Origin of the sequence: Erythrobacter donghaensis (genome assembly GCF_001557325.1) — a bacterium.
GTDB classification, from domain to species: domain Bacteria; phylum Pseudomonadota; class Alphaproteobacteria; order Sphingomonadales; family Sphingomonadaceae; genus Erythrobacter; species Erythrobacter donghaensis_B.
Genome location: NZ_LSJS01000177.1, coordinates 1 through 47,364 on the forward strand (window position 1 = coordinate 1; position 47,364 = coordinate 47,364).

At 68.3% G+C, this 47,364-nt stretch carries 42 protein-coding genes, 1 tRNA gene and 2 pseudogenes; 26 read left to right on the forward strand and 19 right to left on the reverse strand.

Features of this window, described 5'->3' with window-relative positions; translation table 11 throughout:
• The 3 genes and pseudogenes from AX692_RS20115 to AX692_RS10615 all read left to right on the forward strand — a co-directional run.
• Positions 1-374 (forward strand): annotated as a pseudogene (locus AX692_RS20115) (iron ABC transporter substrate-binding protein); the annotation flags it as partial.
• Positions 371-1,369, forward strand: a complete 999-nt coding sequence (locus tag AX692_RS10610; RefSeq protein WP_073975675.1) for a FecCD family ABC transporter permease — start codon at positions 371-373, stop codon at positions 1,367-1,369. The pseudogene AX692_RS20115 and the gene AX692_RS10610, both read left to right, overlap by 4 nt.
• Positions 1,369-2,115: an ABC transporter ATP-binding protein gene (locus AX692_RS10615; RefSeq protein WP_081095251.1), complete on the forward strand. Its 747-nt coding sequence runs from the start codon at positions 1,369-1,371 to the stop codon at positions 2,113-2,115. Before AX692_RS10610 ends, AX692_RS10615 begins: the two co-directional genes overlap by 1 nt.
• On the opposite strand, the gene AX692_RS19660 is transcribed toward AX692_RS10615, so the two are convergent.
• The 3 genes from AX692_RS19660 to AX692_RS10625 are packed head-to-tail and all read right to left on the reverse strand — an operon-like array spanning position 2,112 to position 3,496.
• Complete coding sequence (locus tag AX692_RS19660) at positions 2,112-2,276, reverse strand: hypothetical protein (protein ID WP_155644981.1); 165 nt, start codon at positions 2,274-2,276, stop codon at positions 2,112-2,114. The genes AX692_RS10615 and AX692_RS19660 overlap by 4 nt on opposite strands.
• Before the next feature lie 21 nt (positions 2,277-2,297).
• Positions 2,298-3,179 carry a hypothetical protein gene (locus AX692_RS10620; protein ID WP_155644980.1) on the reverse strand — a complete coding sequence of 294 codons (882 nt, stop codon included), beginning with the start codon at positions 3,177-3,179 and terminating at the stop codon, positions 2,298-2,300.
• Positions 3,158-3,496 (reverse strand): hypothetical protein, encoded by a 339-nt coding sequence (locus tag AX692_RS10625; RefSeq protein ID WP_073975672.1) that lies wholly within the window; start codon positions 3,494-3,496, stop codon positions 3,158-3,160. The genes AX692_RS10620 and AX692_RS10625 overlap by 22 nt, the downstream gene beginning before the upstream one ends.
• Positions 3,497-3,942: 446 nt before the next feature.
• Here AX692_RS10625 and AX692_RS10630 point away from each other — a divergent pair, with 446 nt between their 5' ends.
• Positions 3,943-6,216, forward strand: a complete 2,274-nt coding sequence (locus AX692_RS10630) for a toll/interleukin-1 receptor domain-containing protein (protein WP_073977667.1) — start codon at positions 3,943-3,945, stop codon at positions 6,214-6,216.
• Positions 6,216-6,626: a DUF3052 family protein gene (locus AX692_RS10635; protein WP_073975491.1), complete on the forward strand. Its 411-nt coding sequence runs from the start codon at positions 6,216-6,218 to the stop codon at positions 6,624-6,626. The genes AX692_RS10630 and AX692_RS10635 overlap by 1 nt, the downstream gene beginning before the upstream one ends.
• 4 nt (positions 6,627-6,630) lie before the next feature.
• Here the strand turns inward: AX692_RS10635 and AX692_RS10640 are convergent, their stop codons facing one another.
• Positions 6,631-7,425 (reverse strand): ubiquinone biosynthesis protein COQ4, encoded by a 795-nt coding sequence (locus tag AX692_RS10640; RefSeq protein ID WP_230959562.1) that lies wholly within the window; start codon positions 7,423-7,425, stop codon positions 6,631-6,633.
• Positions 7,426-7,529: 104 nt separating this feature from the next.
• Here AX692_RS10640 and AX692_RS10645 point away from each other — a divergent pair, with 104 nt between their 5' ends.
• The gene (locus AX692_RS10645; RefSeq protein ID WP_073975492.1) at positions 7,530-8,216 is read left to right on the forward strand and encodes a nitroreductase family protein; all 687 of its coding nucleotides are present in this window, start codon (positions 7,530-7,532) and stop codon (positions 8,214-8,216) included.
• A 6-nt stretch (positions 8,217-8,222) separates the two neighbouring features.
• On the opposite strand, the gene AX692_RS10650 is transcribed toward AX692_RS10645, so the two are convergent.
• Both AX692_RS10650 and serB read right to left on the reverse strand, forming a co-directional pair.
• Positions 8,223-9,074 carry a Coq4 family protein gene (locus AX692_RS10650; protein WP_081095252.1) on the reverse strand — a complete coding sequence of 284 codons (852 nt, stop codon included), beginning with the start codon at positions 9,072-9,074 and terminating at the stop codon, positions 8,223-8,225.
• Between the two features lie 110 nt (positions 9,075-9,184).
• Positions 9,185-10,087 carry a phosphoserine phosphatase SerB gene (serB, locus tag AX692_RS10655; RefSeq protein WP_073975493.1) on the reverse strand — a complete coding sequence of 301 codons (903 nt, stop codon included), beginning with the start codon at positions 10,085-10,087 and terminating at the stop codon, positions 9,185-9,187.
• Here serB and miaA point away from each other — a divergent pair.
• The 5 genes from miaA (at position 10,080) to AX692_RS10680 (ending at position 15,337) form a co-directional block, all read left to right on the forward strand.
• Positions 10,080-11,036: a tRNA (adenosine(37)-N6)-dimethylallyltransferase MiaA gene (gene miaA / locus AX692_RS10660; protein ID WP_073975494.1), complete on the forward strand. Its 957-nt coding sequence runs from the start codon at positions 10,080-10,082 to the stop codon at positions 11,034-11,036. The genes serB and miaA overlap by 8 nt on opposite strands.
• Before the next feature lie 97 nt (positions 11,037-11,133).
• Positions 11,134-12,936 (forward strand): biosynthetic-type acetolactate synthase large subunit, encoded by a 1,803-nt coding sequence (gene ilvB / locus AX692_RS10665; RefSeq protein ID WP_419470489.1) that lies wholly within the window; start codon positions 11,134-11,136, stop codon positions 12,934-12,936.
• Between the two features lie 16 nt (positions 12,937-12,952).
• Positions 12,953-13,468, forward strand: a complete 516-nt coding sequence (gene ilvN, locus AX692_RS10670) for an acetolactate synthase small subunit (protein WP_073975495.1) — start codon at positions 12,953-12,955, stop codon at positions 13,466-13,468.
• Positions 13,469-13,565: 97 nt separating this feature from the next.
• Positions 13,566-14,585: a ketol-acid reductoisomerase gene (gene ilvC / locus AX692_RS10675; RefSeq protein ID WP_073975496.1), complete on the forward strand. Its 1,020-nt coding sequence runs from the start codon at positions 13,566-13,568 to the stop codon at positions 14,583-14,585.
• Positions 14,586-14,683: 98 nt separating this feature from the next.
• Positions 14,684-15,337, forward strand: coding sequence for a YceI family protein (locus tag AX692_RS10680; RefSeq protein ID WP_073975497.1), 654 nt, complete (start codon positions 14,684-14,686; stop codon positions 15,335-15,337).
• A gap of 73 nt (positions 15,338-15,410) precedes the next feature.
• Here AX692_RS10680 and AX692_RS10685 read toward each other — a convergent pair whose 3' ends face one another.
• A complete protein-coding gene (locus AX692_RS10685; RefSeq protein ID WP_073975498.1) occupies positions 15,411-15,908 on the reverse strand; it encodes a YHS domain-containing (seleno)protein in 498 nt (165 codons plus the stop codon).
• Positions 15,909-16,070: 162 nt separating this feature from the next.
• Between AX692_RS10685 and AX692_RS10690 the strand changes: the two genes are divergently transcribed.
• From AX692_RS10690 to AX692_RS10720, 7 genes are all read left to right on the forward strand, one after another.
• Complete coding sequence (locus AX692_RS10690) at positions 16,071-17,222, forward strand: alpha-hydroxy acid oxidase (RefSeq protein ID WP_073975499.1); 1,152 nt, start codon at positions 16,071-16,073, stop codon at positions 17,220-17,222.
• Positions 17,223-17,332: 110 nt separating this feature from the next.
• Entirely contained in the window at positions 17,333-17,797 is a 465-nt protein-coding gene (locus AX692_RS10695) for a hypothetical protein (RefSeq protein WP_073975500.1), read from the forward strand.
• A gap of 207 nt (positions 17,798-18,004) precedes the next feature.
• Entirely contained in the window at positions 18,005-19,690 is a 1,686-nt protein-coding gene (gene leuA, locus AX692_RS10700; RefSeq protein WP_073975501.1) for a 2-isopropylmalate synthase, read from the forward strand.
• A 94-nt stretch (positions 19,691-19,784) separates the two neighbouring features.
• The gene (locus tag AX692_RS10705; protein WP_073975502.1) at positions 19,785-21,725 is read left to right on the forward strand and encodes an alpha/beta hydrolase family protein; all 1,941 of its coding nucleotides are present in this window, start codon (positions 19,785-19,787) and stop codon (positions 21,723-21,725) included.
• Between the two features lie 25 nt (positions 21,726-21,750).
• Positions 21,751-22,536: a DUF2189 domain-containing protein gene (locus AX692_RS10710; protein WP_230959561.1), complete on the forward strand. Its 786-nt coding sequence runs from the start codon at positions 21,751-21,753 to the stop codon at positions 22,534-22,536.
• A 78-nt stretch (positions 22,537-22,614) separates the two neighbouring features.
• Positions 22,615-23,655 carry an amidohydrolase family protein gene (locus AX692_RS10715; protein WP_073975519.1) on the forward strand — a complete coding sequence of 347 codons (1,041 nt, stop codon included), beginning with the start codon at positions 22,615-22,617 and terminating at the stop codon, positions 23,653-23,655.
• A 90-nt stretch (positions 23,656-23,745) separates the two neighbouring features.
• Positions 23,746-24,750, forward strand: a complete 1,005-nt coding sequence (locus AX692_RS10720; RefSeq protein ID WP_073975503.1) for an NAD(P)H-dependent flavin oxidoreductase — start codon at positions 23,746-23,748, stop codon at positions 24,748-24,750.
• A 1-nt stretch (position 24,751) separates the two neighbouring features.
• Here AX692_RS10720 and AX692_RS10725 read toward each other — a convergent pair whose 3' ends face one another.
• The 3 genes from AX692_RS10725 to AX692_RS10735 all read right to left on the reverse strand — a co-directional run bounded on the left by AX692_RS10725 (position 24,752) and on the right by AX692_RS10735 (position 26,675).
• The gene (locus AX692_RS10725) at positions 24,752-25,270 is read right to left on the reverse strand and encodes an AHH domain-containing protein (protein ID WP_081095253.1); all 519 of its coding nucleotides are present in this window, start codon (positions 25,268-25,270) and stop codon (positions 24,752-24,754) included.
• A gap of 2 nt (positions 25,271-25,272) precedes the next feature.
• Positions 25,273-25,953 (reverse strand): hypothetical protein, encoded by a 681-nt coding sequence (locus tag AX692_RS10730; protein WP_155644878.1) that lies wholly within the window; start codon positions 25,951-25,953, stop codon positions 25,273-25,275.
• A gap of 233 nt (positions 25,954-26,186) precedes the next feature.
• Complete coding sequence (locus AX692_RS10735; protein WP_073975521.1) at positions 26,187-26,675, reverse strand: flavodoxin family protein; 489 nt, start codon at positions 26,673-26,675, stop codon at positions 26,187-26,189.
• Positions 26,676-26,759: 84 nt separating this feature from the next.
• On the opposite strand from AX692_RS10735, the gene recJ reads away from it, so the two are divergent.
• The 8 genes from recJ to phoB all read left to right on the forward strand — a co-directional run bounded on the left by recJ (position 26,760) and on the right by phoB (position 35,201).
• Complete coding sequence (recJ, locus tag AX692_RS10740; RefSeq protein ID WP_073977268.1) at positions 26,760-28,568, forward strand: single-stranded-DNA-specific exonuclease RecJ; 1,809 nt, start codon at positions 26,760-26,762, stop codon at positions 28,566-28,568.
• A 93-nt stretch (positions 28,569-28,661) separates the two neighbouring features.
• A tRNA-Glu gene (locus tag AX692_RS10745) sits at positions 28,662-28,736 on the forward strand.
• A 133-nt stretch (positions 28,737-28,869) separates the two neighbouring features.
• Complete coding sequence (locus tag AX692_RS10750; RefSeq protein ID WP_073975506.1) at positions 28,870-30,123, forward strand: sensor histidine kinase; 1,254 nt, start codon at positions 28,870-28,872, stop codon at positions 30,121-30,123.
• 127 nt (positions 30,124-30,250) lie between these two features.
• Positions 30,251-31,636 (forward strand): phosphate ABC transporter permease subunit PstC, encoded by a 1,386-nt coding sequence (gene pstC, locus AX692_RS10755; RefSeq protein WP_073975507.1) that lies wholly within the window; start codon positions 30,251-30,253, stop codon positions 31,634-31,636.
• On the forward strand, positions 31,633-32,931 hold the full coding sequence (pstA, locus tag AX692_RS10760) for a phosphate ABC transporter permease PstA (protein WP_081095254.1): 1,299 nt from the start codon (positions 31,633-31,635) through the stop codon (positions 32,929-32,931). The genes pstC and pstA overlap by 4 nt, the downstream gene beginning before the upstream one ends.
• 17 nt (positions 32,932-32,948) lie before the next feature.
• Positions 32,949-33,716, forward strand: a complete 768-nt coding sequence (pstB, locus tag AX692_RS10765) for a phosphate ABC transporter ATP-binding protein PstB (protein WP_155644880.1) — start codon at positions 32,949-32,951, stop codon at positions 33,714-33,716.
• Complete coding sequence (phoU, locus tag AX692_RS10770) at positions 33,716-34,384, forward strand: phosphate signaling complex protein PhoU (RefSeq protein ID WP_196490006.1); 669 nt, start codon at positions 33,716-33,718, stop codon at positions 34,382-34,384. Before pstB ends, phoU begins: the two co-directional genes overlap by 1 nt.
• Before the next feature lie 127 nt (positions 34,385-34,511).
• Positions 34,512-35,201, forward strand: a complete 690-nt coding sequence (gene phoB / locus AX692_RS10775; RefSeq protein ID WP_073975510.1) for a phosphate regulon transcriptional regulator PhoB — start codon at positions 34,512-34,514, stop codon at positions 35,199-35,201.
• A 3-nt stretch (positions 35,202-35,204) separates the two neighbouring features.
• On the opposite strand, the gene AX692_RS10780 is transcribed toward phoB, so the two are convergent.
• From AX692_RS10780 to AX692_RS10820, 9 genes and pseudogenes are all read right to left on the reverse strand, one after another.
• Positions 35,205-35,924 carry an extensin family protein gene (locus AX692_RS10780; RefSeq protein ID WP_073975511.1) on the reverse strand — a complete coding sequence of 240 codons (720 nt, stop codon included), beginning with the start codon at positions 35,922-35,924 and terminating at the stop codon, positions 35,205-35,207.
• A gap of 11 nt (positions 35,925-35,935) precedes the next feature.
• Positions 35,936-39,424 carry an error-prone DNA polymerase gene (locus tag AX692_RS10785; RefSeq protein ID WP_073975512.1) on the reverse strand — a complete coding sequence of 1,163 codons (3,489 nt, stop codon included), beginning with the start codon at positions 39,422-39,424 and terminating at the stop codon, positions 35,936-35,938.
• Between the two features lies 1 nt (position 39,425).
• Positions 39,426-40,874 (reverse strand): UdgX family uracil-DNA binding protein, encoded by a 1,449-nt coding sequence (locus tag AX692_RS10790; protein ID WP_073975513.1) that lies wholly within the window; start codon positions 40,872-40,874, stop codon positions 39,426-39,428.
• Positions 40,874-42,112 carry a putative DNA modification/repair radical SAM protein gene (locus AX692_RS10795; protein ID WP_073975514.1) on the reverse strand — a complete coding sequence of 413 codons (1,239 nt, stop codon included), beginning with the start codon at positions 42,110-42,112 and terminating at the stop codon, positions 40,874-40,876. Before AX692_RS10795 ends, AX692_RS10790 begins: the two co-directional genes overlap by 1 nt.
• Positions 42,113-42,202: 90 nt before the next feature.
• Positions 42,203-42,535, reverse strand: coding sequence for a PilZ domain-containing protein (locus tag AX692_RS10800; RefSeq protein ID WP_081095257.1), 333 nt, complete (start codon positions 42,533-42,535; stop codon positions 42,203-42,205).
• A 70-nt stretch (positions 42,536-42,605) separates the two neighbouring features.
• Entirely contained in the window at positions 42,606-45,632 is a 3,027-nt protein-coding gene (locus AX692_RS20535) for a DUF6504 family protein (RefSeq protein WP_081095255.1), read from the reverse strand.
• Positions 45,629-46,267 (reverse strand): urea amidolyase associated protein UAAP2, encoded by a 639-nt coding sequence (locus AX692_RS10810; protein WP_073974489.1) that lies wholly within the window; start codon positions 46,265-46,267, stop codon positions 45,629-45,631. The genes AX692_RS20535 and AX692_RS10810 overlap by 4 nt, the downstream gene beginning before the upstream one ends.
• A 23-nt stretch (positions 46,268-46,290) precedes the next feature.
• Positions 46,291-47,112: an urea amidolyase associated protein UAAP1 gene (locus AX692_RS10815; RefSeq protein WP_073974488.1), complete on the reverse strand. Its 822-nt coding sequence runs from the start codon at positions 47,110-47,112 to the stop codon at positions 46,291-46,293.
• Positions 47,109-47,364, reverse strand: a pseudogene (locus AX692_RS10820) (CopG family transcriptional regulator); the annotation flags it as partial. The pseudogene AX692_RS10820 and the gene AX692_RS10815, both read right to left, overlap by 4 nt.

Below are 47,364 nucleotides of genomic sequence, written 5' to 3' on the forward strand. Positions count from 1 at the left end.
TTGCGGCCCCGCCGCTCCCTCCGCCGGGCCCACCCATCGACGCGCTGTTGTGGCAGCCGGGCGAGATCGTTGCGGGCGAGCAGACCCTCGTGGCCGAACTGCTGCGCGAGGCCGGCTTTGCCAGCGACGCCGCGCGCCGGGGCCTCGCGCAGGCCGACCGGGTGAGCCTCGAGAGCGTGCTCGCCGATCCGCCGCAGGTGCTGCTGGTGGCGGGCGATGCGGCAGGGCAGCGCCATCCGGTGCTGGCGGGGCAGCTGAAGGCGACCCGCATCGCCGCCTTCGACCCCTCGCTGATCTATTGCGGCGGGCCGACGATCCCGCGCGCTCGCGCGCGGCTCGCGGAGATCCGCACACAGGCACAGGTGCAGCCGTGAACCGCGCCAGTCTCGTCTTCGCCGCGCTGCTGGCGATGCTGGTGCCGCTCTCGCTGCTGGCGGGTCGCGTCTGGATCGCGCCCTTCGGCGACACGCCCGCCAACGCTGCGCTGATCCTCGCCGAACTGCGCCTGCCGCGGGCGGTGCTCGCGGTGGTGATCGGCGCAGGCCTCGGGGCCGGGGGCGCGGCGATGCAGGGCTATCTCAGGAACCCGCTCGCCGATCCAGGCCTGTTCGGCATCGCTCCGCTGGCAGCGCTGGGCGCGGTGGCGAGTTTTTGGTGCGCGCCGCTGCTGCCGCCTGCAATCGCGGCGTGGAGCCTGCCGGCGATGGCGCTCGGCGGGGCGGCGCTCGGCATGGCGGCGCTCGCGCTGATCGCCGGGCGCACCGCCGCGGACGGGGCGGAGGGTGCCGGGGGCGGCATCGCGCTCTTCACTCTCGCCGGGCTAATGCTCGCGAGCCTCGCCGGCGCGCTCACCGCGCTGGCCATCACGCTTGCGCCCAGTCCCTTTGCGCTCTCCGAGATCGTGCTGTGGCTCAACGGCGCGCTCACCGACCGCTCGTGGCGCGAGGTCGTGATCGCCGCGCCGCTGACGTGTGCGGGGATCGGCGTGCTGGCGCTGGCGGCGCGAAGCCTCGACGCGCTGACGCTGGGCGAGGCGGCGGCGCGCTCGCTCGGGGTGGAGCCGAAGCGGCTGCTGGGGCTGCTCGTCATCGGCATCGGCCTGACGGTCGGCGCGGGCGTGGCGGTCGCCGGCATCATCGGCTTCGTCGGCCTCGTCGTGCCCCATCTGGTGCGCCCGCTGACCGATCGGCTGCCCTCGAGCCTGATCCTGCCGAGCGCGCTTGCGGGGGCCTGCCTCGTGCTCGCCGCCGACAGCATCGTGCGGGTGCTGCCGCTGGTGACCGAGCTGCGCCTCGGCATCGCGCTCTCGCTGATCGGCGCGCCGTTCTTCGGCTGGCTGCTGGTGCGGATGCGCAAGGGGAGGCTGTGATGCTGGCGGCGGAGAACCTCACCCTGACGCGCGGCGGACGGACCGTGGTTGCGGGCCTCACGGCCGCGCTCGCGCCGGGGCGGATCACTGCGATTGTTGGCCCCAACGGCGCGGGCAAGTCTTCGCTCCTGCTCGCGCTCGCCGGGCTGCTCGAGCCGTCAGGCGGGGCGGTGACGCTCGATGGCAACCCGCTGTCCGCGCTGGCCCCGCGGGCACGGGCCCAGGCGATCGGCTACCTGCCGCAAAGCCCCGACATCGCCTGGGACGTAAGCGTGGAGAGCCTCGTCGCACTCGGCCGCCTGCCGTGGCGCGACCGGGGGACAGCGGCGGTGGAGGCGGCGCTCGCCGCGCTCGATCTCGAGGCGCTGCGCCACCGCCCTGTCAGCCGCCTCTCGGGCGGCGAGCGCGCGCGGGTGCTCTTGGCGCGAGTGCTGGCGGGAGAGCCGCGCTGGATCCTCGCCGACGAGCCGCTCGCTGCGCTCGATCTGGCGCATCAACTCGGCCTGATCGCCCACCTCAAGGCTTGCGCGGGTGCCGGGCAGGGGGTGGTGGTGGTGCTCCACGATCTGGCGCTGGCGATGAACCACGCCGATCACGTGCTGGTGCTGCGCGAGGGCCGCCTGGTGGCCGAAGGGGCCCCCACCGAGGCGCTCGCCGCAGAGGTCATCGCGTGCGTCTGGGGGGTGAGCGCGCGATGGCTCGGCGAGCCGGGGCGGCGGGGGCTGGTGTCCTTTGATATGCTTTAGGACCCTGGCATGCTGTCTGGAAGCAGGATCACGACAGTGAATTCGCCGTCAGGTTCCTGTTGAACCGAGACGAACTTTCCGCCCAAGTTTTCTGCCATCTTTTTGTAAATCTGAAGTTTTTCGATGGGCACATCAGTCATAACGATCTTTTGGCTTGCCATTTCTGACCTCCTTGAAGCGATTTAGATCAGATCTTTGAGAGCATCTGAATTATTCTCGATCTTTTTGACTTCTTCGATGAGCCGTGCCCGGTTGGCTTCGGTACCTCCCGCAATCAATGTCAAAAGCTCGTCGGGCGTGGTGCCTAGCCCAGCATTTTGCATTGCCTGATTCAGATTTCTGAGCCGACGTTTGCGTTCGGTATCGTCCGCGCCACCTGTGGCGTACGTCTCCAATCGGTTTTGATTCTCTCCTGCGCTATACTTAATCTCGACCTGCTTTGCTGCCGACTCTGCTTTGGCTACTTCCGCCACAGCGTTCGGCGCAGCCGTATTTAGTGCATTCCCCACCTGAGGGTTCGACGCCAGCCGTTGCGCAGCGATCCCGGTCGCGAATACCTGTGCGAGGCCGCCATTGGCTTGCGAGCCGGAAATGCCGCCGCGCGCGCCGAAGCTGGCGAAGACCGAATAGGTGTCGATTTCCAGTCCGTTCCCGCCGACGTCGCTGTTTATGCCGGTGGCCATCGAGACATACTTCCCGGCTGGCAGCACCGCCGAAAGGCAGGCCGCCTTGCGCTTGTCGGTGTCGGGCACGATCGAGGCAAGGCTTGTCATGCAGGCGTTGAGCGCGTTGACCACATCGCCTTCAAGCTTGCCGATTGCCGGATACTCATTCGTCCCGTTGGGCCTCAACGGCATCCACACGGCTTCCGACCGGTTATAGCCAACCGTGAACGCAGGAAGCGTCGCGCTGGTGGCTGGCGCGGAAATATCGACCCCGAACTTGGTCTGTGTGGCGAACACCAGCACGTCATTGTGCGGGTTCTTGTCCCTGTGGAAAGCGCACCCCCCCAACAGCGGCAGCGCCGCACACGCGAGCAGCCCTACATATCTCTGGCCCAGCATATGTCCTCCCCCTTCAACGATTCCAGAATTCGTGCCGCATTCTCGGCCTCCACGTCGTCGCGGATAACCACCAGCAGCTGGCATTTGGCCGGGTCGGCGATCACCCATTCGCTGCGATCGAACCCGAGCCAGGCCGCAGAGGCGGTCGCATCGCCGAAGCCCAACCCCAAGCTGCTGCGACGGAAGGCGACGAGGTTGCCCTTGCGTTCGGGAACGACGATGCGGGTGATGCCGACCGAGACGATCTCGCGCGTCGGCCCCTCGGCCGGCAGGGCGACGGTGCAGCCCTGGCAGAGCGCTGCCGACAGCCCGCTCAAAGCAGCCCTCCTGAATATGGTCGATCCCCCCGATGGCCCGCTGCGCACAAGATCACAAAAAGCCCGCTTTGCCAAGCGATTGAATGAGCCGGAGGGCACCGCGCGCGGATGGCAATCCTTGCGAACCTCCAGCCAGGTTGCGACCCTCGAGGGACCCGGCCGGAGAACCGCAAAGCGGACTTCCCTGTGGCGCAGGGGGCAGGGATTGGCGACTTCAGATTTTCTGTAGGGGGGTCTTTTTTCGCCTCAAGCTGCTGAGAAGATGCGAAGATCTATCCTTGCTTGGCGGATCGGCGGCGCTTCTGATGGCTGTGCGGTCGCGCGCGGCGTGCTGCAAGCTGCCACATCGGTTTGCCTATTCGGCCAAATCGCCCTAGCCTCGGCGCTGGCCGCACCGCGGGGGGAGGAGCGACACGCCCCGCAAGGTTGCGAGCCAGGGGGTTCCTATGGGCGATCCGGGGGGTGCGTTCCGCTACAAGGCGTTCATCAGCTACAGCTGGGCCGATGCAAAGTGGGGCAAGTGGCTGCAGCACGGGCTCGAGACCTACCGCACCCCGCGCGCACTTGTCGGCCAGGAACGCGCCCATGGCCCCGTGCCCGCCCGGCTCCACCCGCTGTTCAAGGACCGCGAGGAGGAGGCCGCCGGGGCCAGCATCGGCGCGGCCGTCGAAGCGGCGCTGGCATCGAGCGAATTCCTGATCGTGGTCTGCTCGGCCACATCGGCCAGGTCGAAATGGGTCAACCGCGAGATCGCCTGGTTCAAGACGCACCGCGATCCCGCGAAGGTGCTGGCGCTGATCGTCGGCGGCGAGCCGGGCGATCCCGACCACGAGTGCTTCCCCAAGGCGCTCACCCATCTGGTGGATGCGGACGGCGCGGTCACCGACACGCCCGTCGACACACCGCTCGCCGCCGATGCGCGCGAGACCGGCGACGGCAAGCGCATGGCGCGATTGAAGCTCGCCGCGGCGATGCTCGGCACCGGGCTCGACGAGCTGGTCCGCCGCGACGAGCGCCGCCGCACCTTGCGCACCCGCGCGGTGGTCGCCGCCTCGCTGAGCCTGGCGGCGGTGATGAGCACGCTGACCTGGTTCGCGGTCGAGGCGCGCAAGGAGGCCGAGTTCCAGCGCAACGAGGCCGATGGGCTCGTGGAGTTCATGCTCACCGACCTGCGCGCCAAGCTGGAGCCGGTCGGCCGGCTCGACGCGCTCGACGTGGTCGGCACGCGTGCGCTCGATTACTACGCCAAGCAGAAGCTCGCCGACCTCGATGCCGATGCGCTCGGGCGCCGGGCGCGGGCGCTGCTCTTGGTGGGCGAGCTCTCCAACCTGCGCGGTGACAGCGAAGAGGCGCTCGCCGCCTTCACCGAGGCCGCCGCCTCGACCGCCGAGCAGCTCGCGCGCGATCCGGACAACCCGCAGCGCATCTTCGACCACGCCCAGAGCGTGTTCTGGGTCGGGTACATCGCCTATAACCGCGGCGAGCTGAAGAACGCCGAGGCGCAGTATCGCGAATACAAGCGCCTCGCCGACGCGCTGCTGGCGATCGATCCCAAGAACCCCGAATGGCAGATGGAGAGCAGCTACGCCGAGAGCAATCTCGGGGTGATGTTCGATGCCCAGGGCCGCATCGCCGAGGCCGAACCGGCGTTTGCCGCTTCGCTGAAAATGGCCGAGGCGAGCGCCCGCAGCAATCCAAGCGATACCGCGCAGCAGATCGAGATCGGGATCGCCGCCAACTGGTTGGGGAAATCGAAGGACAAGCTCGGCAAGCTCTCCGAGGCCCTCGCGCTGCACAGGCGCGAGATCGCGATCTATGAACAAGTGTTGCGGCGCGACCCGGCCAATGCCGTGGCGAAGAACCGGCTCGGCGTGGCGCTGCAATTCCTCGCCGGGGTACAGCTCGAGTTGGGCGAACCTGAGGCTGCGCTGAAATCCTTCGACAGGGGGATTGCGGTTCACGCGGAATTGCTGCGGATAGAGCCGGACAACACCGAATGGCAGCAGTCGGACGCGGGCGGCAGGATCCAGAAGGCCAAAGCCCTGATCTATGCGGGACGGCTCGCTGAGAGCCTTGCGTTGATGGACGCGGCCGAGGCGCTGCTCGACCGGATGGTCGCAAAGGACCCTTCGAACGCCGAATGGTCGACCGTCCTGCGCCAAGAGGTGCTCATCGGCCGCGCACGTCTGGCCCTGGCGAGCGGAAAGGCGGCGGAGGCGCGCGGGCCGGTGAGGCAGGTGATCGCCCAGGCCACACGCGAGGCCGATCGTGCCAACCGCACCAGCGCTCTGATCATCGCTGGCGAAATCGAGGCCCGGCTCGGAGAGATCGAGGCTGCGCGCGCCTACTGGACCAAAGGCCTCGAAAGCCTGCCCGCCCTGCCCGGTGCCGATGACGAGCGGTTCGTTCTGCTCAAGCGGCTGGGCCGCGAGGCAGAGGCCCGCAAGGTAGCCGCAGAGTTGGACAGGCGGGGCTATCGTCACCCCGCCTATACCCCCGCACAGTGGTGGTTCGGCGAGGATCAGGGCCGCTACCTCGTCACCGTCCCCGATGTCGCCGCATTGAACGAGGCGCTCTCCAAGGGCACGCGCAACGACGAGACCGCGCAGATCGGCTTCCAGCGCATCGGCACGGTCGGCGGCGATTCGGTGCTGGGCGTGCCCCTTGCGGAGTTGCGCACGGCCAACCAGCGCTTCTTCGCGGAGTGGATGGAGGGCTGATGGCGTCGTCCGGCTATTCCGGCACGCCGCTCGCCAAGAAGCTCACCTTGCGGGACGGCATGCGGGTGTGGTTCGACGCCATGCCCGAGCACGTGATCGACGAGATCGACGAATACGCGCTCGAACTGAGCTTCGTTGCCGACCCCGCCGAGGGGATCGACGCCGCGCATGTCTTCGTCACCGAGAAGGCGGCGCTGGCGGAGCACCTCACGACCTTGCGCCACCAGATCGCGCCCGATGGTCAGATCTGGGTCAGCTGGCCCAAGAAGGCCTCCAAGGTCCCGACCGACATCACCGAGGACACGATCCGCGAGCTGTGCCTGCCGCTGGGCCTCGTCGACACCAAGGTCTGCGCCATCGACGAGACCTGGTCGGGCCTCAAGCTGGTGATCCGCAAGGAACTGCGCTGAGGCGTTACGCCGCCTGCGCCCCGCCGAGCGTCAGCTGTTCTCGCGCGATGCCTTCGCTCTGGAGGATTGCGAGGCACTGGCGGTAGATCTCGGGCTTGCCGATGTTCAGCCGCGCCCGCGCCGCCGAGATATCCTCGCGCATCAGCGCGGCGATGTCCTGGTGCGCGATCTTGGCAGCGGCGCGGCCCAGCGCACGGCCTTCCTTGATCGCGGCGAACAGCGGCGCCTTGGTGCCGCTCACCTTCTTGATCTGCCGCGCGCCGGCATAGGCGATGAACAGGATGCCCTTGTTGTGGTTCTGCTCGTAAGAAAAGCCGAGCAGGCTCGCCTCGCCCAGCGCGTCACGGCCATAGCCGGTGAGGACGTGGAACAGGTCATGCGTGTCGCGCAGCCGGTCGAAATACCACTGGGTCTGGTCCTGCGGCAGGTTTTCGGGCGGTGCCCACTTGTGGCTCTCCGCCACCAGCCCCGCGGCCGAGAGCCCCTCGCGTTTCATGAAGGCGATGTAATGCGCCGCCACCGTCTCGGGCCCGCAATCGGCCCAGCGCGCGTGATCGTCGAGCATGTTGGGCAGGTCGACGCCTTCGGCCATCATCCGCCGGCCTTCAGGCGAGGTGACGAAGGCGCGCGCCTGCGCGTGGCTCTTCCTGCCCTTGGTCGCCTCGATGATGTGGAACACCTGCTCGGTGTCCTCCTTGTCCTCGACCAGCTTGCCGAAATGGTGAAGCACCTTCAGTGGCCGGAACCCCGAGGTCTTGCGATCGGGGGCAATCAGGGGAAGATCGGTGACAGCCATCATGTAGTGTCCTTGGCGCGATTCGCGAATTGGGTTCCTGAGACGCTACTTACATGAGTGTCAGTTAATAGTCCATGCCCCTCCCGACCGAGGTTCAACACGCCCCGATGAATGATCACGACGCTCTGCCCTACGCGCTCGAGCCGCTTGCCGATGCCGAGGCGATCGACCGCGCCCGCGCGCTCGCGGCAAAGCTGCGCGCGCGGCGCACCTGCCGCTGGTTTACCGACGAGCCGGTGCCGCGCGAGGTGATCGAGGCGGCGATCGATGCGGCGGGCAGCGCACCATCGGGGGCGAACCACCAGCCCTGGCACTTCGCCGTGGTGTCCTCGCCCGAAACCAAGCGTGCCATCCGCGAGGCTGCCGAGGCCGAGGAGCGGCGCTTCTACGGCGCGGACGGGGAAATTGCCAAGGCGGGCGAGGAGTGGCTCGCCGCGCTCGGGCCGCTCGGGACCGATGCCGACAAGCCCTTCCTCGAAATCGCGCCGTGGCTGATCGTGGTCTTCGCCCAGAGGAAGGGCGGGATCGACGAGGACGGGGCGACGCAGAACTACTACGTCAACGAAAGCGTCGGGATCGCTTGCGGGATGCTGATCGCGGCGCTGCACGAGGCAGGCGTGGCAACGCTCACCCACACGCCCTCGCCGATGGGGTTCCTGCGCCGGGTTTGCGGGCGGCCCGAGTGGGAAAAGCCGGTGATGATCGTGGTCGCCGGACGACCTGCGCCGGACGCGACCGTCCCGGCCCATGCCCTGCGCAAGAAGCCGCTGACACAGATCGCCAGCTGGCTGTAACGCTCCTTAGGCCGCCAGAAGCTCCTGCTCGGCCGGCTCGCGGCTGGCGAGGAGGTTGTAGGGATCGATACCCTCGGCCCGCCAGACGCGGTGGCACTCGCGATACTTGACCGGCTGCGGGATGCGCAAGGCCGAGCGCACGTCCTCGAGCGGCCGTTCGAGCAGCTGGCGGACCGGCTGCGCGATCAGCGGCGGCGCGCCCTTGCCGATGCGATGCGCCTCGCGCACGGCGCCGAACACCGGCGCCTTGGAGCCCTTCGCCATCTTCTTGATGTTGGCCGCACCGGCATAGCCGATCAGGAGGTGCCCCTGGCTCGGGTTCTGGCCATGGGTGAACAGCAGCACCGACGCCTCGCCCAATGCATCGCGGCCATAGCCGGTGAGCACGTGGAACAGGTCATGCGTGTCGCGTGAACGGTTGAGATACCATTCGACCAGGTCGGGAAAGCGCGGGCGTCCGCTGCGTTCGGCCTCGGCGACGAGGCCCGCGGCGGTCAGTCCCTCGGCTTCCATGAAGTCGCAATAGGCATGGGCGAGGCTGCCCTTGGGTGTGCGGCGCAGCATCGCGTGATCATCGAGGATCTCGGGCAGGCGCGGCTCGGTCCGGCGCAGTTCGGCGCCCGTTTCGGAAAGCGCGAGGCGGGCGATGCGCGGCAGGAAATCCTTGGACGGCAGCGATTCGAAGATCCGGAACACCGCCGCGGTGTCCTCCTTGTCCTTCATCAGCATCCGGAAGTTCTGCACTGCGCGCATCGGGCGGTACTTCGCCTGCGGTCGGTCGGGGTGCAGCAGCACCGTGCCGTCGGCGGCGAACATGCGGGTGTACTGGTCGCGAGCGGTCTGGGTCATGCGGGCCATTCCTGTGCTGAAGCCGGGGGTGTAGCCGCAGCTTGCTTACATGAATGTTAATAACTGATTCGGTTCGCGGTTTGAAACCTTGTTTGCGACGAGCCGTGCCCTTCGCACGATCAATTAACGCGCCAATCCGCCTGCGGCACGCCGAGCAGGGTGAGGACAGCAGTCAGGTCTGCTGCATCCACCCGGCCGTTCGCCGCCGCGCGCGCCTTGGGCTTGGCGCGATAGGCAAAGCCGTAGGTCGCAGCCTCGATCATCGGAATGTCGTTCGCCCCGTCCCCCGTGGCGAGCGAGAGCGCCTCCTCGCCCAGCCCCGCCAGCTCCTCGCGCAGCACTGCGGCCTTGACCGCGGAATCGGTGATCGGCCCAACCAGACCGCCGGTGAGCTTGCCGCCCTCGACCGCGAGGCGGTTGCCGACCACGCGGTGGAAGCCGAGCATCTCGGCCACGGGATCGGCGAAGTGGTGGAAGCCGCCTGTCACCAGCACCGTGCGGGCGCCGAGCGCGGCGAGCGTCGCCACCAGCGTCTTCGCGCCCGGCGAGGCGGTGATGCGCTCGGCGAGGCAGGCGTGGATCGCGCCCTCCTCCAGCCCAGCCAGCAGCGCGACACGTTCGCGCAGGGCGGCCTCGAAATCGAGCTCGCCCTGCATCGCCCGCTCGGTGATTGCGGCGATCTGCGACTTGATCCCGGCGTAATCGGCGAGCTCGTCGATGCATTCCTGCCCGATCATGGTCGAATCCATGTCCGAGACGAACAGGCGTGGCACGGCAATGCCTCCCTGCGCGACCAGCATCGCAGGCGGCGCGAAGGTGTGGTCGATCGCCGCCAGCACCGCCGCCGCGTCGTATCCGTCCATCTGGAGCTCGAGCACGCCCGCATCGCCCTCGGGCCCAGCACTTCCTTCAGGCAACGCTGCCGCCGTCACCTGCACCCCCGCCTCAGCGAGCGCGGCGACCAGCGCATCGAGACGCGTTTCACATGTCTCAGTCTCTGCTATCAGCCGCGCAATGAGCATTCCTGTCACTCCCGAAAATCCGCTCGCGCTCATCGCAGGGCCGACCGCCAGCGGCAAGAGCGCGGTTGCGCTCGCGCTCGCCCATCGCCTCGAGGCCGAGGGGCGACCCGCAGTCATCGTCAACGCCGATTCCGCGCAGGTCTATGCCGACCTGCAGGTGCTCTCCGCGCGGCCTTCCGAGGAGGAGATGGAGGGGATCGAGCACCGGCTGTTCGGCGCGTGGGACGGCGCAGAGGCCTGCTCGGCCGCCCAGTGGGCCGCGCGCGCGAAGGCCGAGATCGCCGAATGCCACGCGAGCGATGCAGTGCCGATCCTGGTCGGCGGCACCGGGCTCTACCTCAAGGTGCTGCTCGAAGGCATTGCCCCCATACCCGAGATCGACCCCGCGGTGCGCGCCGCGGTGCGGGCGATGGAACCGGCCGACGCCTACAAGCTGCTCCAGATCGAGGACCCCGAGCGCGCCCTGATGCTCGACCCCGGTGACAGCCAGCGCATCGCCCGCGCGCTAGAGGTCAAGCGCGCCACCGGGGTGACGCTCGGCGACTGGCAGCGCGCCAAGGCGGGCGGGATCGCCGAGGAGGTGACGCTCCACCCGCTGATCGTCGAGCCCGAGCGCCAGTGGGTCTATGACCGCTGCGACCTGCGATTCGAGGCGATGCTCGACAATGGGGCGATCGCCGAGGTCGAAGCGCTGCTCGCCCGCGGGCTCGATCCCGAGCTGCCGGTGATGCGCGCGATCGGCGTGCCGGAGATCGCCGCGTGGCTGGCGGGCGAGATCGAGGCGGATGAAGTCGTCGCGGCCGGGAGCCAGGCGACCCGCAACTACGCCAAGCGCCAGTTCACCTGGTTCCGGCGCCAGCCCCCGCCCGAGTGGCCCCGGGTACACCCCGATTGGGAGTCGGAAAATATCGACATTGGCGCAGCTTTCGCATCATTGTTGCGCGAATAGAGCTTGACTTGGCAGATTATGACCACTAGCGGCGATGTCACTCGGCCCGATGCGCACCCGCTGCGTCGGGCCGGTTTGCTTATGGAAGCGCCTACCGATGGAGTTCCCCGTGCCCGGTGATCCGGCCCCTGCCCCTTCCGCCAACACCACCGCGATGAGCGGCGCGGCGATCCTCGTCGAGGGCTTGATCGAACAGGGCGTCGAGTTCGTGTTCGGTTACCCGGGCGGCGCGGTGCTCCCGATCTATGACGAGCTGTTCGGCGATGAACGCATCCGCCACATCCTCGTCCGCCACGAAGCCGGCGCGGCCCACGCCGCGGAAGGCTATGCCCGTGCGACCGGCAAGCCCGGCGTCGTGCTGGTCACCTCCGGCCCCGGCGCGACCAACGCGATCACCGGCATTGCCGATGCGTGGATGGATTCGATCCCGATGGTGGTGATCACCGGTCAGGTGCCGACCGCGCTGATCGGGACCGACGCCTTTCAGGAAGCCGACACGATCGGCATCACGCGCCACTGCACCAAGCACAATTACCTCGTGAAGGACCCGGCCGATCTTGCCGCGACGATCAAGGAGGCCTTCCAGATCGCAACCACCGGACGCCCCGGCCCGGTGGTGATCGACATCCCCAAGAACGTCCAGATCGCGATCCCCTCGGAACGTCGCGCGCTCATTCGGGCCGGATCGCACCGCTACGCGCCCCAGACCGTCGCGCCGCCCGAGCAGATCATCGAGGCGGTGGAGCTGATCGCCGCCGCCCACCGCCCGATCCTCTACACCGGCGGCGGCGTGATCAATTCGGGGCCGGAGGCGAGCGCGCTGCTGCGCCGCTTTCAGGACATCACCGGCGCGCCGGTCACCTCGACCCTGATGGGCCTCGGCGCCTTCCCGAGCACGCACCCCGACTGGTTGGGGATGCTCGGGATGCACGGCACCTACGAAGCCAACATGGCGATGAACACCTGTGACGTGATGGTGTGCATCGGCGCACGCTTCGACGATCGCGTCACGGGACGGCTCGATGCCTTCTCGCCGAATTCCAAGAAGATCCACATCGATATCGACCGCTCCTCGATCAACAAGGTGGTGCCGGTCGATCTCGGGATCCTCGGCGATTGCGGGACGGTGCTCGGCCAGATGATCGAGGCATGGGGTGCCCGCAAGGCGCAGGACCTCGGCGAGTGGAAGGCCCGCATCGCCGGCTGGCGCGCGCGCGAATGCCTCGCTTACCCTGAACGCTCGGCCAAGAACCCCGGCATGATCATGCCGCAAAAGGCGGTCGAGCGGCTCCATGCCCTGACCCACAAGCGCAAGCCGATCATCACCACCGAGGTCGGTCAGCACCAGATGTGGGCGGCGCAGTATTTCGGCTTCGAGGACCCCAACAAGTGGCTCACCAGCGGGGGCCTCGGCACGATGGGCTATGGCCTTCCCGCCGCCATCGGTGCGCAGCTCGGCCACCCCGACGCGCTGGTGATCGACATTGCGGGCGAAGCTTCGATCCAGATGAACATTCAGGAACTCGGCACTGCGAGCCAGTATCGCCTGCCGGTCAAGATCTTCATCTTGAACAACGAATACATGGGCATGGTCCGCCAGTGGCAGGAACTGACCTATGAGAGCCGCTATTCGAACAGCTACTCCGACAGCCTCCCCGATTTCGTGAAGCTCGCCGAGGCCTATGGCTGGAAGGGCATCCGCATCACCGCGGAGCGCGATCTGGACGATGGCATCATGCGGATGCTCGACCATCCCGGCCCGGTGATCGTCGATTGCCTTGTCGCGCAGGATGCCAACTGCCTGCCGATGATCCCGTCGGGCGCAGCGCACACCGAGATGCTGCTCTACGGCGACAAGGTCGACGGCACGATGGACGACGAAGCCAAGGCGCTGGTCTAAGGACACTCCCATGCCCATGAAGATTGCCGAAGCGGCCTCCGAGCGCCACGTGCTCGCCGTCACCGTCGACAACGAACCCGGGATCCTCGCCAAGATCACCGGCCTGTTCACCGCGCGCGGCTATAACATCGACAGCCTCACCGTGGCCGACATCACCGAAGACCATGCGGTCAGCCGCATCACCATCGTCACCAACGGGCCGCCCTCGGTGATCGACCAGATCGAGGCGCAATTGGAGCGGTTGGTGCCGGTGCACAAGGTCACCGATCTCACCACCGCAGGGCCCCACGTGGAGCGTGAACTGGCGCTCATCAAGGTCACCGGCACCGGCGAAAAGCGCGTCGAGGCGCTGCGCCTCGCCGACATTTTCCGCGCGCGCCCCGTGGACACCACCACCGAAAGCTTCATCTTCGAAATCACCGGCCCGCCCGACAAGGTCGACAGCTTCATCGCCCTGATGCGCGAACTGGGGCTGGTCGAGGTCGGCCGCACCGGGATCGTGGGCATGATGCGCGGGGCGCAGGGGGCCTAGATATACATTTACCCGTCTTCTCGGCGCAGGCCGGGATCCATTTTCACTACCGCCGGAACTGGGTTCCGGCCTTCGCCGGAATGACGAGGAAGATAAAATGAAAGTCTATTACGACGCCGACGCCGATCTGAACCTGATCAAGCCCAAGAAGGTCGCGATTGTCGGCTACGGCTCGCAGGGCCACGCCCATGCCCAGAACCTGCGCGACTCTGGCGTCGCCGAAGTCGCCATCGCGCTGCGCGAAGGGTCGGCGACCGCGAAGAAGGCGGAAGGCGCGGGCTTCAAGGTGCTCTCCAACACCGCAGCGGCGCAGTGGGCCGACATCATCATGATCCTCGCGCCCGACGAGCATCAGGCCGCGATCTGGGAGAACGACCTCAAGGGCCACATGAAGCCCGGCAGCGCGCTTGCCTTCGCCCATGGCCTCAACATCCATTTCGGCCTGATCGAGCCGCCTGCCGATATCGACGTGATCATGATCGCGCCCAAGGGTCCGGGCCACACCGTCCGCTCCGAATACGTGAAGGGCGGCGGCGTGCCTTGCCTCATCGCGGTGCATCAGGACGCGAGCGGCGCGGCGCATGACGTCGCCCTCGCCTATGCCTCGGCCGTCGGCGGCGGGCGCTCGGGGATCATCGAGACCAACTTCCGCGAGGAATGCGAAACCGATCTGTTCGGCGAGCAGGCCGTGCTGTGCGGCGGGATCACCCACCTGATCCAGGCGGGCTTCGAGACGCTGGTCGAGGCCGGCTACGCCCCCGAAATGGCCTATTTCGAGTGCCTCCACGAAACCAAGCTGATCGTTGACCTGCTCTATGAAGGCGGCATCGCCAACATGCGCTATTCGATCAGCAACACGGCCGAATATGGCGACATCACCACCGGGCCCCGCATCATCACCGCCGAGACCAAGGCCGAGATGAAGCGCGTGCTCGCCGACATCCAGTCGGGCCGCTTCGTGAAGAACTTCGTGCTCGACAACCGCGCGGGCCAGCCCGAGCTGAAGGCCGCGCGCAAGCAGGCCGCCGCGCACCCGATCGAGCAGACCGGCGAGAAGCTGCGCGCGATGATGCCGTGGATCGCCGCCAACAAGCTGGTCGACAAGGCGAAGAACTAGGCCTGAAAGATTTTCACCGCCCGCCTCTTGCGGCGGGCGGTGGAACCATCGCGGGGCGTCGGGTATTGGTCTGCCACACCATGAGGAGACCCCTGCCGATGAACCGCACCACCCTCGCTGCCGTCACCGCCCTTGCCTTCGCGGCGGGCGCCGCCGCCTTCGCCCCGGCGCTCACCGCGCAGGGCGCAGCCCAGGTCCCCGGCGCCAAAGACCCCGCACGCGTCACCGCTGGAACCTATGCCGCCGACCCTGCCCACTCGCTGATCGGGTGGGAGGTGAACCACTTCGGCTTCAACGACTATTACGGCATCTTCGGCGACGTGGCCGGCACGCTCACGATCGATCCGGCCAATCCCGACGCCGCCAAGGTCGACGTGACGATCCCCGTCGCCAATGTCACCACCGCCAGCAAGGCGCTCACCGATCACCTGCTGCGCCCCGGCAAGGATGGCGGCAAGCCCGATTTCTTCGGCCCTGCTCCTGCGCCCGCCCGCTTCGTCTCCACCTCGGTCAAGGCCGAGGGGATGACCGCGATGATCACCGGCAACCTGACGCTTAACGGCATCACCCGGCCCGTCACCTTTGCAGCCGAGTTCACCGGCGCGGGCAACAATCCGTTCAACAAGAAGGCGACGATCGGCTTCGAGGCCGAGACCAGCATCAAGCGTTCGGACTTCGGGGTCGATGCCTATATCCCCTTCGTCGGCGACGAGGTCGAACTCGACATCAGCGTCGCCTTCGAAAAGCAGTAGTCCTCGATGAAAAAAGAGTGACTGGCAGGCCGCAAAGGGGGGGGAGCCCGCCAGTCACCCTCAGTTCGGCGGATCAGAGTCCGAACCAGGACGATCCGCCGTAAACCTTGCCTGCCGGGATCTTCGCCCAGTTGGGGCCACCCTTGGCGATGAAGCCGGAGATGTCCTTGCGCCACTTGGCACGAATGCCCTGGTCGTAGTTCAGGTAGAGCTTGCCGCCGACGATGTCGTAAGCGGTCGGATCGCCCGGCGCGAGATAGCCCTGCGCGATCGCCCAGGAACAATGCCCGCCATATTGCGGGGCGTAGGCGGCGGGGTTGGCCTTGAAGGCGGCGGCGTTCGCGGCGCTCGCGAAGCGCCATTCGGCACCCTTCCAGCTCACCTTGAACTGGGCATTGCCCTTGACCGGCTTGCCCTGCCCGCGGAAATAGCTGACCGTGTCATAGCCGCCGACCGCGATCTTGCCCGCGCTGGCGTAGATCCCGCCATCGGCGAGCGCGGGGGCAGGCACGGCAAGGCCGAGCGGGGCGGCGAGCGCCGCGAGGGCGAGAAGCAGGCGGGCAGTCTTCATCGGTTCGATCCTTGTGCCTGGGGCCGTCGGCAGGCATGCCGCACGACCGGATTGCCCGTCTTTCGCGCGCTCACCTCGAAAGGTTACACCGGCAAAAGGTGTCGGGCCCGGCACAAAAACCGTCGACTTGGCGAAGCGGTTGCTTCAAGGCTTCCCCCCGTCATGCGCCTTTCCGATTGTCACAACATCGACGATTTCCGCAAGCTGGCGAAGGCGCGGCTGCCCTTCCCGGTGTTCGACTATATCGACGGCGCGGCCGATGACGAGCTGACGAGGGCGAGGAACACCGCCGCCTTCGCCGACGTCGATCTGGTGCCCGACGTGCTCGCGGGCGTGGCCGAGATCGACCCTTCCTGCACCATCCTAGGGCGGCGGTCCGCCCTGCCCCTGGTGCTCTCGCCCACCGCGGTGCAGCGCGCCTTCCACTGGGAGGGCGAGCGGGCGGTTGCGCGTGCAGCCGAGAAATACGGGCTGTGGTTCGGCATCTCGAGCCTCGCCACGCGCTCGATCGAGGAAATCGCCGCGCTCACCAGCGGGCCCAAGCTGTTCCAGCTCTATGTCCACAAGGACAAGGGCCTGAACGCACACATGATCGCGCGCTGCCAGGCCGCGAAGTTCGATGCGCTGGCGCTGACAGTCGATACTATCGTCTCGGGCAAGCGCGAGCGGTGCCTGCGCAGCGGCTTCACCACCCCGCCGCGCTTCACCCCGGCGAGCGTCATCAGCTATGCCACCCGTCCGAAGTGGACGCTCGACTATGTTTTCCGGGAAAAATTCCGCCTCCCCAACCTCGACACCCACGTGACCGAAGGATCGGGCAAGGCGGTGAGCATCGCGGAATACTTCAACACCATGCTCGACACCGCGATGGACTGGGACACCGCCGCGCGGATCCGGCAGGACTGGGGCGGGACTTTCGTGCTCAAGGGCATCATGAGCGCGGGCGATGCGCGCCGGGCGGTGGAGATCGGCGCCGATGCGATCATGATCTCGAACCACGGTGGGCGGCAATTGGACGGTTCCCGCGCCCCCTTTGATCAGCTGCCCGAGATCGTCGATGCGGTCGGCGGCCGGATCGAGATCATCTGCGACGGCGGCGTGCGGCGCGGCACCCATGTGCTGAAGGCCCTGTGCAGCGGCGCGAGCGCGGCCTCGGGCGGACGGCTCTACCTCTACGCCCTTGCCGCTGCGGGCCAGCCCGGAGTCGAACGCGCGCTCGGCATCCTCAAGGACGAGATCGAGCGCGGAATGCGGCTGATGGGGGTGACGCGCATCGACCAGCTGACGGGCGAGCGCATCCGGCAGCGACACTGAATTGTGGCCCGCCCGCATGCAACAAAGTGGTGGGGAATACAGAAATGTCATAAACCGGTAACGCAGCGGGCGTTTGGGCTGGCACGCTCGAATTCAGGGGATCTGACAAAATGACCACCGCGCGCGCCTTCGCCTTTGCTCTTCCCGCTCTTGCGCTCCTGCTCTCCGCTTGCGGGAGCGAGCCCGAGCCGAGCGGCAACGATGCCGACAGTTTCGCCGCGCGCATCGGCAAGGGCGAGGCTACGCCGGGAGCGGGCGGCGTGCCGGTGGCGCAGGGCACCGTCGCGCCGACCGTCGCCCAGCCCATGCCCGGTGCCGCGCCCGGCCCCTTCGCGCCCGGCACGCTGACCGACCCGGCCGCAAAGACCTGCGGCGCGCCGCTGATGGGCCCCTTCATCGGCAAGCTCGCCGATCAGGCCACCCGCGCGGAGATCGCCAAGGTGCTCGGCCGCACCGACAACCTGCGCTTCGTCACCTACGGCAGCATCGGCAACGTCAATCCCGATCCGACCAATCCGCGCCTCTCGATCATGCTCGATGCGCAGAACATCATCCGCGACGCGCGCTGCGGCTAGGGCTAACGGGCAATCCGGGCCATTCCCGGCTTGCGCAGCGCGCAATAATCGGCAATGACGCGGCCCATGACGCGGAACGGTCTTGCGCTGCTGCTTCGACTTATGCGCCCTTGGGCGTAGCAGGCCGCGCGTCCCGGACGGCGCGGCGCCGCTCCCAAGGGTAACCTGCCGCAGCCTCCCCGATCTTCTCGCGACGAGCCGTCTCCCATGCCCATGCTCAAGCATCCTTCCGCCAAATATCGTCCCTTCGGCCAGATCGACCTGCCCGACCGCCAGTGGCCGGGCCGCGTGATCGCCCAAGCGCCGCGCTGGCTTTCAACCGACCTGCGCGACGGCAACCAGTCGATCATCGATCCGATGGACGCGGTGAAGAAGCGCCGCTTCTTCGATCTGCTGGTCGAGGTCGGCCTCAAGGAAATCGAGATCGGTTTTCCCAGCGCGGGCGCGACTGAGTTCGATTTCATTTCCGGCCTCGTGAAGTCGGATGCGATCCCCGAGGACGTGATCGTCCAGGTGCTGACGCAAGCCCGCGAAGACCTGATCCGCACCAGCTTTGCCAGCCTTGAGGGCGCGCGGGCGGCTATCGTCCACCTCTACAACGCCGTTTCGCCGGCGTGGCGCGACATCGTGTTCCGCATGAGCCGCGAGGAAGTGAAGGCGATCGCCGTCGCGGGCGCCAAGGTGATGCGGGATGAAGCCGCGCGCTATCCCGGCACCGACTGGCACTTCCAGTATTCGCCCGAGACCTTCTCCACGGCCGAGCTGGACTTCAGCATAGAGGTCTGCGCGGCGGTGATGGAGGTGCTCCGCCCCACTCCCGACCACCCGATCATCCTCAACCTGCCCGCCACGGTCGAGGCGGCGACCCCCAACATCTACGCCGACCAGATCGAATATTTCACCCGTCACCTGCCAAACCGTGAAGCTGCGGTGATCTCGCTTCACACCCACAACGACCGCGGCACCGGGGTCGCGGCGGCGGAACTCGGCCTGATGGCGGGCGCCGACCGCGTCGAGGGCTGCCTGTTCGGCAATGGCGAGCGCACCGGCAATTGCTGCCTCGTGACTATGGCGCTGAACCTCTACACACAGGGTGTCGACCCGGGGCTCGACTTCTCGGATATCGACCGGGTGATCGAGACCGTTACCTATTGCAATGACCTCCCCGTCCACCAGCGCCACCCCTATGGCGGGGAACTGGTCTACACCGCCTTTTCCGGCAGCCACCAGGACGCGATCAAGAAGGGCTTCGAGGCGCGCGAGACGCAGAACGACGAGTTCTGGCGCGTGCCATACCTCCCCATCGACCCGGCCGATCTCGGGCGCAGCTACGAGGCGGTGATCCGGGTCAATTCGCAGTCCGGCAAGGGCGGCTTTGCCTGGGTGCTGGAGAAGGACCAGGGGCTGAAGCTCCCCAAGCGTATGCAGGCGGATTTCTCGAAGCACGTGCAGGCCATGGCCGACGCGCTGGGCCGCGAGCTCAATGCCGCCGACATCTGGGACGCGTTCCGCCGCGCCTATCACGTCAAGATCCACCCCAAGCACTTCCAGCTCGTCCGCTACGAGGAGAGCCGCGCGGCTGACGGCACGCGGATCTTCGCGGGCACCATCGCGGTGGACGGCACCGAACAATCGGTCTCGGGCCGCGGCAACGGGCTGATCTCGAGCGTGATGGGCACGCTCCGTCAGGCCTTCGGGGTCGAGCTCGAGGTGATCGACTACACCGAGCACGCGCTCGGCGCCGGCACCGATGCGCGTGCAGCCGCCTATCTCGAATGCCGCGCGCCCGATGGCCGCACCATCTGGGGCTGCGGGATCGACGAGGACATCGCCACGGCGAGCGTGCGCGCTGTGCTCAGCGCGGCGAATTCGGCTGTGGCGCGCGCCACCTGAGGCTTCATCGCTGCATTTCCGGCTGGAACTGGCGCGCCGTGGTGGTATCAAACCGCCACGCGCACCAACGCGACTGTCCCGGGGGGGATTTCACATGCGTTCGATGATTGCCACCTTCCTGCTGCTGAGCGCCGCACCGCTCGCCGCACAGATCGCCACACCCGAACGGCCCGTGACCGATCCGAAGAGCCTCCAATCGCCCGTCAACCCGCAAGCGCGCGAAGTGCCGCTCGAGGACATCGGCAATTCGCGCGGGGTCGGCGGGGTGACGTGGAGCGCGGACGGCAAGCACATCTTTATCGTCACCAACCTCACCGGGCGCTTCAATATCTGGCGCACGGATGCGAACGGCAGCTGGCCGCTGCAGATGACCCAGTCTGACGAGAGCCAGGGCGGCCTCGCCGCCTCGCGCGACGGCAAGTGGCTCTATTTCCGGCAGGACGCCGGGGGCGATGAATATTACGACATCTACCGTGTCCCCACCACCGGCGGCGCGACCCAGCGGATCACGAACACCCCCGACCTCAGCGAAACCGGCATGGTGCCCGGCGGCGCCGACGGCCTGATCGCGCTGTCGGTGAAGAAGAAGAGCGAAGCGCAGTCCAACCTCGCCGTCCTCGCCCCCGACGGCAGCGTGCGTGTGCTGACCGCCGAGACCGATCCCGATTTCGGCTGGAGCGCCCGCGTCTGGGCCGATGACGGCAGGACGATCTACGCCAACCGCGAAAAGATCGATTCGACCACGACCGAAATCTGGCGCGTCGATGTCGCCACCGGCAAGGCCACGCGGGTGCTCGCCAAGGACAAGACGATCTACGCGCTCGCCGACATCAGCCCCGACGGGAAATGGATCGCGGTCACCACCGATGTCGATACCGGCCGGCCCCATGCAGGCCTCTACGACCTAGCCTCGGGCGCGTGGAAATGGTTGCAGCCGATCCCCTGGGATCAGTCCGCGCTGCGCTTCACCCGTGACGGCAAGGCGCTGCTGGTCGAGAGCAGCGACGACCTGCGCAGCAAGCTGGTGCGGGTCGATCTGGCGAGCGGCACGGAATCCCCGCTCAAGCTGCCGCAGGGGATCAACTTCACCTCCGGCCTCGAACCGCGCTCGCCCGACGGCAAATCGCTGCTGGTGGTCAACATGGCGGCCAATGTCTCGGGCGAACTGAACCGCTACGACCTTGCCGACGACAGCGTCCGGCCGATCACGCAGCTCGCGCTTGCCAGCCTGCGGCCCGAGGCGCTCGCCGGCTCGCAGATGGTGACCTACAAGAGCTTCGACGGCACGCTCATCAGCGCGCTCGTCACCATGCCTGCGAACCTCAAGCGCGACGGCAGCAACCCCGCGATCGTCATTCCCCACGGCGGGCCGACGGGCAAGACCGACGACTTTTTCGACGATGTCGCCGCCGCGCTCGCGAGCCGCGGCTATGTCATCATCGCCCCCAATTTCCGCGGCTCGACCGGCTACGGCAAGGCGTTCCAGGCGGCCAATTACGACGACCTGGGCGGCGGCGACCTCAAGGACACCATCGCCGCCAAGCAGTTCCTCGTCGACAGCGGCTATGTCGATCCCAAGCGCGTCGGGATCTTCGGCGGCTCCTACGGCGGGTTCATGACGCTGATGGCGATCGGCAAGGCGCCCGACGAGTTCGCCGCCGGCGTCCAGTGGTTCGGGATCATCAACTGGCGCACCATGTACCGCGACATGGACGAGGTGCTCAAAGCCTATCTGAGGAGCCTGATGGGCACGCCCGAGGCGAACCCCGAAGGCTACGACCGCGCTTCCCCGCTCACCTATATCGCCAACGCCAAGGCCCCGCTGCTCACGATCCAGGGCGAGAACGACATCCGCGTGCCGCGCGGGCAGGCGCAGGAAGTGGAGGACATCCTCAAGGCCAAGGGCCGAACGGTCGAGACGGTGTTCTACCCGCTCGAGGGCCACGGCTTCAGGAAGCGCGAGAACCAGCTCGATTCCCTCAAGCGTACGGTGGAATGGTTCGATCGCCATCTCAAGCCGCAGATGGCCAAGTAGGCACGGCGGGAAGGAACAGAGGCCCGTGACCGGCATCGATGGAGCCTCGCCGCTTGCCGCCCCGCCGCCGCGACCCGAGGTGCGCAGCGACCTCGGCTGGGCCGACCTGCGCGCAGCGCTCGCGGCGGGCGTGCGCGACTTTCTCGCCATGCCGCGCTTCGGGCTGTTCTTCGGCGGGGTATATGTGCTTGCCGGACTTGCGATCGGCTGGGCGACGGTCAGCGGCGGCAACCTCACCTGGCTGATCCCTGCCATCGCCGGTTTCCCGCTGGTCGCGCCCTTTGTCGCGGTGGGGCTTTACGAGGCAAGCCGCCGCCGCGCCGCCGGTGCGCCGCTGACCTGGCGCGCGGTGCTCGGCGCCTTGAAAGGCCACGGCGACGACCAGATCCTGTCGATGGGGGTGATCGTCTTCGTCGCCTTCGCTTTCTGGATGATCGTCGCCCACGCGATCTTCGCGATCTTCGCGGGAGAGAGCGGAATGGGCCGCGACCCGCTTGCCGCATTGCTGACGCCCGAGGGGCTGGCGATGCTCGCCGTGGGCAGCGCGGTCGGCGGAGCGATGGCCTTCGCCTTCTACGCCATGACCGTCATCAGCCTGCCGCTGCTCGTCGACCGTCGCCACGATTTCCTCACCGCGATCATCGCCAGCCTCGCCGTGGTGCGACGCAACCCCGTCGTGATGCTCGGCTGGGCCGCGATCATCGCAGGTGTTCTGTTCGCGGCGATGCTGCCGGGCTTTCTCGGGCTGATGGTGGCACTGCCGGTGCTGGGCCATGCAACCTGGCACCTCTATGTGCGCGCGGTTGCCTGATTGGGGAATGACGCGGGCCTGCGCGCCGGTTAGGTCTTGCGCCAGAACATTACCGCGAAGCCGGGCAAGGGAGAGACCATGACCGAAGCCATCATCGAGCCCGATCTGCCGATCATCGACCCCCACCACCACCTGTGGGATCTGCGCGCGATGCTGGAGAGGTTCCCCGCGCCGCACCACCCCTTCATCGCCGCGATCGCGCCGCACGCGCATTACACCTTCGACCAGCTCCATGCGCACTTGACCAGCGGCCACAACATCGTCGGCACGGTCTTCATGGAGTGCGGCGCCTTCTACAACGGCGCCTATGGCGAGGCGCTCAAGGTGGTCGGCGAGGTCGAGTATGTGAACGGGGTCGCGGCGCAATCGGCGAGCGGGCTCTATGGCCCTTCCCGCTACTGCGCGGGGATCATCGGCCACGCCGACCTGACCCGCGGCGCGGCTGCGGGCGACGTGCTCGATGCGCTTGCCGCGGCATCCCCCCGCTTCCGGGGCATCCGCCACTCCGCCGCCTGGGACGCCGATCCGGAGGTGCTCGGCGCGCCGTTCCACCATCCGCAAGGCCGGTACCTTGATCCGGCCTTTCGCGAGGGCTTCGCCGAGCTCGGCAAGCGCGGCCTCACCTTCGATGCATGGCTGCTCGAGCCGCAGCTGCCCGACCTTATCGACCTCGCGCGCGCCTTCCCGGATCAGCCGATCTGCCTCGATCATGTCGGCACGCCGGTGGGCCATGCAAGCTACAAGGGGAAGCTCCACGAGCGCTTCGACGAATGGCGCCGCAGCATCAGGGAACTCGCCAAGTGCGAGAACGTGGTGGTCAAGCTCGGCGGCCTCGCCATGGCCTTCTGCGCCCTGCCCGAGGATGGCCCTGCCGCCGGCCACTCATCCGAACACCTCGCCGCGCTGTGGCGCCCCTATGTCGAGACCTGCATCGAAGCCTTCGGCGCGAACCGCGCGATGTTCGAGAGCAATTACCCGGTCGATTCCTGGGGCGCGGACTACGCGGTGCTGTGGAACGCCTTCAAGCGCCTCGCGCGCGGCGCCAGCGCCGAGGAGAAGGCGGCGCTCTTTGCAGGCACGGCGGCGCGATTTTACGGGATCGAGGACGTCCTCGGATGATGCCATGTCACTCGCAAAATCGCGCTTGGCACGCCCGGAACCGGCGCTAGAGACGCGGGTTGATCGCAAAAGCGTTTTGAGGAGAAACCGATGCCCCTTCCCGCCCCGTTCGATCGCCTGCGCCTGCCGCTGATCGGATCGCCGCTGTTCATCGTCTCGGGCCCCGAGCTGGTGATCGCGCAGTGCAAGGCGGGGATCATCGGCAGCTTCCCGGCGCTGAACGCGCGGCCGCAATCGCAGCTCGACGAGTGGCTCCACCAGATCACCGAGGAGCTCGCCGCCCACAACCGCGCGCACCCCAACCGTCCGGCCGCGCCCTATGCGGTCAACCAGATCGTCCACAAGACCAACGACCGCATCGAGGCCGACATGGCGACCTGCGAGAAGTGGCAAGTGCCGATGGTGATCACCTCGCTGGGCGCGCGCGAGGAGGTCTATCAGGCGGTGAAGAACTGGGGCGGGATCACGATGCACGACGTGATCAACAACCGCTTCGCGATGAAGGCGATCGAGAAGGGGGCGACCGGTCTCATCCCGGTGGCCGCCGGCGCGGGCGGGCATGCCGGTGCGCTCTCGCCCTTCGCGCTGATGCAGGAGATTCGCGAGTGGTTTGACGGCCTCGTCGCGCTCTCGGGAGCGATCGGGCACGGTGCCTCGATCCTCGCCGCGCAGGCCATGCGCGCCGATTTCGCCTACTGCGGCAGCGCCTTCATCGCCACCAGGGAAGCCAACGCCACCGACGGCTACAAGAACGGCATCGTCGAGGGTTCTTCGGAAGGGATCGTCTACACCAACCTCTTCACCGGGGTGCACGGCAACTACCTGCGCTCGTCGATCGAGGCGGCGGGGATGGACCCGGACAACCTCCCCGAGAGCGACCCCAGCAAGATGAACTTCGGCAGCGGCGGCAACACCAAGGCCAAGGCGTGGAAGGACATCTGGGGCTCGGGCCAGGGGATCGGGACGATCAAGGAGGTCGGCACGGTCGAGGATCTCGTCGCCCGCTTCGAGCGCGAATATCACGCGGCCAAGGCGCGGCTGGCGGACAATTCGGGCTACGCCTCGTGGGCGGCGATGGCCGAGGCGGCGGAGTAATTCAAGCGGCCGCCCACAGCGCCTCGGCCATGGCGTCGAGCTCGGCGAAGTCGAAGCCGGTGCCGAGCGGGTCCTTGCGGCTCAGCACCACGCGCCGGCGCTCGGCGAGCAGCCGGCGGCGCAGCGCGGCCTGGAGCAGGTGGAGCCGCATCAGCGCCTCGACCAGCGCGGCCTCGTTGTCGAGCCGGCGGGCATGGGCCCAGCGCGCCTCGATCCGGCCGACACGGGCGATCACCACCTCGTTGTAGCGCGGGTGGGGCCCGCGGTGGAGCGGCATGCCGCTGCGCACCGAGGCGGCCTCGGTGGCGGGGAGCAGGAGCCCGTTGCGGCGGAAGTCGTCGAAACCGACGTTGATGCGTCCGACTTCGGCAAACATGCGGCCAAAGCAGCGCTGCGTGAGGAGCTGGCGGGGGAGCAGGTGATGGCGCTGGAGGCCGGGGTCGTATCCCGGCGTGCCCCGCGCGTTGACCGAGCGAAAGGCGATGATCGTCAGGCTGTGCGTGTGACCCCAAGCCCGCATGCCTACTCGCGCCAGACGTTGATCAGGGCCCGGCTGCGTGAGGGGCGCAGCACGAGACGCGAACCGTCGGGGGCGATGATGCGGTCATCCTCGGCCAGCCCGCCGGCGAGCACGAGGTGGTTGACGAGCCGGATGCCGAGCCGGGTGGCGGCCACCCGGTCGGCGCTGAGCGGGGGCTCGATGCGCAGTTCCTGCCCGATCCAGAAGGCGAGGCCGACGCTTTCGAGCGCGGCGTCGGCAGTCTCGGTGAAGGCGGTCAAGCCGAGCGCGGGGAACGGCCCGCCATCGAGCCAGGCGCTGGTGACGGATTCGAAGTATCGCCGCCCGATCGCGGTTGCCGCCGGGGCCCAGCACACCGCCAGCACGTCGTCGAACTGGCGCACGATATCGCAGCCCAGCGCGAGCAGTTCGCGCATCAGCGGGAGGCTGCCGGCCCCCTCGGCCAGATGCGGGCCCGGGCGCAGCACCATCGCCTCGTAGTCGTCGGACGATGGCAGCGCGGGAAGATCGAAGCGGTGCGCGATGGCAGGAAAGGTGCTGCCAGGCCCCGGGGCAAGGCCGCTGAGATCGAAGGTCAACCCGTCGCGCAGCAGCTCGAGCCATTGGAGCTGCCCGGGCCAGACCGCCTCGTCGCCGACCAGAGCGGCTTCGGCGGCGTGGCCCGCGACCGGATCATGGCTCACGCTGACCGCAGGAAGCCGGCCTGCAAATGCCGTCACCGCATGCCGGTCCGGCCGTTTGCCCCTGGCAAACAGCAGATGCAGCTCGGCGTGATGAGCGCGCTGCGCGTGTGAAATTGCAAGGCTCCCCTCGTATGCGGCCCGGAAGATGCCAATACCCCTGCCATCCATTTGGCGCGTTTGCCGAAACTCGTCGAGTCCCCAAACGGCACACCCGTCCCGTTTTGGAGCAATCCCTAGAACAGCCCGAGCCGCAGCCCTTCGGCTATCGCCGCGCCGGTTTCGCGCGCCTTAACGAGCGCCTCTGCCGGAACGGTCTTGGGTGCGGCGATTGCCTCGGGGGTCTGCGCGGCGAGGTTCACGATCACCGGAGGAGCGACGCGCTTCAGGCGCCATCCGGTCGCGATCCGGTCGATCTGGCGCTGGGCCCCCTCCCCGTCCGATCCGGCCGCTATCAGCGTGGCATAGGCCCGCCCCTCGACCTGCCCGAGCAGGGGGTAGTAGGCGCGGTCGAAGGCCTCCTTCATCAGCCCGCTCATGCTGCCGAGGTTCTCGGGGCAGACGAAGAGGTAGCCATCGGCGGCGCGCAGCATCTCGGGCTCCGCCTCTCCTGCCGCGACCAGCCATGCGGCCGCACCCGCCCCCTCGGCCGCCGCGCGTGCGAGCGCCTCGCTCGCGCCGGTGCGGCTGTGCCACAGGATCATGAGGCGCGGGTTCTCGTCCATCGCCGCCAAGGCTTCCGCGCGCACCTGTCGATTGTCAACCGCGCCCACCTGTCGGCGGCGAAGCCTTTGCGCTATCGGCAAGGCATGGCCACCCGCCCGCTCGCTTCCCCCTCGCCCGGTCTCGGCGCCCCGGTGCTCGGCGTTGCCGCCTCGCTTTCGGGCAAGGCGTGGCGCTGGCGCGGGGGCAACATGGAGCTGGGCGAGAATATCGGCGGTCTCGACCATTCGATCCTCGACCAGCTGCTGCTGACCCGCGGCGTCGCTGCGGACGACCTCGCCCGCCATGCCGCACCCACCCTGCGCGCCTTCCTCCCCGACCCTTCCACCTTCCGCGACATGGACGCCGCCGCTGCGCGCCTCGCCGATGCGGTCGGCCGCCAGGAGCGGGTGACCATCTACGGCGACTACGATGTCGACGGGGCGACCAGCGCGGCGCTGCTGGTCGAACTGCTGCGCCAGCTGGGGCTGGCGGCGGACTACTACATCCCCGACCGCCTGCTCGAAGGCTACGGCCCCTCGGGCGAGGCGCTGGTCAGGCTGGCCGAGGCAGGATCGCAGCTGATCGTCACGGTCGATTGCGGCGCGATGGCGCACGAGGCGCTGGGCATGGCCAAGGCGGCGGGCGTGGACGTGATCGTCGTCGATCACCACAAGTGCTCGCCCGAGCTCCCCCCCGCCCACGCGCTGGTCAACCCCAATCGCCTCGACGAGAGCGATCTTGGCGCGGCCCATGGGCACCTCGCGGCGGTCGGCGTCGCCTTCCTGCTCGGCGTGGCGCTGGTGCGCGAGCTGCGGGCGCGCGGGGCTTTCGGTGCGCAGCGGCGCGAGCCCGACCTGATGGGCCTGCTCGATCTGGTCGCCTTGGGCACCGTCGCCGATGTCGCCGCGCTCCACGGCCTCAACCGCGCCTTCGTGGCTCAGGGCTTGAAGGTGCTCGCCCGGCGCGAGCGGATCGGGATGGCGGCGCTGATGGACGCAAGCCGCCTCTCCCGCGCGCCGCAATGCAGCGACCTTGGCTTCGCGCTCGGGCCGCGGATCAATGCGGGCGGACGGATCGGCGAATCGACTCTCGGCGTGCGCCTGCTGACCACCACCGATCCCGAGGAAGCGCGCGAAATCGCCGCGCAGCTCTCGCAGCTGAACGAGGAACGCCGGGCGATCGAGGCCATGGTGCAGGAAGCCGCCGAGGCGCAGCTGGCGGGCCAGCACAATATGGCGGTGCAGGTGCTCTCGGGCCACGGCTGGCACCCCGGCGTGATCGGGATCGTCGCGGGCCGCATCAAGGAGAAGACCGGCAAGCCCGCCGTGGTGATCGCGCTCGACGAGGGACAGGGCAAGGGCTCGGGCCGTTCGATCAGCGGGGTCGACCTCGGCGCCGCGATCATCGCCGCGCGCGAGGCCGGGCTGCTGGTCGCGGGCGGCGGGCATGCGATGGCTGCGGGACTGACGATCGACCCGCACCGTCTCGCCGATTTCGCCGCATTCCTCGACGAACGGCTCGCCCGTGACGTGGACCGCGCGCGCGCCGGGGCCGCCATGCTGCTCGACCTCGCGTTGGCACCGGGAGGCCTGACACCAGAGCTGGTCGAGACCCTCGATGCCGCCGGGCCCTACGGCGTCGGCTGGCCCGCGCCGCGCATCGCAGTGGGGCCGGTCAGGATCGTCAAGGCGGACATCGTCGGCAAGGATCACGTGCGGCTGATCGCCAGCGGCAATGACGGCAGGAGCTTCAAGGCGATCGCCTTTCGCGCGGCGGAGAGCGAGATGGGGCAGACCCTGCTCCACCGGAGCCAGGGCCGCCGCTTCCACCTCGCGGGCCGCGCGAAAATCGACGACTGGGGCAACCGCCCGGCGGCCGAATTGCAGCTGGAGGACGCCGCCTTCGCCGATTGACGGGGCAGGCCGGGGGTGGGCGCGAATTTTTGCGCAAACGAGGCTTGACCGTCTCGAAACACCCCCCTAAAGGCGCGCTCTCGCAATCGCGACGGCCCCTTCGTCTAGCGGTTAGGACGCGGCCCTTTCACGGCTGAAACACGGGTTCGATTCCCGTAGGGGTCACCACCTCTTCGCAGAGGATGGCAGACAGGGCGGCAGGCTTCGGGCCTCGCCGCCCTTTTCATTCGCACGCGCCCCCGGAACAATGCGTGCCGCGCGCCCTTCCCTCGCTCGCCGCCAGCCTGTAAGGCAGCCTCCCATGGGCAGCGGCCAGAACATTCCCATCGCCGGCATCCTGCTAGCGGCGGTGACCTTCGTGGCGCTGCTGCTGCTGGGAACCGACATCGTCATCGCGCTCGCCGTGCTGACGGTGTGGGTCGGATCGCTGCTGGTTGCCGCCGGCCGACCGCCCGAGCCGGCCAAACCCAAGGCCAGGCCCCGCCTCACCCTCGAATCGATCAACGACCTGATCGAGCATTCCTCGATCCCGCTCCTCATCACCGATCGCAACACCATCGCGCTCGCCAATCGCGCGGCGCGCCGGATGCTGGGGCCGCATGTCGTCGGCCAGGACGCGCGGGTCGCCCTGCGCCAGCCCGAGGCGATCTCGCTGCTGGGCGAAAACCGGCAGGGCGAGGCGATCGTGCGCGGGCTCGTGCGGCGCGGCGACATCTGGCAGATCAGCCGCCAGACGATCGACGAGCGGCTCGCGATGCTCGAATTCATCAACCAGACCGCCGAGGCCGACATCAGCCGCGCGCACACCGATTTCGTCGCCAATGCCAGCCACGAGCTGCGCACCCCGCTCGCCGCGATCCTCGGCTATGTCGAGACCCTGCAGGAGGATGACGGCTCGATCGACACGCCGGTCGCGAAGAAGTTCCTCGGGATCATCGAGCGCGAGGCCAAGCGGATGCAGGCGCTGGTCGGCGATCTGATGAGCCTCAGCCGGGTCGAGGCGGAAAAGCACGAGCTGCCGACCGAGCGCATCGACCTTGCCTCGCTGGTCGAGCGCGCCGCGCGCGATGCGGCCGGGCCGCAGCGCGGCGACCGGCTCGACATCGATCTGGCCGCCGAGCCGGTGGTGCTGGGCGATCTCCAGCAGCTCGAGCAGGTGGTGCGCAACCTCGTCGACAACGCGCTCAAATACGGCGCTGCCGACCGGCCGGTGCACGTGACGCTCGATCTGGCGCAGGGCGATCTGGCGCGGATTGCGGTGGTCGACGAGGGCGAAGGCATCGCGCCCGAACAGATCCCGCATCTCACCCGCCGCTTCTACCGGACCGATCCGGGCCGCAGCCGCGCCTCGGGCGGAACGGGGCTGGGCCTGGCGATCGTCAAGCACATCGTCGAGCGGCATCGCGGCCGGCTCGACATCACCAGCGAGCTCGGCAAGGGCACCCGCGTAGTGGTGCGCCTGCCGCTCGCCGAACCCGATCCGCCCGAGGAAATTGCCCTCCCCGAAGGCGAAGCCGAGGGCTCCCTCGCCGAGCAAACCCAACAAGTGTCATAGACGTGTCTTATTTCTTCAACATGGCGCGGCCATGGCATAGGGGCCGGTTGGCGCGGCGGGGGCCGGGCACGCACTTCCTGGCCCGATTGAGCTACGCGCACTCCCAGCAGGAAAACGAAGGCTGTTCATGTCGCCGATCACGCTGATCCTGATTGCTTTGGGCCTCGGCCTGCTCGGCTGGCTGGCGGGCCGTGCGAAGGCGTGGAGCTTCCAATCGAGCGACCCGGCACTGCGTCCGGCCTCGCGCCCGGTCTACCATGCCTGGTATGTCGCGCTGTGGGTGGTTCTTCCGGTGCTCGCCTTCGTTGCCGCCTGGTCGGTGATCGCACCCAATCTGGTGCTGCAAACCGTGCTCGCCACTCCCGAGGCGCGCGGCCTGACCGGGCTCGGCTTCGAGCGCGACGCCTTCCTCGGCGAGGCCCGCGCGGTCGCGCTCGGGCAGGCGCCGGGGGTCTTCAACGACGAGGCCGAGCCGCTGATCGCGCCCTTCCGCGAGGCCTTTGCGCGTTACAACACCATCGGCATCATCGTCACCGTACTGATCGCGATTGCCGGCGGCGCGATCGCCTTCCTGCGGCTCGCCCCGCAATTCGGCGCGCGCACCCGGGTCGAGCGAACGGTGATGATGATCCTGCTGCTCGCCTCGCTGGTCGCGATCCTCACCACGCTCGGCATTTTCGCGAGCCTGGTGTTCGAGACGCTGCGCTTCTTCAACTTGGTCTCGCCGATCGACTTCCTGTTCGGCCTCAAATGGGGGCCCGACACGCTCGCCCCGCCCGATGCGGTCGACCCCTCGCGCTACGGGGCCGTGCCGCTGTTCTGGGGGACGATCTTCATCGGCGCTATCATTGCCATGGTGGTCGCGATCCCGCTCGGGTTGATGAGCGCGATCTACCTCACCCAATATGCCGATCCGCGCGTGCGCGCCTGGATCAAGCCGCTGCTCGAGCTGCTCGCGGGCGTGCCGACGGTGGTCTACGGCTATTTCGCCGCGCTCACCCTCGCCCCGATGATCCGCAACGCCGCCGTGGCACTGGGCGCCACCAGCGCCTCGACCGAGAGCGCGCTCGCCGCAGGCCTCGTGATGGGGGTGATGATCATCCCCTTCGTCTCCTCGATGGCGGACGATTCGATGGCGGCCGTCCCGGGCGCGATGCGTGACGGAAGCCTGGCGATGGGTGCGACGAAATCCGAGACGATCCGGCGCGTGCTCTTCCCCGCCGCGCTTCCCGGGATTGTCGCGGGCGTCATGCTCGCCGTGAGCCGCGCGATCGGCGAGACGATGATCGTGGTGATGGCCGCCTCCCAGGCCGCCAACCTCACCGCCAATCCGCTCGAGCCGATCTCGACCGTCACCGTCCAGATCGTCAACCTGCTGACCGGCGAGCAGAGCACCGACCACCCCGCCACACTCAGCGCCTATGCGCTCGGCTTCGTGCTGTTCATGGTGACGCTCGCCCTGAACTTCGTCGCGCTGCGCGTCGTCAAGCGTTTCCGGGAGGCCTACGAATGAGCAGCATCCCCATGGGCACCATCGGCACCGATGCGGCTGCCGGGAAGCCCCAGGCCGTCGGCCCGACCCGCACCGCCGCCTTCAAGGCGCGGCTTGCGAGGCGCTACCGGGCCGAGCGCAATTTCCGCCTGCTCGGGCTTGGCGCCGTGGCCTTCTCGGTCGCGGTGCTGGTGTTCCTGCTCGGCAACATGCTGATGAACGGCATCGCCGGCTTCCAGCGGCCCGAGCTCGCGGTGACGATCAACTTCCCCGAAAGCGGGATCACCGGCGATGCCACCTCGCTGACCGCGCCCACCGCGGGCCAGGCACTCGAGATGCAGGGCCTCCCGCAGATCGTGACCACCTTTGCCGAAACCCAGCTCGGGGCCGAGGCCGCGCGCGAGATCGCGCCCGACGCGTGGCGCGACGTCGCCGCCGCGCTCGCCGAGGATCCCGAACTGATCGGCCGCAGCGAGACCTTCCACCTGCCGACCACCTCGGCGCTGGGCGGCGCGCTCCGGGGCGAAGGCACGCCCGAGATACAGGCGCTGGCGAAGCGGCTCACGGCCGAGGGCAAGCTGGCGCGCAACTGGGACTGGGGTTTCCTCGCCCGCTCGGACGCGACCACGCCGCAATCGGTCGGCATCTGGGGCGCGCTCAAGGGCTCGATGCTGACCATGCTGGTGACGCTGGTGCTGGCCTTCCCGATCGGGGTGCTCTCTGCGCTCTATCTCGAGGAATATGCGCCGCGCGGCCGCTGGACCGACATCATCGAGGTCTCGATCAGCAATCTTGCCGCGGTGCCCTCGATCATCTTCGGCCTGCTCGGCCTGTCGCTGTTCCTCACCGCCTTCCCGAGCCTGCGTTCGGCCCCGATCATCGGCGGGATGACGCTGGCGCTGATGACCATGCCCGTGATCGTCATCTCCGGGCGCAACGCGATCAAGGCGGTGCCGCCCTCGATCCGCGACGGCGCGCTCGCGATCGGCGCCTCGCCGGTGCAGGTGGTGTTCCACCACGTCCTGCCGCTCGCGCTGCCGGGGATGCTGACCGGCACGATCATCGGCATGGCCCGCGCGCTGGGCGAGACCGCGCCGCTGCTGCTGATCGGCATGCGCATCTTCGTCGCCACGCCGCCCGAAGGCTTCACCTCGCCCGCCACAGTCCTGCCGATGCAGATCTTCCTGTGGTCGGATGAGGTCGACCGCGGCTTTGTCGAGCGCACCAGCGCGGCTATCATCGTGCTGCTGGTGTTTCTGCTCGCCATGAACGGCCTTGCCATCTACCTCCGCAACAAGTTCGAGAAACGCTGGTGACTGTGATCCATCCCAACATGGCTGACGAAGGCGCGAAGATTCACGCGCGCGACGTCTGTGTCTTCTACGGCGAGAAGAAGGCGATCGACAACGTGTCGCTCGACATCTCGCCCGATTACGTGACCGCCTTCATCGGCCCCTCGGGCTGCGGCAAGTCGACCTTTCTCAGGTGCTTCAACCGCATGAACGACACGATCGGCGCCGCGAAGGTCACGGGCCTCATCGAGCTCGACGGCGAGGACATCCACGGCGCAGGGATGGACGTCGTCCAGCTGCGCGCGCGGGTGGGCATGGTGTTCCAGAAGCCCAACCCCTTCCCCAAATCGATCTACGAGAACATCGCCTACGGCCCCAAGATCCACGGCCTTGCCGAGAAGAAGGCCGATCTCGACGTGATCGTCGAACGCTCGCTGACCCGCGCGGGACTGTGGGACGAGGTGAAGGACCGATTGGACGATTCGGGCACCGCGCTCTCCGGCGGCCAGCAGCAGCGCCTGTGCATTGCCCGCGCCATCGCCGTAGACCCGGAAGTCATCCTGATGGATGAGCCGGCCAGCGCGCTCGATCCCATCGCCACCGCCAAGATCGAGGAACTGATCGACGAGTTGTCGGGCCGCTACGCGATCGTGATCGTCACCCACTCGATGCAGCAGGCCGCACGCGTCAGTCAACGCACCGCATTCTTCCACCTCGGCAAAATGGTCGAGTATGGTCCCACCTCCGAGATCTTCACCAATCCCATCGAGGAACGGACGAAGGACTATATCACAGGACGTTACGGCTGATGGCTGAACATACCGTCAAGGCCTTCGACGAGGACATCACCCGCCTGCGCGGGCTGATCGCCGAAATGGGCGGCCTCGCCGAGGTCGCCATCGCAGAGAGCCTTGATGCGCTGGTGCGCGGTGACGAGGTGCTGGCCGAGCAGGTGGTCGCGCGCGACAAGCGCATCGACGCGCTCGAGACCGAGGTCGACAAGCTCGCAGTGCGGATCATCGCCCTGCGCGCACCGATGGCAGACGATCTGCGCGAGGTGATCGCCGCTCTCAAGATCGGCGGTGTGCTCGAACGTATCGGCGACTATTCAAAGGGCATCGCCAAGCGCGTCGGCATGATCGAGGGCCGTGCGCGGTTCGAGCCGCTGACGCTGCTGCCGACGATGGGCGAGCTGGCGGGCGAAATGGTCCACGACGTGCTCACCGCCTACGCCGCGCGCGACCCTGACCTTGCCCGCGAGGTGATCGCCACCGACGCCAAGGTCGACGGCTTCTACAATTCGATCTTCCGCAATCTCGTCAGCTACATGGTCGAGAACCCTTCGACCATTTCGAGCGCGGCGCAGCTGCTCTTCGTGGCCCGCAACATCGAGCGGATCGGCGACCATGCGACCAACGTCGCCGAGATGGTTCACTTTGCCGCGACCGGCGTCTACCCGCCCGAGGGCGACCGCTGAGCGCGCCCGGCGCTGTAACTGTCCTGTTGAAAACTTGCCATGTGCGTTTTCATCAAACTGTAGCGGAAGTGAAACATAGGGCTGGCGAAGCGACCTCGCGGGGGAGGCGCAAGGAGGCATCAGCCGTATGTCCGCTGCCAAACTTCTGCTGGTCGAAGACGATCCGGCGCTGTCCGAACTGCTCGAATACCGCTTCCAGAACGAAGGCTACGCCGTGCGCTGCACCGGCGATGGTGACGAGGCGCTGGTGCTCGCGTCCGAGGAGGTGCCCGATCTCATCATCCTCGACTGGATGATCGAGGGCACCAGCGGCATCGAGGTGTGCCGCCGGTTGCGCCGCGACAAGGAAACCGCGCATGTCCCCATCATCATGCTCACCGCGCGCGAGGCGGAGGATGACCGCGTGCGCGGGCTCGAGACCGGTGCGGATGATTACCTGACCAAGCCCTTCTCCCCGCGCGAGCTGCTCGCCCGCGTCGCGGCGGTGATGCGCCGCATCCGCCCCGCGCTCGCCGGCGAGACGATCGAGGTCGGCGACCTCCGGCTCGATCCCGTCGCCCACAAGGTCCAGCGCCGCGGCCGCGCGCTGCAGCTGGGGCCGACCGAATACCGCCTGCTCAAGTTCTTCATGGAGAGCCCGGGCCGGGTGTTCAGCCGCGGCCAGCTGCTCGACGGCGTGTGGGGCACGGGTTCGGACATCGAGCTGCGCACGGTCGACGTTCACATCCGCCGCCTGCGCAAGGCGATCACCGTCGAGGGCGCCAAGGACCCGATCCGCACCGTGCGTTCGGCTGGCTACGCGCTCGAAGCGGTCTAGGCCCTAGCGGCACACCCCCGCCCAGCGTTCGTCCTGGTCGAGGTGGAAGTGATCCGCGTGGGCCGCGTTGTAATCGGGCGAGAGCACGGTGGCAAAGCTCCCGCACGCCCCTTCGCGCACCGCGCGCAGGAAGCGCGCCTTCGGGCCGTCGCCGTCCCAGTCCCTCAGCACGCTAATCCGCGTTCCGTCTTCGAGCACGAAAGCGGCGATGTCGATCGCGTTGGCGGTGGCGTGCTCGCTCCACGGGCCCTCGCTGTCGCCATACATCCGGCGGCAGGAATAGGCGCCAAGGTGCTCGATTCGCCTGATTTCGCCTCCCATGATCCGGCGCGCCGCGGGGGCCACACTGTCGCGGCGCCAGATCTCCAGCGCGGCGGCGACGGGGCAGGTGACGGGCGGCGTATCGGGGGCGAGCGGGTAGTCGCCGAGCCGCGTTCGGTCGGGCCGCGCGCAGGGTCCCTCGCCGGTCGGGGCAAGCGGGGTGAAGGCAACCTCGCTGCGCTCGAGCACCGCACGGCATTCGCTCACGTCGCCCTTCAGCCGGGCCAGTTTCGCGCGCGTCGCCCAGCCCGGGGGGTCGTTGAGGTTGAGCGGCGCCCACGGGTTATGCTCGGGGTGGCCGAGCAGCCACTGCCATCCGGCGATTCCCAGCGCGAGCGGGACCAGCGCGGCGAGTGCGAGGCGCGCGGCGCGATGGTGGGGGTTGGGCTTCTTGCGGGGCATCGGCGGCGATCCTAGTGGAAATCCCGCGACTTGGGCAGAATCCTGTGATCACGCGGGTGGCCGGTGACGTTGGGCTGCGGTGCCAGCTCGTCGATCATGTCGCGCGGGCGCGGCCCCCCTCGGTCTGGCATCGGCTTGTTGACCTCGTCCGCGCGGGCGAGCGGCGCGGACAGCAGGTCGTCTGAGAGCATATGCAGCCGGTGTGTCGCATCGGTCATGGCGTGCGCAATCACATGGATCACCTCGTCATCATACTCGACCCGGCCGCGCACCTCCATCAGCCGCGCGCCCATCACCACCTTGCGCTGCTTTTCCTTGAGGTCGGGCCAGACGACGAGGTTGATGACGCCGGTCTCGTCCTCCAGCGTGATGAAGGTCACCCCCTTGGCGCTGCCGGGGCGCTGGCGGATCAGCACCACACCGGCGACCTGCGCCATGGAGCGGAATTTGCGCGAGCGCAGATCGGCCGCGCGCACGAAGCCGCGCGCGGCGAGGTCGGCGCGCAGGAAGGCCATGGGATGCGCCTTCAGGCTGAGGCGGGTGGTCTGGTAATCGGCCACCACTTCCTCCGAGAGCGGCATGGCCGGCAGGCGGATGGTGGCGCGCTCCGCCCCTTCGTCACGCACCCCGGCGGCGCGGAACAGCGGGAGATCGGGCGCGGCGATGAGGCTGCGGGCATCCCACAAGGCCTGCCTGCGGGTGAGGCCCAGCGAGGTGAAAGCGTCAGCACTGGCAAGCCGCTCGATATGAGAAGGCGAGAGGCCAGCCCGCACGCGCAGATCGGCAATGTCGCGGAACGGCCCCCCCGCCTCGCGAGCGCTCACCAGCGCGGCTGCGACGTGTTCGGGAAGTCCGTCGATCTGCCTGAGGCCGAGGCGCAGGGCCAGCGGCTCACCCTCGCCTTCCAGCGTGCAGTCCCACGTGGAGTGGTTCACATCCACCGGCAGCACCGCCACCCCGTGCTCGCGGGCGTCGCGCACGATCTGCGCAGGCGCGTAGAAGCCCATCGGCTGAGAGTTGAGCAGCGCCGCCGCGAAGGCCGCCGGGTAGTGGCACTTGAGCCAGCTCGACACATAGACCAGCTGCGCGAAACTCGCCGCGTGGCTCTCCGGGAAGCCGTATTCGCCGAAGCCCCTGATCTGGTTGAAGCAGCGCTGCGCGAAGTCGCGGTCGTAGCCGCGCGCGACCATGCGTTCGACCATCATGTCCTGGAGCTCGTCTACCATCCCGCGGCTGCGGAAGGTCGCCATCGCCTTCCTCAGCCGGTTCGCCTCGAGGCTGGAGAACTTCGCCGCATCGAGCGCGATCTTCATCGCCTGTTCCTGGAAGATCGGCACGCCGAGGGTGCGCCCGAGGATGCTGGTGAGCTCGTCGGGCGGCCCGTGCTCGGGCGAAGGCGCGGGGATCTGCACGCTCTCGGCGCCGCGGCGGCGCTTCAGGTAGGGGTGCACCATGTCGCCCTGGATCGGCCCGGGGCGCACGATCGCGACCTGGATCACGAGATCATAGAACTCGCGCGGGCGCAGGCGGGGCAGCATGTTCATCTGCGCCCGGCTTTCGACCTGAAACACCCCGAGCGAATCGCCCTTGCGCAGCATCGCGTAAGTCTCGGGATCCTCGCGCGGCACGCTCGCCAGCGTGAGCGGGCGGCCGTGATGCGCGCTCAGCAGATCGAGGCACTTGCGGATGCAGGTCAGCATCCCCAATGCCAGCACGTCGACCTTGAGGATGCCGAGCGCGTCGATGTCGTCCTTGTCCCACTCGATGAAGGAGCGGTCGGGCATGGCGCCGTTGCCGATCGGCACGGTCTCGGTCAGCGCGCCCTCGGTAAGGATGAAGCCGCCGACATGCTGACCCAGATGGCGCGGCATGCCGATCATCTGCTCGGTGAGCTTCAGAACCCGGCGCAGGTGCGGATCGGTCACGTCGAGGCCGGTCTCCGCGGCGTGCTTCTCGTTGATCTCGCGCCCCCACCCGCCCCACACGGTGCGCGCCAAGGCGCTGGTGACATCCTCCGACAGCCCCATCGCCTTGCCCACCTCGCGGATCGCCATGCGCGGGCGGTAGTGGATCACGGTGGCGCAGAGCCCGGCGCGGTGGCGGCCATATTTGCGGTAGATGTACTGGATCACCTCCTCGCGCCGCTCATGCTCGAAATCGACATCGATGTCGGGCGGCTCCTTGCGCTCCTCGGAGATGAAGCGGTCGAACAGCAGCTGGTGCTTGGCCGGATCGACCGAGGTGATGCCGAGGACGTAACACACCGCCGAGTTCGCGGCTGACCCCCGCCCCTGGCACAGGATCGGCGGCTCCTGGCCGCGCGCGAAATCGACGATATCCTTGATGGTGAGGAAGTAGCGCGCAAGATCGAGCTTCGCGATCAGCGCGAGCTCGCGTTCGAGCGTCTGGCGCACGCTTTCGGGCACGCCCGAGGGGTAGCGCCGCCCTGCCCCCGCCCGGACCTCGCTCTCCAGAAAGGCCTGCGGGGTCTGGCCGTCGGGGTAGATTTCCTCGGGGTATTCGTAGCGCAATTCATCGAGGCTGAAGCGGCAGCGGTCGGCCACTTCGCGCGCGGCGGCAATCGCGTGGGGCCAGCGGGCGAAGAGGCGCTGCATCTGTGCAGGGGATTTGAGGTGCCGCTCGGCATTGGGGTGGAGCAGGTGCCCGGCCGCCGCAACGGTGGTCTTGTGCCGGATCGCGGTCATCACGTCCTGAAGCGCGCGGCGTTCGGGCGCGTGGTAATGGACGTCGTTGGTGGCGAGGAGGCCGAGGCCGTTCGCGCGGGCGAGGCTGTCCAAGCGCTCGATCCGGGCGATGTCGTCCCCGCGGTAGAGGTAGGCGGCGGCGAGGTGGCGCAGGGTGGGGAGTTGGCGGACGAGGTGGGGGAGGATGTCTGCGAAGGGCAGCTCCCTCACGTCATCCCGGCGCAGGCCGGGATCGCTTGTCGCAAGCGGTCCCGGATCAAGTCCGGGACGGCGGAAGGGGACAACATTGCTCGGCACCGCGATCGTGAGTTCCGCCTCCAGATCATCCGGCGGTAGCAGGATCAGCTGCACGCCCTCCGAATGCGCCGCCAGCATCGCAAGATCGATCTCGCACACGCCCTTGTCCTGCCACTCCCCGGCGAGCGTCTGCATCCGCCCCGCGCTGATCAACCGGCACAGGCGCCCATAGGCGGCGCGGTCCTCGGGGTAGGCGAGGAAGGCGAGGCCCTCGACGGTCTCGATCCGGCACCCGATCACGGGGCGGATCTTGAGCGTCTTGGCCTCGGTGTGGATGCGCACCACCCCGGCCATGGAATTGACGTCGGCGATTCCCAGCGCGTCATAGCCGAGCGCGTGGGCCGCCAGCACCAGATCGACCGCATCGGATGCCCCGCGCAGGAAGCTGAAGCAGCTGACGAGGCCCAGCTCGACGAAAGGCGCACGCTCGGGCGGCGCGATGTCGGCCGGGTCGATATCGAGCGTGCGCTTGTCGGGAGTGAGCGGGGCGTCGGGCATGTCAGCCCGTCAGCTCCGCGAGCCGCACCCGCACGCGCGCCAGATCGGCCGCGAACAACACCGCCTGCTCCTCGCGCGCCGCGCCATTGAGGCGCAGCAGGTAGGAGGGGTGGACCGTCACCCACAGCTCCGCCCCGTCATCGAGGCGGATCGCCCGCCCACGCTCGCGGGTGGCGCTGACCGTGCGGCCGAGCAGGCCTCTTGCGGCACTCGCCCCCAGCGCCAGCACCAGGCGTGGCTGCACCAGCGCGCGCTCGGCATCGAGCCACCAGCGGCAGGTGTCGATCTCCTTCGCGCCCGGCGACTGATGCAGGCGGTGCTTGCCCTTCCAGGCGAACTTGAAGTGCTTGACCGCGTTGGTGACGTAGGCCGCGCTGCGGTCGATTCCGGCGCGGGTCAGGTAGTCGTCGAGCAACTGCCCGGCAGGCCCGACGAAGGGTCGCCCGGCCTGGTCCTCCTGATCCCCCGGCTGCTCGCCCACGATCATCAGCGGCGCTTCCAGCGGCCCCTCCCCCATCACCGCGCGGTTGTCGAGTTCGCCGATCGGGCAATTGCGACAGGCGTGGATCGCCGTGTCGATGGCTTCCAGCGTGGCGGGCTTCTCGCCCATGTCGAGGCTGCCCGATGCGACCATCCGCGCCTCCCTTGCCTGTGCCCCTGCGATGAGCTGCGGGATCAGCTCGGCCTCGGGCAGGTTCTTCCAGTATTTCTTCGGCATCTCCGACAGCATCGCCCCCACCTTCAGCCGCGCGGGATTGAAGATCGAGGCATAGTAGGAGCGCCACAGCTCTTCGACCGGGTCACCCCCGGGCGCATCCTCGCGCCGTGCGGGGGGGCCTTCGCGCATGGTCTCGCCGTCCCAGTGGATAGAGCCGCGCGGCGTGAGGATCGACCAGTGCATGTTGGCGAAGCGGCGCATGAAGAAGCCCGCCTCGGCGCGGACGATGTGGTGATCGGGCTCGAACCAGGCGACGAAATGCGGGGTGCCGTCCTCCTCGGCCACTTCGCGGAAACGGACGAAGGCGTGCATCTTGTGCGCGTCGCGGCGCACCGCCTTGGCGAGTTCCTCGAGCCGGCGCACCTCGGGGTCGGCCTTGTCCTCCATCAGGCGGGGGTTGCGCTGCAAGCGCCACAGCACCCGGTAGAGCAGGCCGAAACGCGCCGGATCGGAATGCAGCGCGGCGCTGCGGGCGATGGTGAGGAAGCGCTGGCTGGCGCGCACGGCACGCGGATCGGCGGGCGGCGGGGGAAGGCGTTTCTCGCCGCGCGCGGGGCCTTCGCTGGCGAACAGATCGCCCGTGCCGCCCGGCTCGATCCACGAGACGCGGTCAGGCGGCACGTCGCACTGGATCAGCCCCCGCGCCCGCTCGCGCCAGAAGGCGAAATCGTCCGGAGCCGGCAGGTGGACGGCGTAGTGGGAGCCGAGGCTGACATGCTGCATCGCTGTCATCAGAACAGCTCCAGCTGCTCGGACCTGCGCACCAGCAGCCCGCGCAGGTCGGCGCGGTCGGTGAGCAGGGTCGGTCGCCAGTCCACCGTGCAGATGAAGGGCCGCACCTTGGCGAGCGAGGCGGTCAGCCGCGCGACATCGTCCAATCGCAGCGTCCGGTGCCGCCGCGAGGCGAGGATGCGCGCGACCGCCTTGGTGCCCAGCCCCGGCACCCGCAAGAGCATCTCCCTGGGCGCGCGGTTGATATCGACCGGGAAGCTCTCGCGGAACTTCAGCGCCCAGGCGAGCTTGGGGTCGATATCGAGCGGCAGGTTGCCGTCCGCTTCCGCCGCGTCCGCGACTTCCTGCGGCGCGAAGCCGTAGAACCGCATCAGCCAGTCGGACTGATACAGCCGGTGCTCGCGCAACAAGGGCGGGCGCTTCAGCGGCAGCACCGCGGAGGCATCGGGGATCGGCGAGAAGGCGCTGTAATAGACCCGCCTGAGGCCGAAGGTGCCATAGAGCCGGCTCGCCTTGCCGATGATCGCCGCGTCATTGGCACCGTCCGCGCCAACGATCATCTGGGTCGACTGGCCTGCGGGTGCAAAGCGCGGGGCGTGGCGGAACCGCTTGCGCTCGTCCTTGGCCTCCACGATCCGCGCCTTCGTGCGCCCCATCGCGCCTTCGATCTGGCTAACGTTCTTGTCGGGCGCGAGGCGGGTCAGCCCGGCATCGGTGGGCAGTTCGACATTGATCGAGACGCGGTCGGCATAAAGGCCCGCCAGATTGATGATCTCCGCATCCGCCTCGGGGATGGTCTTCAGGTGGATGTAGCCGCGAAAGTCGTGCTCCTCGCGCAATATCCGCGCCACCTCGACCAGCTGCTCCATCGTGTGATTGGCGCTCTTCACTATCCCCGAGGACAGGAACAGCCCCTCGATATAGTTGCGGCGATAGAAATTGAGCGTGAGGTCGACCACCTCCTGCGGGGTGAAGCGCGCGCGCGGGGTGTTCGCGCTCTTGCGGTTGATGCAGTAGTGGCAATCGAAGATGCAGTGGTTGGTCAGCAGGATCTTCAGGAGCGAGATGCAGCGCCCGTCCGGGGCATAGGCGTGGCAGATCCCCATCCCCTCGGTCGAGCCCACGCCTTTCCCGCCCAGCGAGTTCTTCCTCGCCGTGCCGGAGGACGCGCATGAGGCATCATATTTTGCCGCATCGGCAAGGATTTCGAGACGTTGGCGTAAGGATTGCTGGGCCATGGGAACGTGGGAACACCTTTCGTTTGTTCCATATATGTTCCCAAGCCTCGCCTGCCAAATGCAAAGCTTGCAAGCGGTGCCTGACCGCGATCAGTAGAGTCGGCGCAGCCTCGGCCCGCCGTTGCGCAGGGCACCGCCTTCGCACAGGAAATCGATCACCGCAGGATGCATCGCACCCTCGAAGGCGACCCCGGCCATCCCCCCTTCGACCCAGGCAATCACCCCGAGCGGGGCGTTGATGCCATTGACCTTCATCGTCACCCGGTCGCCCACCTCGGCAAAGCCCGGCTTTGCGCGGATCTTGCAGCCGCCTTCGGACAGATCGACAAGATCGACGAACACCACCCGCGAGCGCACGCGGCTCTTGACCGTCAGGCTCATCGGCTTGCGCTCGGAAGAACGAGGGATCGAATCGAGGTTCATGCGCGCATGGTCGCACATGGCGGTAAAGGAATGCTAAGCAGGCCGGTAAATCGGAATTAACGCCTGTCTCTCAGGCACATAGACCCTGCAGGAACCACTCGGGCACCCCCCCGCGCCCGTCGCCCGCCAGCCCCGCGCGATAGATCCAGTAGCGCCGCCCGGCCGCGTCCTCGATCCGGTAATAGTCGCGCAGGCGCACGGTCGAGCGCTCGCGCCACCATTCGGGCGCGATCCGCTCGGGCCCCTCGGCGCGCGCCACCTCGCGCACCTCCCCGCGCCAGCGGAAGCGCTGGGGGACGCCGTCGGGCGCGGCATGGAGCACCGCGATCGGCTCGGGCCGGTCGAGCAGCTTGAGCGGGCGGGTGTGGAAGGCGAGCCCGGCCTGGGACGGCGGGACGGGGGCAAGCGGCGGCTGCCAGCCCTGCGCGCGTTCGGGGATGTGGCTGGCGCGGGCGACCGGGCGGGTGACGGCGCGCGGGCCGAGGCGCACGCTCAGCCGGTCGATGCAGGCGGCCAGCGACGTGCCGTGGTCCTCGGCCGCGGCATCGAGATCGGCCTGCGCGAGGTGGAGCGGCTCGCTCCAGCTGGCGCGCAGCTGCACCAGCTCGATCCCGAACCCGGCGTCGACATCGTCGAGCCGCGCGGCAAACAGCCGGGTGATGTGGGCCGCCTCACGGGTCGCGGCGGCAAGCTCGATGCGGCGCATCAGCACCTCGCCATCGACCCGCCACAGTGCCAGTTCGAGCCGCCGCGCGCCCTCGCCGCGGGCCTCGAGCGCGCGGACCATGTCGGCGGCGAGATCGGCAAGCACGGTGTCGAGCGGGGTGCGGTGGCGCAGCGGCTCCATCAACCGGCGCTGGACCAGCGGCATGGGCCGGGCGATGACCGGCAGCAGCGGTTCGGGCACGCGCCCGAGCAGCTGGTCGAGCCGCAGCAGCGGATTGGCGGCGGGCGAGTGGCGATTGCGGAAGCGACGGCGCAGCGCGTCGCGCGCGGCGGCCTCGCGCGCGAGGTCCTCCTCCCCCGCCCCGCTCACCCCGGCCAGTTCGCCGAGACGCTTGATCCCGAGGCGGCGCAGCGCGGTGAGCACATCGTCATCGAGCCGCAGTGCGGCGACCGGCAGATCGGCGAGCCAGCGCAGCATATCCTCCCCCACCGGGGGAGGGGAACCGCGACCCGCAGGGTCGGGGTGGAGGGGCGAGCGGCGCTGCCCCGATAGGCTGGCTTTCGGATCGCGGTCGCTCGCCCCTCCACCACCTTCGGTGATCCCCCTCCCCTGAAGGGGAGGATTGAGGTGCAGCACATCCCCCGCCACCAGTGCGCGTGCGGCGGGGCCGCCGAACTGGCCGAGGGTGAAAGTGCTCGCGCTGCCGAGATAGGGCACCACGTCGAGCCCGCCCGCGACGAGGATATAGCCGCGCATGCCCCCGCCGCCCGCGCGGCCCATGGCGAGGGTCTGGCCCGCCTTGACCGCAAGCGCCTCGCCGCGCGGAGCGGGAACGCCGTCCAGCGTCGCGCCGAAATCCGCGCCGGTGAGGCAGATCGTCGCGTCGGCCTCGAACAGCAGCGTCGGCCCGCTGGCGGTGACTTCGAGCCCCGCCGTGCCCTCGGGGTTGCCGAGGATGCGGTTGCCGAGGCGGAAGGAGAGGTCGTCCATCGGCCCGCTGGGGGGCACGCCCACGTTCCACAGCCCGAGCCGCCCCGGCCAGTCCTGCACCGAGGTCGCCGTCCCCCCGCCGATGACGCGGATCGCGCGGCGCTGGTAGGCGACGCCCTCGAGCATCCGGGTGGAGACATTGCCGCTGGTGAAGCCCTCGTGCCGCACCACCTCTCGCAGCCATCTGAGGTTGGTCTCGATCCCGTCAACCCGCGAGGCTGAGAGCGCGGCCTGCATTGCGGCAATCGCCTCCTCGCGGGTCTCGCCACGCGTGATGAGCTTCGCCAGCATCGGATCGTAGAAGGCGCTGACCTCGCTGCCCGCCATCACCCAGGTCTCGGCGCGGATGTCCGGCGGGAAGGCGACATTGGTGAGCGTGCCGACGGTCGGGCGGTAGTCCTGTCCGGGGTCTTCGGCGTAGAGCCGCACCTGCACAGAGTGCCCCCGCGTTGCCGGCGCAGGCGCATCGAGCATCGTGAAATCGCCCGCCGCGCCGCGGATCATCCACTCCACCAGATCGATCCCGGTCACCTCCTCGGTGACACCGTGTTCGACCTGGAGGCGGGTGTTCATCTCGAGGAAGAAGAAGTCCTCGCGCGCCGCATCGTAGAGGAACTCGACCGTCCCCGCCGAGCGATATCCCGCCGCCTCGCCGAGGCGCACGGCGGCGGCGATGAGTTCGGCGCGCTTGGTATCGGAGAGGCACGGCGCGGGGGCCTCCTCCACCACCTTCTGGTTGCGCCGCTGGAGCGAGCAGTCGCGCTCGCCCAAGGCCATGACGCGGCCCTTGCCATCGCCGAAGATCTGTACCTCGAGGTGCCGCGCGCGCGGGACGTAGCGTTCGAGGAACACACCCGCATCGCCGAAGCTCGCCTCGCCCTGGCGGACGACGGCGGCGAAGCCCTCGCGCACCTGCGCCTCGCTCTCGCAGACGCGCATGCCGATGCCGCCGCCGCCTGCGGTGGCCTTGAGGATGACGGGATAGCCGATCCGCGCCGCCGCCGCCGCCGCCTCGTCCGCGCCGGTCAGGAGCCCCGTGCCGGGGGCGAGCGGGAGCCCGTGCGCCTCGGCCAACGCGCGGGCGGAATGCTTGAGGCCGAAGGTGCGGATGTTTTCCGGCGTCGGCCCGATGAAGGCGATCCCGGCGGCGGCGCAACTTTCGGCGAACTCCGCATTCTCGGCGAGGAAGCCATAGCCCGGGTGGATCGCGCCTGTCCCGGTCGCCTTGGCGGCGGCGAGAATGGCCTCGACGTTGAGGTAGCTCTGCGCCGCCGGGCCCGGCCCGATGCACACCGCCTCGTCCGCCGCGCTGACATGGAGCGAGCCTGCGTCGGCCGCGGAATAGACCGCCACCGTCCGCAGCCCCATGGCGCGCGCGGTGCGGATGATCCGCGTCGCGATCGCGCCCCGGTTGGCGATGAGGACGGTGTCGAAGCTCATCCCGCCGCCACGATCATCCGCACCGGCGTGGGGTTGAAGCCGTTGCAGGGGTTGTTGATCTGCGGGCAGTTGGAGACGACCACGATCACGTCCATCTCCGCCCGGAGATCGACCGTGAGGCCGGGCGCGGAGATGCCGTCGACGATGCCGAGCGTCCCGTCATCCTCGACGGGCACGTTCATGAAGAAGTTGATGTTGGAGACGATGTCGCGCTTGCCGCGCCCTTGGCGAAGGTTTGCCTCGAGGAAATTGTCGACGCAGGCGTGTTGATGCCTCGTGTGATGTCCGTAGCGCAAGGTGTTGCTTTCACACGAGCACGCCCCGCCGATCGTGTCGTGATACTCGACCGCGCTGTCGACGATGGTCATCAGCGCATTGCCCTCGTTCGAGAGCAGCACGGTGCCGGTGCGCAGGAACAGGTTGCCCTGCGCCGCGACCGTGTCCTGCGCGGAGTAGCGCTCGGCATCGTCGGCGGCGGAATAGATCAGGAAATCGACCGCCTGGTTGCCCTCGACATCGACGATCCGCAGCACCTCGCCCTTGCGCACATGGTGCAGCCACGGCGCGCGCGCGGGCACGATCTCGTCGTGGATGATGGAGCCGGTGAGGCCGGAGCGGGCCGGGTCGCTGGACATGCTGTTGCTTTCAATCGAAAGGGTTAGCGGCGGTAGTAGTCCTCGGTGTTGAGGTAGGCGCGCAGGCCCTCTGGCGTGGCATTGCGCACGGGATCGTCGTTGGAGGTAACGGCCCCGCGCCATGCGGTGAGGCGCAGCGGCGTGCTGCGGTATTCCGGGCGCGGGTCGAGGACGTGGGGGCAGTTGGCGATCACCACGATCACCTCCATCTCGGCGCGCAGCAGCACTTCGCGCCCGGCATCGAACGGGCCGACGAGGGGCGAAATACCGCCGTCGGCCTCGATCCGGGTGCCCTTGAACAGGCTCACCGCCGGGTGGACATCGCGGCGCGTCAGCCCGTGCTTGGCCGCGCCGAGGATCAGCCGGTCGCGACCGTTGGGATAAGCGCCGGAGTTACGGCCTTCCCCGTATTTCCTGAGGTTGCCGCCCGCATTTGACACGCCGCAGAAGGTGTCATGCGTCTCTGCGCCGTCCGCGAGGATGCTCATCAGCACCCGGCCCATGTCCGAGAGCAGCAGCTTGCCCGCGCCCAGATAGGCGTTCCACTGGACCTTGACCGTGTCGGCGACGTTCAGCCGCTCGGTCGGCATCTCGGCGTTGAAGATGTTGAGGCTCGCGCAGGCATCGCCCGCCTTGTCGATCAGCCGCAGCCGCGTGCCGCGCGCCAGCCTGCGCGAGGTGTAGCCGCCGGGGGCGACGGTCTCTTCCCAGACGAGGTCGTCAGCCGCAACACCCTCGGGCAGATCGTCCGCCACGGGGGGCAGGATCGGCATGGTCTCGACCCGCGTGCCGCCTTGCGCGCGGGCGTGTTCGCGGGCAGCCTTGGGGTCGGCGGTTCCGCTCATTCAGCGGCCTCCTTGGTGGGGGGAACATCCTGTTCGTGGAGCGGCGGGAGCAGCGCGGTGGTGGTGACCAGCTGCAATTGCTGCACGCCGCGGATCGCGCGCAGCGCGTCGCACAGCTGCTTGAGCCGCACCGCCGGGCCCTGCACCAGCAGCACCTCGAGCGACTGGTCCTCTTCCAGAAAAACGTGCTGCGAGGAGATCACCTCCTTGAGGTAGTCGACCTGCGTTTCCGCCAGCTGCTGGTGCAGGGCC

Coding starts and splice junctions, on each gene's coding strand:
- AX692_RS10615 (WP_081095251.1), top strand. CDS start 1,369: ATGCTGGCGGCGGAGAACCTCACCCTGACGCGCGGCGGACGGACCGTG.
- AX692_RS19660 (WP_155644981.1), bottom strand. CDS start 2,276: ATGGCAAGCCAAAAGATCGTTATGACTGATGTGCCCATCGAAAAACTT.
- AX692_RS10620 (WP_155644980.1), bottom strand. CDS start 3,179: ATGCTGGGCCAGAGATATGTAGGGCTGCTCGCGTGTGCGGCGCTGCCG.
- AX692_RS10630 (WP_073977667.1), top strand. CDS start 3,943: ATGGGCGATCCGGGGGGTGCGTTCCGCTACAAGGCGTTCATCAGCTAC.
- AX692_RS10635 (WP_073975491.1), top strand. CDS start 6,216: ATGGCGTCGTCCGGCTATTCCGGCACGCCGCTCGCCAAGAAGCTCACC.
- AX692_RS10640 (WP_230959562.1), bottom strand. CDS start 7,425: ATGATGGCTGTCACCGATCTTCCCCTGATTGCCCCCGATCGCAAGACC.
- AX692_RS10645 (WP_073975492.1), top strand. CDS start 7,530: ATGAATGATCACGACGCTCTGCCCTACGCGCTCGAGCCGCTTGCCGAT.
- AX692_RS10650 (WP_081095252.1), bottom strand. CDS start 9,074: ATGGCCCGCATGACCCAGACCGCTCGCGACCAGTACACCCGCATGTTC.
- miaA (WP_073975494.1), top strand. CDS start 10,080: ATGAGCATTCCTGTCACTCCCGAAAATCCGCTCGCGCTCATCGCAGGG.
- serB (WP_073975493.1), bottom strand. CDS start 10,087: ATGCTCATTGCGCGGCTGATAGCAGAGACTGAGACATGTGAAACGCGT.
- ilvB (WP_419470489.1), top strand. CDS start 11,134: ATGGAGTTCCCCGTGCCCGGTGATCCGGCCCCTGCCCCTTCCGCCAAC.
- ilvN (WP_073975495.1), top strand. CDS start 12,953: ATGAAGATTGCCGAAGCGGCCTCCGAGCGCCACGTGCTCGCCGTCACC.
- ilvC (WP_073975496.1), top strand. CDS start 13,566: ATGAAAGTCTATTACGACGCCGACGCCGATCTGAACCTGATCAAGCCC.
- AX692_RS10680 (WP_073975497.1), top strand. CDS start 14,684: ATGAACCGCACCACCCTCGCTGCCGTCACCGCCCTTGCCTTCGCGGCG.
- AX692_RS10685 (WP_073975498.1), bottom strand. CDS start 15,908: ATGAAGACTGCCCGCCTGCTTCTCGCCCTCGCGGCGCTCGCCGCCCCG.
- AX692_RS10690 (WP_073975499.1), top strand. CDS start 16,071: ATGCGCCTTTCCGATTGTCACAACATCGACGATTTCCGCAAGCTGGCG.
- AX692_RS10695 (WP_073975500.1), top strand. CDS start 17,333: ATGACCACCGCGCGCGCCTTCGCCTTTGCTCTTCCCGCTCTTGCGCTC.
- leuA (WP_073975501.1), top strand. CDS start 18,005: ATGCCCATGCTCAAGCATCCTTCCGCCAAATATCGTCCCTTCGGCCAG.
- AX692_RS10705 (WP_073975502.1), top strand. CDS start 19,785: ATGCGTTCGATGATTGCCACCTTCCTGCTGCTGAGCGCCGCACCGCTC.
- AX692_RS10715 (WP_073975519.1), top strand. CDS start 22,615: ATGACCGAAGCCATCATCGAGCCCGATCTGCCGATCATCGACCCCCAC.
- AX692_RS10720 (WP_073975503.1), top strand. CDS start 23,746: ATGCCCCTTCCCGCCCCGTTCGATCGCCTGCGCCTGCCGCTGATCGGA.
- AX692_RS10725 (WP_081095253.1), bottom strand. CDS start 25,270: ATGCGGGCTTGGGGTCACACGCACAGCCTGACGATCATCGCCTTTCGC.
- AX692_RS10735 (WP_073975521.1), bottom strand. CDS start 26,675: ATGGACGAGAACCCGCGCCTCATGATCCTGTGGCACAGCCGCACCGGC.
- recJ (WP_073977268.1), top strand. CDS start 26,760: ATGGCCACCCGCCCGCTCGCTTCCCCCTCGCCCGGTCTCGGCGCCCCG.
- AX692_RS10750 (WP_073975506.1), top strand. CDS start 28,870: ATGGGCAGCGGCCAGAACATTCCCATCGCCGGCATCCTGCTAGCGGCG.
- pstC (WP_073975507.1), top strand. CDS start 30,251: ATGTCGCCGATCACGCTGATCCTGATTGCTTTGGGCCTCGGCCTGCTC.
- pstA (WP_081095254.1), top strand. CDS start 31,633: ATGAGCAGCATCCCCATGGGCACCATCGGCACCGATGCGGCTGCCGGG.
- pstB (WP_155644880.1), top strand. CDS start 32,949: ATGGCTGACGAAGGCGCGAAGATTCACGCGCGCGACGTCTGTGTCTTC.
- phoU (WP_196490006.1), top strand. CDS start 33,716: ATGGCTGAACATACCGTCAAGGCCTTCGACGAGGACATCACCCGCCTG.
- phoB (WP_073975510.1), top strand. CDS start 34,512: ATGTCCGCTGCCAAACTTCTGCTGGTCGAAGACGATCCGGCGCTGTCC.
- AX692_RS10780 (WP_073975511.1), bottom strand. CDS start 35,924: ATGCCCCGCAAGAAGCCCAACCCCCACCATCGCGCCGCGCGCCTCGCA.
- AX692_RS10785 (WP_073975512.1), bottom strand. CDS start 39,424: ATGCCCGACGCCCCGCTCACTCCCGACAAGCGCACGCTCGATATCGAC.
- AX692_RS10790 (WP_073975513.1), bottom strand. CDS start 40,874: ATGACAGCGATGCAGCATGTCAGCCTCGGCTCCCACTACGCCGTCCAC.
- AX692_RS10795 (WP_073975514.1), bottom strand. CDS start 42,112: ATGGCCCAGCAATCCTTACGCCAACGTCTCGAAATCCTTGCCGATGCG.
- AX692_RS10800 (WP_081095257.1), bottom strand. CDS start 42,535: ATGAACCTCGATTCGATCCCTCGTTCTTCCGAGCGCAAGCCGATGAGC.
- AX692_RS20535 (WP_081095255.1), bottom strand. CDS start 45,632: ATGAGCTTCGACACCGTCCTCATCGCCAACCGGGGCGCGATCGCGACG.
- AX692_RS10810 (WP_073974489.1), bottom strand. CDS start 46,267: ATGTCCAGCGACCCGGCCCGCTCCGGCCTCACCGGCTCCATCATCCAC.
- AX692_RS10815 (WP_073974488.1), bottom strand. CDS start 47,112: ATGAGCGGAACCGCCGACCCCAAGGCTGCCCGCGAACACGCCCGCGCG.